51 protein-coding genes and 2 tRNA genes (2 of these 53 cut by a window edge) are annotated in these 56,397 nt (G+C 74.4%); 24 read left to right on the forward strand and 29 right to left on the reverse strand.

The genetic code is table 11. The features are described from left to right. The 3 genes from CCE02nite_RS02335 to CCE02nite_RS02345 all read left to right on the forward strand — a co-directional run. A protein-coding gene (locus tag CCE02nite_RS02335; RefSeq protein WP_141387811.1) for a DMT family transporter crosses the window boundary here: on the forward strand, positions 1-579 show its 3' portion. 528 nt of this gene lie to the left of the window's left edge; only the last 579 of its 1,107 coding nucleotides appear in the window; its start codon lies off the left edge, out of view; the stop codon is at positions 577-579. Next, the gene (locus tag CCE02nite_RS02340) at positions 576-1,625 is read left to right on the forward strand and encodes a phosphotriesterase family protein (RefSeq protein ID WP_141387813.1); all 1,050 of its coding nucleotides are present in this window, start codon (positions 576-578) and stop codon (positions 1,623-1,625) included. The genes CCE02nite_RS02335 and CCE02nite_RS02340 overlap by 4 nt, the downstream gene beginning before the upstream one ends. Positions 1,626-1,759: 134 nt before the next feature. Continuing rightward, positions 1,760-2,335: a CueP family metal-binding protein gene (locus CCE02nite_RS02345; protein WP_141387815.1), complete on the forward strand. Its 576-nt coding sequence runs from the start codon at positions 1,760-1,762 to the stop codon at positions 2,333-2,335. Between the two features lie 140 nt (positions 2,336-2,475). Here CCE02nite_RS02345 and CCE02nite_RS20350 read toward each other — a convergent pair whose 3' ends face one another. Next, positions 2,476-3,921, reverse strand: coding sequence for a ThuA domain-containing protein (locus CCE02nite_RS20350; RefSeq protein WP_170227189.1), 1,446 nt, complete (start codon positions 3,919-3,921; stop codon positions 2,476-2,478). A 281-nt stretch (positions 3,922-4,202) separates the two neighbouring features. On the opposite strand from CCE02nite_RS20350, the gene CCE02nite_RS02355 reads away from it, so the two are divergent. From CCE02nite_RS02355 to CCE02nite_RS02365, 3 genes are read left to right on the forward strand one after another with little or no spacing between them, the layout of a single operon-like run. Next, on the forward strand, positions 4,203-4,973 hold the full coding sequence (locus CCE02nite_RS02355) for a response regulator transcription factor (protein WP_141387817.1): 771 nt from the start codon (positions 4,203-4,205) through the stop codon (positions 4,971-4,973). Then, the gene (locus tag CCE02nite_RS02360) at positions 4,966-6,480 is read left to right on the forward strand and encodes a sensor histidine kinase (RefSeq protein WP_141387819.1); all 1,515 of its coding nucleotides are present in this window, start codon (positions 4,966-4,968) and stop codon (positions 6,478-6,480) included. Before CCE02nite_RS02355 ends, CCE02nite_RS02360 begins: the two co-directional genes overlap by 8 nt. A gap of 41 nt (positions 6,481-6,521) precedes the next feature. Next, positions 6,522-7,337: a hypothetical protein gene (locus tag CCE02nite_RS02365; RefSeq protein WP_141387821.1), complete on the forward strand. Its 816-nt coding sequence runs from the start codon at positions 6,522-6,524 to the stop codon at positions 7,335-7,337. Between the two features lie 17 nt (positions 7,338-7,354). On the opposite strand, the gene CCE02nite_RS02370 is transcribed toward CCE02nite_RS02365, so the two are convergent. The 3 genes from CCE02nite_RS02370 to CCE02nite_RS20870 all read right to left on the reverse strand — a co-directional run bounded on the left by CCE02nite_RS02370 (position 7,355) and on the right by CCE02nite_RS20870 (position 7,830). Beyond that, positions 7,355-7,430: transfer RNA gene (locus tag CCE02nite_RS02370), tRNA-Arg, on the reverse strand. A 44-nt stretch (positions 7,431-7,474) separates the two neighbouring features. After that, positions 7,475-7,546, reverse strand: a tRNA-Arg gene (locus CCE02nite_RS02375). Between the two features lie 152 nt (positions 7,547-7,698). Then, a complete protein-coding gene (locus CCE02nite_RS20870) occupies positions 7,699-7,830 on the reverse strand; it encodes a hypothetical protein (RefSeq protein WP_255318583.1) in 132 nt (43 codons plus the stop codon). 460 nt (positions 7,831-8,290) lie between these two features. Here CCE02nite_RS20870 and CCE02nite_RS02380 point away from each other — a divergent pair, with 460 nt between their 5' ends. Further along, positions 8,291-9,118 carry a metal-dependent hydrolase gene (locus CCE02nite_RS02380; protein ID WP_141387822.1) on the forward strand — a complete coding sequence of 276 codons (828 nt, stop codon included), beginning with the start codon at positions 8,291-8,293 and terminating at the stop codon, positions 9,116-9,118. Positions 9,119-9,215: 97 nt separating this feature from the next. Here the strand turns inward: CCE02nite_RS02380 and CCE02nite_RS02385 are convergent, their stop codons facing one another. Next, entirely contained in the window at positions 9,216-9,518 is a 303-nt protein-coding gene (locus CCE02nite_RS02385) for a TOBE domain-containing protein (protein ID WP_141387824.1), read from the reverse strand. Here CCE02nite_RS02385 and CCE02nite_RS02390 point away from each other — a divergent pair. The 5 genes from CCE02nite_RS02390 (at position 9,496) to CCE02nite_RS02410 (ending at position 13,417) form a co-directional block, all read left to right on the forward strand. After that, positions 9,496-9,804 (forward strand): DJ-1/PfpI family protein, encoded by a 309-nt coding sequence (locus CCE02nite_RS02390; RefSeq protein WP_255318584.1) that lies wholly within the window; start codon positions 9,496-9,498, stop codon positions 9,802-9,804. The genes CCE02nite_RS02385 and CCE02nite_RS02390 overlap by 23 nt on opposite strands. A 19-nt stretch (positions 9,805-9,823) precedes the next feature. Next, entirely contained in the window at positions 9,824-10,648 is an 825-nt protein-coding gene (locus CCE02nite_RS02395; protein ID WP_141387826.1) for an alpha/beta fold hydrolase, read from the forward strand. A 344-nt stretch (positions 10,649-10,992) separates the two neighbouring features. Continuing rightward, positions 10,993-11,934: a serine protein kinase RIO gene (locus CCE02nite_RS02400; protein WP_255318585.1), complete on the forward strand. Its 942-nt coding sequence runs from the start codon at positions 10,993-10,995 to the stop codon at positions 11,932-11,934. A gap of 54 nt (positions 11,935-11,988) precedes the next feature. Further along, entirely contained in the window at positions 11,989-12,951 is a 963-nt protein-coding gene (locus CCE02nite_RS02405; protein ID WP_141387828.1) for a Gfo/Idh/MocA family oxidoreductase, read from the forward strand. 64 nt (positions 12,952-13,015) lie between these two features. Further along, positions 13,016-13,417, forward strand: a complete 402-nt coding sequence (locus CCE02nite_RS02410) for a DUF6841 family protein (RefSeq protein ID WP_141387830.1) — start codon at positions 13,016-13,018, stop codon at positions 13,415-13,417. Between the two features lie 10 nt (positions 13,418-13,427). Here CCE02nite_RS02410 and CCE02nite_RS02415 read toward each other — a convergent pair whose 3' ends face one another. The 5 genes from CCE02nite_RS02415 to imuA' form a co-directional block, all read right to left on the reverse strand. Next, positions 13,428-14,408: a hypothetical protein gene (locus CCE02nite_RS02415; RefSeq protein ID WP_141387832.1), complete on the reverse strand. Its 981-nt coding sequence runs from the start codon at positions 14,406-14,408 to the stop codon at positions 13,428-13,430. Next, on the reverse strand, positions 14,405-15,082 hold the full coding sequence (locus CCE02nite_RS02420) for a hypothetical protein (RefSeq protein ID WP_141387834.1): 678 nt from the start codon (positions 15,080-15,082) through the stop codon (positions 14,405-14,407). Before CCE02nite_RS02420 ends, CCE02nite_RS02415 begins: the two co-directional genes overlap by 4 nt. Positions 15,083-15,229: 147 nt before the next feature. Then, a complete protein-coding gene (locus CCE02nite_RS02425) occupies positions 15,230-18,913 on the reverse strand; it encodes an error-prone DNA polymerase (protein WP_141387836.1) in 3,684 nt (1,227 codons plus the stop codon). Beyond that, the gene (locus tag CCE02nite_RS02430) at positions 18,906-20,621 is read right to left on the reverse strand and encodes a DNA polymerase Y family protein (protein ID WP_141387838.1); all 1,716 of its coding nucleotides are present in this window, start codon (positions 20,619-20,621) and stop codon (positions 18,906-18,908) included. Before CCE02nite_RS02430 ends, CCE02nite_RS02425 begins: the two co-directional genes overlap by 8 nt. After that, positions 20,618-21,613: a DnaE2-dependent mutagenesis accessory factor ImuA' gene (imuA', locus tag CCE02nite_RS02435; protein ID WP_174774876.1), complete on the reverse strand. Its 996-nt coding sequence runs from the start codon at positions 21,611-21,613 to the stop codon at positions 20,618-20,620. The genes CCE02nite_RS02430 and imuA' overlap by 4 nt, the downstream gene beginning before the upstream one ends. Before the next feature lie 370 nt (positions 21,614-21,983). Between imuA' and CCE02nite_RS02440 the strand changes: the two genes are divergently transcribed. Beyond that, on the forward strand, positions 21,984-22,565 hold the full coding sequence (locus CCE02nite_RS02440; protein WP_141387840.1) for a YbaK/EbsC family protein: 582 nt from the start codon (positions 21,984-21,986) through the stop codon (positions 22,563-22,565). A gap of 81 nt (positions 22,566-22,646) precedes the next feature. Here CCE02nite_RS02440 and helR read toward each other — a convergent pair whose 3' ends face one another. From helR to CCE02nite_RS02470, 6 genes are all read right to left on the reverse strand, one after another. Next, positions 22,647-24,965: an RNA polymerase recycling motor ATPase HelR gene (gene helR / locus CCE02nite_RS02445; protein ID WP_255318586.1), complete on the reverse strand. Its 2,319-nt coding sequence runs from the start codon at positions 24,963-24,965 to the stop codon at positions 22,647-22,649. Positions 24,966-25,169: 204 nt separating this feature from the next. Next, positions 25,170-26,162, reverse strand: coding sequence for a siderophore-interacting protein (locus CCE02nite_RS02450; protein ID WP_141387842.1), 993 nt, complete (start codon positions 26,160-26,162; stop codon positions 25,170-25,172). An 80-nt stretch (positions 26,163-26,242) separates the two neighbouring features. Then, positions 26,243-28,444, reverse strand: coding sequence for an iron ABC transporter permease (locus CCE02nite_RS02455; protein ID WP_255318587.1), 2,202 nt, complete (start codon positions 28,442-28,444; stop codon positions 26,243-26,245). An 82-nt stretch (positions 28,445-28,526) separates the two neighbouring features. Then, positions 28,527-29,528, reverse strand: coding sequence for an ABC transporter substrate-binding protein (locus CCE02nite_RS02460; RefSeq protein ID WP_141387844.1), 1,002 nt, complete (start codon positions 29,526-29,528; stop codon positions 28,527-28,529). Positions 29,529-29,654: 126 nt separating this feature from the next. Then, the gene (locus CCE02nite_RS02465) at positions 29,655-30,515 is read right to left on the reverse strand and encodes an ABC transporter ATP-binding protein (protein WP_141387846.1); all 861 of its coding nucleotides are present in this window, start codon (positions 30,513-30,515) and stop codon (positions 29,655-29,657) included. A gap of 80 nt (positions 30,516-30,595) precedes the next feature. Continuing rightward, entirely contained in the window at positions 30,596-31,480 is an 885-nt protein-coding gene (locus CCE02nite_RS02470; protein WP_141387848.1) for an endonuclease/exonuclease/phosphatase family protein, read from the reverse strand. Between the two features lie 129 nt (positions 31,481-31,609). Between CCE02nite_RS02470 and CCE02nite_RS02475 the strand changes: the two genes are divergently transcribed. The 3 genes from CCE02nite_RS02475 (at position 31,610) to CCE02nite_RS02485 (ending at position 33,669) form a co-directional block, all read left to right on the forward strand. Further along, positions 31,610-32,242: a nucleotidyltransferase family protein gene (locus tag CCE02nite_RS02475; RefSeq protein ID WP_141387849.1), complete on the forward strand. Its 633-nt coding sequence runs from the start codon at positions 31,610-31,612 to the stop codon at positions 32,240-32,242. A gap of 83 nt (positions 32,243-32,325) precedes the next feature. Beyond that, positions 32,326-32,775 (forward strand): SRPBCC family protein, encoded by a 450-nt coding sequence (locus CCE02nite_RS02480; protein WP_141387851.1) that lies wholly within the window; start codon positions 32,326-32,328, stop codon positions 32,773-32,775. Between the two features lie 189 nt (positions 32,776-32,964). Beyond that, complete coding sequence (locus CCE02nite_RS02485) at positions 32,965-33,669, forward strand: esterase/lipase family protein (RefSeq protein WP_141387853.1); 705 nt, start codon at positions 32,965-32,967, stop codon at positions 33,667-33,669. Positions 33,670-33,678: 9 nt separating this feature from the next. Here the strand turns inward: CCE02nite_RS02485 and CCE02nite_RS02490 are convergent, their stop codons facing one another. Together CCE02nite_RS02490 and CCE02nite_RS02495 are read right to left on the reverse strand one after the other, a co-directional pair. Then, the gene (locus CCE02nite_RS02490; protein WP_255318588.1) at positions 33,679-35,895 is read right to left on the reverse strand and encodes a HelD family protein; all 2,217 of its coding nucleotides are present in this window, start codon (positions 35,893-35,895) and stop codon (positions 33,679-33,681) included. 102 nt (positions 35,896-35,997) lie between these two features. Further along, on the reverse strand, positions 35,998-36,879 hold the full coding sequence (locus tag CCE02nite_RS02495) for a TrmH family RNA methyltransferase (RefSeq protein WP_141387855.1): 882 nt from the start codon (positions 36,877-36,879) through the stop codon (positions 35,998-36,000). Positions 36,880-36,969: 90 nt separating this feature from the next. On the opposite strand from CCE02nite_RS02495, the gene CCE02nite_RS02500 reads away from it, so the two are divergent. From CCE02nite_RS02500 to CCE02nite_RS02510, 3 genes are all read left to right on the forward strand, one after another. Continuing rightward, positions 36,970-37,221, forward strand: coding sequence for a type II toxin-antitoxin system Phd/YefM family antitoxin (locus CCE02nite_RS02500; RefSeq protein WP_141387857.1), 252 nt, complete (start codon positions 36,970-36,972; stop codon positions 37,219-37,221). Next, complete coding sequence (locus tag CCE02nite_RS02505) at positions 37,218-37,631, forward strand: type II toxin-antitoxin system VapC family toxin (RefSeq protein ID WP_141387859.1); 414 nt, start codon at positions 37,218-37,220, stop codon at positions 37,629-37,631. The genes CCE02nite_RS02500 and CCE02nite_RS02505 overlap by 4 nt, the downstream gene beginning before the upstream one ends. An 87-nt stretch (positions 37,632-37,718) precedes the next feature. Beyond that, on the forward strand, positions 37,719-40,643 hold the full coding sequence (locus CCE02nite_RS02510; protein WP_141387861.1) for a cation-translocating P-type ATPase: 2,925 nt from the start codon (positions 37,719-37,721) through the stop codon (positions 40,641-40,643). Here the strand turns inward: CCE02nite_RS02510 and CCE02nite_RS02515 are convergent. Continuing rightward, positions 40,543-41,715: a glycosyltransferase gene (locus CCE02nite_RS02515; protein WP_141387863.1), complete on the reverse strand. Its 1,173-nt coding sequence runs from the start codon at positions 41,713-41,715 to the stop codon at positions 40,543-40,545. The genes CCE02nite_RS02510 and CCE02nite_RS02515 overlap by 101 nt on opposite strands. Then, positions 41,715-42,770 carry a phosphodiester glycosidase family protein gene (locus CCE02nite_RS02520; protein ID WP_141387865.1) on the reverse strand — a complete coding sequence of 352 codons (1,056 nt, stop codon included), beginning with the start codon at positions 42,768-42,770 and terminating at the stop codon, positions 41,715-41,717. The genes CCE02nite_RS02515 and CCE02nite_RS02520 overlap by 1 nt, the downstream gene beginning before the upstream one ends. Before the next feature lie 152 nt (positions 42,771-42,922). Here CCE02nite_RS02520 and CCE02nite_RS02525 point away from each other — a divergent pair, with 152 nt between their 5' ends. The 4 genes from CCE02nite_RS02525 to CCE02nite_RS02535 all read left to right on the forward strand — a co-directional run bounded on the left by CCE02nite_RS02525 (position 42,923) and on the right by CCE02nite_RS02535 (position 45,626). Next, a complete protein-coding gene (locus tag CCE02nite_RS02525) occupies positions 42,923-44,689 on the forward strand; it encodes an FAD-dependent oxidoreductase (RefSeq protein ID WP_141387867.1) in 1,767 nt (588 codons plus the stop codon). Then, complete coding sequence (locus CCE02nite_RS02530) at positions 44,686-45,045, forward strand: rhodanese-like domain-containing protein (RefSeq protein WP_141387869.1); 360 nt, start codon at positions 44,686-44,688, stop codon at positions 45,043-45,045. Before CCE02nite_RS02525 ends, CCE02nite_RS02530 begins: the two co-directional genes overlap by 4 nt. A gap of 106 nt (positions 45,046-45,151) precedes the next feature. Next, positions 45,152-45,268: a DUF8730 family Cys-rich protein gene (locus tag CCE02nite_RS21320; protein ID WP_503826121.1), complete on the forward strand. Its 117-nt coding sequence runs from the start codon at positions 45,152-45,154 to the stop codon at positions 45,266-45,268. Positions 45,269-45,353: 85 nt separating this feature from the next. Further along, on the forward strand, positions 45,354-45,626 hold the full coding sequence (locus tag CCE02nite_RS02535; protein ID WP_141387871.1) for a metal-sensitive transcriptional regulator: 273 nt from the start codon (positions 45,354-45,356) through the stop codon (positions 45,624-45,626). A gap of 87 nt (positions 45,627-45,713) precedes the next feature. On the opposite strand, the gene CCE02nite_RS02540 is transcribed toward CCE02nite_RS02535, so the two are convergent. The 6 genes from CCE02nite_RS02540 to CCE02nite_RS02565 all read right to left on the reverse strand — a co-directional run bounded on the left by CCE02nite_RS02540 (position 45,714) and on the right by CCE02nite_RS02565 (position 53,399). After that, positions 45,714-47,843: an ABC transporter ATP-binding protein gene (locus CCE02nite_RS02540; RefSeq protein WP_141387873.1), complete on the reverse strand. Its 2,130-nt coding sequence runs from the start codon at positions 47,841-47,843 to the stop codon at positions 45,714-45,716. Further along, positions 47,840-49,573 (reverse strand): ABC transporter ATP-binding protein, encoded by a 1,734-nt coding sequence (locus tag CCE02nite_RS02545; protein WP_141387875.1) that lies wholly within the window; start codon positions 49,571-49,573, stop codon positions 47,840-47,842. Before CCE02nite_RS02545 ends, CCE02nite_RS02540 begins: the two co-directional genes overlap by 4 nt. 124 nt (positions 49,574-49,697) lie before the next feature. Continuing rightward, a complete protein-coding gene (locus CCE02nite_RS20700) occupies positions 49,698-50,498 on the reverse strand; it encodes a TetR/AcrR family transcriptional regulator (protein WP_218027008.1) in 801 nt (266 codons plus the stop codon). Positions 50,499-50,670: 172 nt separating this feature from the next. Next, entirely contained in the window at positions 50,671-51,996 is a 1,326-nt protein-coding gene (locus CCE02nite_RS02555; RefSeq protein ID WP_141387877.1) for an SPFH domain-containing protein, read from the reverse strand. A gap of 64 nt (positions 51,997-52,060) precedes the next feature. Next, positions 52,061-52,531 carry an NfeD family protein gene (locus CCE02nite_RS02560; RefSeq protein WP_308463674.1) on the reverse strand — a complete coding sequence of 157 codons (471 nt, stop codon included), beginning with the start codon at positions 52,529-52,531 and terminating at the stop codon, positions 52,061-52,063. A gap of 79 nt (positions 52,532-52,610) precedes the next feature. Then, positions 52,611-53,399 carry an ABC transporter ATP-binding protein gene (locus CCE02nite_RS02565; protein WP_141387879.1) on the reverse strand — a complete coding sequence of 263 codons (789 nt, stop codon included), beginning with the start codon at positions 53,397-53,399 and terminating at the stop codon, positions 52,611-52,613. 27 nt (positions 53,400-53,426) lie between these two features. Between CCE02nite_RS02565 and CCE02nite_RS02570 the strand changes: the two genes are divergently transcribed. Further along, positions 53,427-54,263, forward strand: coding sequence for an Rv1486c family protein (locus tag CCE02nite_RS02570; RefSeq protein ID WP_141387881.1), 837 nt, complete (start codon positions 53,427-53,429; stop codon positions 54,261-54,263). A 78-nt stretch (positions 54,264-54,341) separates the two neighbouring features. On the opposite strand, the gene CCE02nite_RS02575 is transcribed toward CCE02nite_RS02570, so the two are convergent. The 3 genes from CCE02nite_RS02575 to CCE02nite_RS02585 all read right to left on the reverse strand — a co-directional run. Next, positions 54,342-55,241, reverse strand: a complete 900-nt coding sequence (locus tag CCE02nite_RS02575) for a hypothetical protein (protein ID WP_141387883.1) — start codon at positions 55,239-55,241, stop codon at positions 54,342-54,344. Beyond that, positions 55,238-55,804 carry a DUF6318 family protein gene (locus tag CCE02nite_RS02580; RefSeq protein ID WP_141387885.1) on the reverse strand — a complete coding sequence of 189 codons (567 nt, stop codon included), beginning with the start codon at positions 55,802-55,804 and terminating at the stop codon, positions 55,238-55,240. The genes CCE02nite_RS02575 and CCE02nite_RS02580 overlap by 4 nt, the downstream gene beginning before the upstream one ends. A gap of 193 nt (positions 55,805-55,997) precedes the next feature. Further along, a protein-coding gene (locus tag CCE02nite_RS02585; RefSeq protein WP_141387887.1) for an SRPBCC domain-containing protein crosses the window boundary here: on the reverse strand, positions 55,998-56,397 show its 3' portion. Its footprint extends 83 nt past the window's final position; 400 of the gene's 483 nt are visible here — the last part of the coding sequence; the start codon falls outside the window, past its right edge; it ends in the stop codon at positions 55,998-56,000.

The following is a 56,397-nucleotide window of genomic DNA, read 5'->3' on the forward strand; positions in this document are numbered from 1 at the left end:
GCGGCGACCGTCGTCGTCATCTCGCCGAGCTTCTCCGTGCCGCACACGATCATCCTCGCGATCATGCCGTTCGTGGGCGGCCTGCTCGCGGGCTGGCAGCCCGCCGGGAACGCGGCCGTCGCCGACGTCACCGGGTCGATGCTCGTCTCGATCGGCTGGAACTTCCTCGTCGGCTTCACCGCCCTGCTGATCGCCTACCTCGTTCGTGCGGCCGTGGGTGGCGTCGACTTCCAGCTCCCGAGCGAGTGGTGGATGTACCTGGGCGGCCCGCTCGGCCTGCTGTCCATCGCGCTCATGGCGCTCCTCGTGCGCGGCCTCGGCCTGCTCCTGCTCGGCCTCGCCTCGGTCGCGGGCCAGCTCGTCGGCTCGCTCGTCCTCGACGCCGCGATCCCCGCGCTCGGCCACACCGTGCACGTCGCGACCGTGATCGGCACCGTCATCGCGCTCGTGGCCGCGGGGATCGGCATGATCCCGTCGGGCAAGGCGGCCCACGCCGACGAGCCGGGCGACGGCGAGCACGAGGACGCCGTGGCGGCGGCCGTCGCGGGCGGCGAGGCGGGCGAGGCGAGCGGGCGATGAGCGTCACGCCCGCCGGCCACGTCCAGACGGTCACCGGCCGCGCCGCGGCCGCCGACCTCGGCCTCACGCTCCCCCACGAGCACCTGTTCAACGACCTGTCGGGCGTGCTCGACCCGCCGAGCTACCGCTTCTCCGAGGCGGTCGTCGAGGCCCCGGTCGCCGCGTCGGTCGCGTGGGCGCTGCGCCAGGACCCGTACTGCTGCGCGGACAACATCGCCGACAAGCCGGTCGCCGCGGTCGCCGCGGAGCTCGAGAGCTTCGCCGCGCTGGGCGGGCGCACGATCGTCGACGCGACGTCGAGCGCGGCCATCGGGCGCAACCCCGTGCGGCTCGCGGAGGTGGCCCGCCGGACGGGCCTGCACGTGGTCGCGGGCTGCGGCGCGTACCTCGAGAAGTTCGAGGGCGACCGCATCGCCGCCGCGGCCGTCGACGCGCAGGCGTCCGCGATCGTCGCCGAGCTGGTCGACGGCATCGGCGGGACCGGGGTGCGGCCCGGGGTCATCGGCGAGATCGGCGTCTCGCCGTCGTTCACCGCGGGCGAGGCCGCCTCGCTGCGCGCGGCGGCCCTCGCGCAGCGCGAGCACCCGCACGTCGCGCTCCAGGTGCACCTGCCCGGGTGGCAGCGGCGCGCGCACGAGGTGCTCGACCTCGTGCTCGACGAGGTGGGCGTACGACCCGAGAAGGTCGTGCTGTGCCACATGGACCCGTCCGCGGACGACCCGGACTACCAGCGGTCCGTCGCCGAGCGAGGCGTCTGGCTGGAGTTCGACATGGTCGGCATGGACATCACCTTCCCGAAGGAGGGCGTGTCCCCCGACCCGCACACGACCGCGACGGCGGTGCAGCGCCTCGTCGAGGCCGGTCACGCGGGCCAGGTGCTGCTCAGCCATGACGTGTTCCTCAAGCAGATGTGGGTGCAGCACGGGGGCAACGGGTTCGCCTACGTCCCGACCGTGTTCACGGAGATGCTCGCCGCCCGCGGCGTGCCGCGCGACGTGCTCGCCCGCCTCACGCACGACAACCCGGTGGCGATGCTCACCGCGTGACGGCGGTTCCGCCGTCGGCTCGCACACCGCCGCCCTCCCAGGCCGGGCCCCGACCGGTCGCGTCGGGGCCCGGCCGCCGCGCGCCCGGGACCTCCGGCCCTGGTCACAGACCTGCGCTCTGAGAGGATCGGCGCATGAGACGACGCGCCCTCCCCACCGCCGTGACCGCCGCCGTCCTCGTCCTGGCCGGCTGCTCGGCCGGCACGCCGGAGCCGACCGCGCTCGACGCGCTGCTCGACCGCCACGACCTCGCCGGTCTCTCGGGGCAGGAGGTCGTGGACCGCCTGGAGGGGCTGGAGACGGCGGACCGGCCGACCGACCTCGTCGCCTCGGTCCGCGCGGCGGAGCTCGTGCTCGCGGACGAGTCGTACGAGTCGTACGAGACCACGGTCCCGCTGCCCGAGGACACGTTCTACCTCTCGGTCGCGCCCTTCGTGGACGAGACGCACGAGTGCTTCTACCACTCCCTGACGACGTGCCAGGGCGAGCTCGCGGACGAGCCCGTGTCCGTCACGGTCGTCGACGCGGCCACCGGTGAGGTCCTCGTCGAGGAGGACACGACGCTCGGGGCGAACGGGTTCGTCGGCCTCTGGCTCCCGCGCGACGTGGATGCCGAGCTGCGCGTGGAGCACGAGGGGCGGGTCGGCACGACGACCGTCTCGACGGGCGCCGACGACCCCACCTGCCTCACGACGCTCCAGCTCGCCTGACGCGAGCGCGCGTCGCAGCGCCGCCTGGTCGGTGGCGCCCCAGGGCGGTCGCGGGACGCCGCGACCGTGCCCGGGCGCGCGACGGCGCCCGCCGCACGCGGGGTGCGACGGGCGCCGTCGTGGTGCGAAGGGACGGCGCGTCAGGCCGTACCCGCGTACGAGAGCACGAGCTCCTCGGTGACGGTCTCGCCGTCGCGCTCGGTCGTCGCCGTGACGGTCACCTCCCCGGCAGGGGCCTCGACGAGACGGGTCGCGAACGCCTGGTAGGCGTTCTTCCCGGGCGCGACGTCGGCGTACTCCTTGCTCCCGTACGGCGTCGCCAGGGTGATGTCGACGGGGGTGTCGTCCTCGTTGAGCACGCGCACCGCGACGTACTGCTTGCCGCCCATGGTCCGCAGCTCGGCCTCGGCCGCGAGGTCGATCGCCGGGCCGTCGTCGACGAGCGCGCTCTGCCAGACGACGAGGTCGTCGAACTTCGACGCGAGCAGCTCGCGGTCGCCCGCGGCCGCGGACAGGTGGTCGACGAGCGACCGCGCGCCGCCGAGGACCTGGACCGCGGTCACCGGGTCGCCCGCCTCGGCCGCGGTGCGCGCGCTGCCGAGCAGCGACGAGATGGCGCCCGCGATCACGCCGTCGCCCACCGCGGAGGTGTTCAGGCCGGCCACGAGCTCGTCGACCTCGCCGAAGGTGACGCAGTTGCCGCCGCCCTCGACGACGCCCGCGGTCCACTCGACGCCCTTGAGCACGTGCTCGAGGAAGAGCGGGTCGGTCCACGACGCGTCGGTGTGCCCGGCGCCCTCGTACCAGGACCGGCCGCCCTCGAAGTTCTGGCACCAGGCGATCGGGTGGTCCTCGCCCATCGCGCCGTTGCCCGGGGAGTAGGTCGACTCGTCGAGGGTGATGAGGACGTGGACGTCCTCGCGCGGGTTCGTCGTGTAGTTGTACCACTCGTCGAACCGCTCCCAGACGGCCGGCAGGTGCGCGGTCGAGGGGTGGGCGGGGCTCTCGACGCGCATCGTCGCCGTCTGCTGCTGCGGGTGGCTGACGAACCGCGCGCCGCCGCCGGTGAGCTCGCTGTACCACGGGACGGTGTGCATCGTGTCGGTCGCCGCGTGCAGGCCGACGAACCCGCCACCGCCGCGGATGTAGCCCTGGAACGCCGCGAGCTCGGCGTCGTCGAGCAGGCGCGGCGTCGCCGGGTTGAGCGAGTTCGTGTTGTCGACCGGCGACGCGAAGACGATGGTCGCGTACTGCGACAGGTCCTCGGCGCTCGTGAACGGCGTCGAGTCCATCGTGAGGTCGGGCTGGCCCGGCGAGCCGCTCCCCCACCACCCCGCGGAGCTGTTCGGCGGGTCCCACACGTCGACCGTGAAGCCGTTGTCGGCCCCGAGCGCGACGAGCGCGCGCGTCGTGTCGTCGATGTGGGAGTGCCGGAAGCCGAGCGTCTCGCCGACGACGAGGATCTTGTAGTCCTCTTCCTCGGCGGCCGCCGGGCCGGCGGCCACGAGCGTCGCCCCGCCCGCGAGCGGCAGCGCGACCGCCGCCGCCACCGCCCGCTTGATCGTCTTTCCGCTGAACAAATCCATGCGTGCTTCTCCTCGTCGTCGAGAGCGCGAGCCGGGCGTTCGGTCCTCGGTCGAGCACCGGGCACCCTCGGCATCCGGCGGCGCGCGCACTCCTGCGTGCGTGGACGTCGGCTGCTGCCGATGCCGCGAGTTTTGACGGCAGCCCGGCAAAAGTCAAGGATTCAACGACATCCGCGCGCCGACTTCACCCGGACCCCACGGTCGCGACGCAGAGCCCCAGGCACAGCGCGTGCACAGGGTCACCACAGGCACGACCACACGCGCCGCGGGACGCTGGGTCCATGACCGCAGCCACCGCCCCCGTCGGCCGCCCCGACCAGCCGCGCCTCACGCGCCCGGACGGCTCCCCCGTCCGCGTCCTCGTGGTCGACGACGAGCCCAACCTGGCCGAGCTGCTCACCTCGGCGCTGCGCTACGAGGGCTGGGACGTGTCCACCGCGCTCGACGGGCACTCCGCGATCCGCACCGCGCGCGAGACCGGGCCGGACGTCGTCGTGCTCGACGTCATGCTCCCCGACATGGACGGCCTCACCGTCCTGCGCCGGCTGCGCGATCGCGACACGGACGTCCCGGTGCTCTTCCTCACCGCGCGCGACGCCGTCGAGGACCGCGTCGCCGGGCTCACCGCGGGGGGCGACGACTACGTGACCAAGCCCTTCAGCCTCGAGGAGGTCGTGGCGCGGCTGCGGGGCCTGCTGCGCCGCGGCGGCGCGACCGCGCAGCGCGAGGACTCCGTGCTCGTCGTCGGCGACCTCGAGCTCGACGAGGACGCGCACGAGGTCCGGCGCGCGGGCGAGGAGGTGCGCCTCACGGCCACCGAGTTCGAGCTCCTGCGATACCTCATGCGCAACCCGCGCCGCGTGCTGTCCAAGGCGCAGATCCTCGACCGCGTGTGGAACTACGACTTCGGCGGGCAGGCCAACATCGTCGAGCTCTACATCTCCTACCTGCGCCGCAAGATCGACAAGGGCCGCGAGCCCATGATCCACACCCTGCGGGGCGTCGGGTACGTGCTCAAGCCCGCCGCCGGGACGGACGGCGCCGGTGCCTGAAGCGTCCGCCCGACGCCCGACGGCGCTGCGCCGCCGCCTCGTCCTCGTGCTCGCCGGGGTCGTGCTCCTCGTCACCGTGGGCCTCGCCACCGCGTCCGCGCTCGCGCTGCGCAACCAGCTCGTCGAACAGCTCGACCACGAGCTCGAGCAGGCGAGCTCGCGCCTCGCGCAGGGCTTCGGGGAGGGTCCGGGCGACGGCCCAGGGCAGCCGCCGGACGACTCCGGCGCGACCCCCGACCCGAGCGACCTGCCCGACGACCCGTCCCGCTTCCCCGCCGGCACCGGGCCGGGCAGCGCCGTGCTGCGCTACGACGCCGGGGAGATCGTGCTCGCCGAGTACGTCAGCCCCACGCTGGAGCGCGTCGCGCTCGACGACGCGCAGGTCGCCGCGCTCGAGGACGTGCCCGCCGACGGCGCCCCGCACGACGCCGACCTGCCCGACCTCGGGTCGTTCCGCGCCGTGCACCGGACCACGGAAGACGGCCAGACCGTCGTCGTCGCGTCGAGCACCACCACCGTCGACGCGACGGTGGAGGAGTACGTGCTCATCGAGGTCGCGCTCGGCGCCGCAGGCCTGCTCGCCGCCGCGCTCCTCGGCACGTGGCTCGTGCGGCGCTCGCTCCGGCCGCTCGACGACGTGGCCGCCGCCGCGAGCCGCGTCTCCGAGCTCGAGCTGGCGCAGGGCGAGATCGACGCGATCCCGCGCGTCCCCGACGACCTCACCGACGAGCGCACCGAGGTCGGGCAGGTGGGCTCCGCGCTCAACCGCATGCTCGAGAACGTCGAGACCTCGCTCCAGGCGCGGCACGACTCCGAGACCCAGGTGCGACGGTTCGTCGCCGACGCGAGCCACGAGCTGCGCACCCCGCTCGCCTCGATCCGCGGCTACGCCGAGCTCGTGCGCCGCTCGCCCGACGACGTCCCGCCCGCCACCGCGCGCTCGCTCGACCGCATCGAGTCCGAGGCCGTGCGCATGACCGGCCTCGTCGAGGACCTGCTGCTCCTCGCCCGGCTCGACGCGGGCCGCCCGCTCGACCGCACGCCCGTCGACCTCGCGGCGCTCGCCGTCGACGCCGTCATGGACGCCCACGCCGCCGGCCCGGACCACGACTGGGCCCTCGACCTGCCCGGCGAGGACCTCGACCTCGAGATCACGGGCGACGAGGCGAGCCTGCGGCAGGTGCTCGCGAACCTCCTCGCGAACGCCCGCACGCACACCCCGCCCGGCACCCACGTGGAGGTGCGGCTCGCGCCCGACGGCGACGACGTCGTGCTCTCCGTCGCCGACGACGGCCCCGGCATCCCGGCGACCCTGCGCCCGACCCTCTTCCGCCGCTTCACGCGCGGCGACGACGCGCGCAACCGCACCAGCGGCTCCACCGGCCTCGGCCTCGCCATCGCCGACGCGATCGTCGCCGCCCACGGCGGGTCCGTCGCCGTGACGTCGACCACCGCCGACGAACCCGGGCTCACCGGCACGACGTTCATCGTGCGCCTCCCCCGCTGATCGCTCCGGAGCTGTGGGTGGCCGCTGGGACGCTATGACGCATGTTCTGGGATGCACGGCGGCCCGACACCGCCTACATCGTGGGTCTGCTTCAGACCGACGGCAACCATCACGGCGACCCTGACCACAGAGGACGGATCGCTTTGGAGCTCGCCGAGCGAGACCGCGACGTGCTCGACGCGATCTCGTCGTTGCTCCCGTGCTACTCCTCCGTCCGGCTCCGGCAACGCACGACGAATTTCAGCGCGGACTACGCCGCGGCAGTACTGGGGATCTTCGACCAGACGGCCCGACAACAACTCGCCTCGCTCGGCGTCACACCAGGACGAAAGAGCTCCACCATCAGTCCACCATCTGCGCCCTTCTCGGCGCCGGACTATGTCCGTGGCGTTCTCGACGGTGACGGGTCCCTGGGGTTCACGGCGACCGGGGTTCCCTTCGTCAGCCTGGTCACCGCGAGTCCATCGCTCGCCAGGTACTTCTGCTCGGTCATCGCGGACGTCTGCGGCGTACGAAGGAGCGCAAGGCCGAACGCACGTGACGGTGTCATGAACATCATGGTCGCGAACCTCGCTGCCGCTACCCTCGCTCGATGGGCTTGGCACTCACCAGATGCGCTCGGCATCGATCGTAAGCGACGACTCGCGGAGGCCGTCGCGGCGTGGCGACCGGAACCGGGCCGCGAGAGTCGGTACGGGATCGTGCGCAAACCCTGGACGCCAGCCGAGGATGCGATCGTCCTCAAGCTCGCGCCGGACGAGGCCGCCGAAGCGCTCGGGCGAACAGTCCAGAGCGTCTCGATGCGGCGATGGCGGCTTCACAAGGCACAGGCCGCCATCGCTCCGCGCGGCCCATGACGATGGATCGTCCGATCTGGTGCGCGCGGGAGGACTCGAACCCCCGACGCCCGGCTCCGGAAGCCGGCGCTCTGTCCGCTGAGCTACGCGCGCTGGTGCTCCTTAACGTCGAGCAGACGGGACGCGAGGCGTCCAGGTGCCCTCGGAGGGAGTCGAACCCCCGTCTCCGCTTCCGTAGAGCGGCGTCGTGTCCGTTGGACCACGAAGGCAGTGCATTTCACGCGGGCGCACGACAAAGGCGCACCGACGGCGATGGAGCAGAATGGCAGCGCGACAAATGCACCCTGCTCGGGGCGCATTCACGCACAAGAAAAAGGCCGCCCCGGCGATGTCCCGGGACGGCCTGTCGTGCGACGCTGAGTCAGACGACAGGACCGCCGGAATCACCGGCGAGGAACGAGGACACGCTGAGATACGCCACGGGCAGCACGACGCGCGGCTGCTCGCAGGGCAGCACGGGACGTCGCCGGTCCTGCTGGACGGGTTCGCGCACGGCACTGCTCCTCTCGGTCATGTCGGGTGGCCGACGCACCGGAATGTCGTCGACCGAGGAAGACCGTACGCGCCTTTCCCGATCGACACAAGCCCATTTCCCCAATTCGTCAGGAATTCTCTGACCGAGGTCCCGCACGGCGGCCGGTGGGCCCCCGTGCGGCGTCCATTCTTGGCCGGAGTCGAGCTCGTCCGCTCTCCGCGCCGGCGGGATCTCCGGCTCCCGCGCGCTGTCTTCGCACGGACGCAGGTCGCCGCCTCCCCCGTCAGGGCTGGGTTGGCGGTTCTCGGCCGGAGGCTGGCGGCGCTTGGCACACTTTTGTGCCAGCACGCCGCCCCTCGGCGTTCCGGACGGACGACCGGGGCTGTCGGCGGCACCCGGTAGGGTTCCGGACGTTCCGGACACACCTCCCGACGCCGACGAACCACGCGGCCGGGCCGACGACAGGAGACCCGCCGCCATGATGGGCGCCCACCACGCCGCGACCGGAGCCGCCGCCTGGGTGGCGGTGACGTCCACCGCCCCGTTCGCGCTCGGGTGGCACCCTGTGTCGTCCGTCGGGGTCATGACGGGCGCGGTCGTGTGCGCCGGGGCCGCGCTCCTCCCCGACGCCGACCACCACAACGGGACGTTCGCGCACTCGCTGCCACCCGTGAGCGAGTGGGTGTCCGACGCGGTCGAGACGATCTCCGGGGGCCACCGCCAGGGCACGCACTCGTTCCTCGGCATCGCGGTGTTCACCGCGCTCGCGTGGCTCGTCGGGCTGATCACGGTCGAGACGGAGAGCTTCGGCACGGTCTACGTGGGCGGCGGCATCCTCGCGGTCTTGCTCGTCGCCCTCGCGCTCAAGGCGCTCAAGCTCACCCGGCGCGGCAAGCTCATGCCGTGGGTCACGTCGCTCACCGTCGCGGCCCTCGTCGCGCTCTTCTCGCCCGAGGAGTGGAACTGGCTCCCGGTCGCCGTCGGGATCGGCGTGACCGTGCACATCCTGGGCGACGTGCTCACGACCAACGGCGCGCCGCTGCTGTGGCCGGTGAAGATCCGCTCCCCGCGCTGGGTGCGCCGCTCCCTCGTGGTCGACGACGTGTGGCGCCCCAGCGGCAGCTTCGCCCTCCCCCTGCTCGGTGACACCGGGTCGGTGCGCGAGTGGATCCTCGCGACGGCCGTCGGCCTCTACGCGACGGTCGGTTTCGTGTGGTCCGCGCTCGACCAGATGGGCTACGACACCTACGGGACGTACGAGCGCGTGGTATCAGCGATCCAGGCACTGGCGTCGGGCGTCGCCTGAGCCGGCCGGGCCGCCGTCCGCGGTGGTCCGGTCGTCCCGGCCGCGACCGATCGTCCCGCGCTCGGGCGAGACCGGGTGGCGGCCGGCCCTGGTGCTGTCACCTCCCCGCGGCCGAGAGCGCGCGGCCGGTGTGGGCGTCGAACAGGTGTGCCCGGTCCAGGTCGACCGACACGCCCACCGTCTCCCCCGGTGTACCGACGACGGTCGGTCGCGCCTTGACCTTGACCGTCTCCGTGCCGACCTTGACGTCGACGATCGTCCGGTCACCGAGCGGTTCGTACGCGTAGATCTCCCCCGGGAGAACGGCATCCCCGCGATGCTCGACCGACAGGTCCTCGGCGCGCACCCCGAGCACGAGCGGCCGGCCCTGCTCGGCGGTGGTCCACCGGGGGCACGGCATCGACCATCCCTGCTCCCCGGAGCACTTCTTCGCGCGCGACCTCCCGATCGCACTCGTGTGCCACGGTGCGCAGGTGCCCGCGGTCTACGGCCTGCTGAAGGGGCGTCGCACGGCCTGCTTCCCGCCCATCACCGGGGACATGGAGAACGCGGGCGCGACCGTCGTCGACGCCCCGTACGTCGTCGACGGGAACCTCGTCTCGTGCCGGGGCTGGCCGGACATGCCGCAGTTCGGCCGGGTGCTGATGCAGGTGTTCGACGGCTCTCTCGGCAAGGCCGCCGCGTGACGGTGGCCCTTCCCGGCCGATGACGACATCGCGGACCGTCGAGGTCGACGGGGACGTCGTCGGTGTCCTCGAGGGAGGCACGGGCCCCACCGTGCTGCTCCTCCACGGCTCCGGCCCTGGTACGACCGGGGCCGGGGCGTGGGCCACGACCGCACGGGCCCTCGCTCCTGACCACCACGTCGTGGCCCCCGACCAGGCGGGGTTCGGCAGGACGCCGCTGCCGCCCGGCTCCCGTGGGGGGCTCGCGGTCTGGGCCGAGCAGGCCGGCGCCCTCATGGACACGCTCGGGGTCGGCACGTTCGCCGTCGTCGGCCACTCCATGGGCGGAGCGGTCTCGCTGGCCCTGGCCGCCGCTCGGCCGCGACAGGTCACCCACGTCGTCGCGGTCGGCACGATGGGGGCGCCGGGTGCTCCCCTCTCCGACGACCTCGATGCGCTCTGGGCCGCCACGCCCGACTCCGGCGGGGCGCGCGACATGCTTGCTCGGCTCTTCCACGACCCGGCACTCGTCACGGACGCCGCCGTCGCTGCCCGCGCCCGAGCGATGCGCGCGGGGGCGACGACGTACGCGTCGATGTTCCCTCCGCCACGGTCCCGGTGGTCGAACGACCTCACGCTGTCGCCGAGCACGCTGTCCCAGGTGCGGGCACCGGTGCTGCTCCTCCACGGCGCGGAGGACCGCGTCACGCCGCTGAGCGGCGCCCTCCCTCTGCTCGATCACCTGCCCGACGTCAGCCTGCGGGTGACGCCGGGCTGCGGTCACGCCCTGCCCGCCGAGCGCCCCGAGGAGTTCCTGACGGCGCTCCGCTCGTTCCTACCGGGCGGCGCCCCGAGCCCGAGCTGACCCGTCGCCGGACACGACCCGGGACGGCGTGAAGGCGTCGAACACGTCACCCCGGTCGTGCTCGGAGCGAGCCGGCGGCCGGCGCAGCCTGAGCGGGCCGGAGAAATTCGCTTGCTCCACCCCGCACCCGGGTGGAACGGTCGGAGCACGTCGCCCGCGCCGTCGGGCACCGGAGGAAGGAGGAACGCCATGAGCTGGACGACCCCTGCTCGCGTGTCCACCACCCCCGGGAGCACCGACCGCCGCTAGGCCGGTCGGCGACCGTCCGAGACGGTCCGCGCCCGCCGCCGCCCGCGAGGCGGCAGCGGCAGAGCCGTGCGCTCCCCGCCTGAAGGAGCCCACCCGTGCCCGAGCACGACCTGCTGTACCCCGACCCGTACCTCCCGCCGACGTTCGCGGGAGACCCCCGCACTCCCCCGCCCCGCCGCCTGCGGCGCAGCAGCGACACTGCCGACCTCGACGACGCCGGTCCCGCCACGGGCGTCCTCGACGCCGCGCTCGGCGACGATCAGCGCTGGTCCACGTGGTCCGCCGTCGAGAAGGGGCAGCGCGGACCCGAGCCGCGCCCCGACTGGGTCGTGACCGCCGACGCGGCCGTCGACACCGAGCTGGGCGTGCTCAAGACCGGCAAGGAGGCGGACGTGTTCCTCGTCGAGCGCGCCGTCCCCGGCGACGCCACGCGGCGCACGCTGCTCGCCGCCAAGCGCTACCGGGACCTCGACCACCGCGCGTTCCGGCGGGACACGGTCTACACCGAGGACCGCCGCGTGCGCCGCACGCGCGACCGGCGCGCGCTCGACCGCAAGTCCCGCTACGGCCGCCAGGTCGCGGCCGGGCAGTGGGCCGCGGCGGAGTTCGCCGCGCTCGGCGAGCTGTGGTCCGCGGGCGCCCCCGTGCCCTACCCGGTCCAGATCGACGGCGACGAGATCCTCATGGAGTTCGTCGGCACGTCCGACGGCGTCGCGCACGAGGCCGCGCCGCGGCTCGCGCGCACCCGCCCCGACCCGGACCTGCTCGCGTCCTGGTGGGACCAGCTCCGCGACGGGATGGCCGTCCTGGCCCGCCTCGGCTTCGCGCACGGCGACCTGTCCCCGTACAACGTCCTCGCGGACGGCGACCGGCTCGTCATCATCGACCTGCCGCAGGTCGTCGACCTCGTGGCGAACCCGTTCGGCACCGAGCTCCTGCTGCGCGACTGCCGCACGATGTCCGCGTGGTTCGCCGCGCGCGGGCTCGAGACCGACGCCGACGAGCTCTTCGCGCTCCTGCTCGCCGAGGCGTGGTGACGGTCGAGGACGCTCGACGCGGGAGACGCAGGCGCCGCGTGGGACGATCGCCGCGTGCTGCGCCTCGCCCTCGTCGGGCTCGACTCGTCCCACGCCGACCACTACGTCCGGCTCGTCGAGGCCGAGCGGCGCTGGCCGGGCGTGCGCGTCGTCGCGCTCGTCGACGGCGAGCCGGCCCGACGCGCGGAGCTCGCCGCCGCGGGCGGGCTGTCCCTCAGCGCGGGTGAGGTCACCGTGCCCGACGTCGTCGGGCGGGTCGACGCGGCGATCGTCGCCCACCGCGCGGGCCGGCTCCACGGCGCCGCGGCCCGCACGCTCCTGCGCGCGGGCGTCCCGGTGCTCGTCGACAAGCCGTTCGCGGCGTCGGTCGCCGACGCGCGCGCCACGCTCGACGTGGCCCGCGTCCACGGCACCGCCGTGACGACAGCCTCCGCGCTGCGCTTCGCTCCGCAGGTCGCGGCGGCGCGCGACGTCCTCGCGGCCACGGCCGGGCGCGGCCTCGCCACGGCCGGGCCCGGCGACCCGGCCGCGCCGGAGGACGGGACGACGTCGTCCGGGCCGGCCGTGGAGGTGTCCGGCCCCGCCGACCCGCGCGACGAGCGCGACGGTCTCTTCTTCCTCGGCATCCACCTCGTGGAGGCGGCCCGCGCCGTCGTCGGCGGTGCTCCCGGCGCGGCGTGGGCGCCGCCCGTGGTGACGACCTCGGCCGACGGGATCGTCGCGACGACCCGGTTGGACGGCGTCGACGTCCGGCTGGCGCTCCTCGACCCGGGCTCCCACCCGACCGCGGGGTTCGCGGTCGCCGTGCGCCCTCCCGGTGGCGTCGAGCGTTCCGAGGTCGTGCTCGACGCCGACTACCTCGCACCAGTGGTCGAGCACGCTCTCGCGGTCCTCGCGCCGGCGCTCGGCGCGACCGCGAGCGCCGATGAGGACGCGGCACGGGGCGACGCCTCGCACGCGACGGTCCTCGCCGACCTCGCGCTCCTCGAGCAGATCACCGCAGCGGTCAGGGTCTGAGGTCAAACCCTCTGCGGCGCGTGCCGACCGCGCCGACACCGGGCGGACGGGGTAGAACGGGTCCATGGAGCCTTCCACCGAGTCCTTCGACGCCGACGACGTCCAGACGTTCCTCACGACCTACGGGGTCGCGCTCTCCACGGGCGACCTGGACACGATCGGCGAGAGCTACGCGTTCCCGGCGCTCGTGGTCGGGGCGACCGGGTCGGTGCTCCTCGCCGATCCGGAGGACGTGCGCGAGTCGACCACCGAGACCGCGCGCGGGTTCCGCGAGCGCGGCCTCGTCGGCGTCGTCGCGCACCTCGAGGACGTCGAGGAGGTCGGCGACGCGCTCGTGTGGGCGCGCGTGCGCTGGAGCTACCGCGACGAGTACGCGAACGAGCAGGAGGCGCAGGAGGTCCGGTACCTGCTCCGCCGCGCGCGCGACACGTTCGAGGTCTGTGTCGTCGCACCGCTGGCCACCTGACGGGGCCGTCTCAGCACGCGCTGCCCTCGGCCACGACCGGGCCGGTTCGCGGGGCGGTGCCGTCGGGACGCGGCGGGAGGTAGTCGAGCCGCACCCCGTCCCCGACCGGTACGGCCAGGACCGCGGAGTCCGCCGACTCGCGCGCCCAGTCCCGCGGGACGAGGAAGTACGTGCCACCCGCCTGCTGCAGGAGCACGAGGCCGTCGTACCGGTGGCCGAAGGCCGCGCCGTCGGACCCGCACCGGCCCGCGGTCACCCCCGGCGCGACGAGCTGGAGGTCGGCGGTGCTCCGGACCACGACCCCGGGATACTCCGCGAGCTCGGCCTCGAACTGGCGTCCGCGGCTCTCCCCCACCTCGGCCGAGTAGTTCGCCACCGCCCAGAAGAGCGACACCGCGACGAGCGTGAACACCGCCGCCCACTCGGCGAGGCGCGCCCCGACGGACGGCGTCCGCCACTCGGGTCGGGTCCGCCGCAGCTCCGACCGCCGGGTCTGCACGACGGCGACGAGCGCCAGGACCCCGAGCGCGAGGCACACCGGTGCGACCCAGCTCGGGACGCCGTCGGCGAGGCCGGTGCCGGGCCAGACGGCCTGGAACAGCCCGAACACGACGAGCACCGTCCCGACCGCACCGATCCCGAGGAGCACACGCGGACCGGGCCGCCGTGCGCCGGGAGCACGGGTCGACCCGCCCCGCGCCCACAGGGACACGAGCACGACGACCGCCATCGCGGCGAGCGGCAGCAGGAGCCCGTCCTGCGCCTGGACCATGTAGTCCGTCGACGTGAGCTGCAGGGACGTCACGTCCACACCGAAGTAGTAGTAGAAGAACATGGCGCGCTGCCGGCCGAAGAAGTAGAGCAGCCCGGCGATCAGACCTGCGGGCGCCACGATCTCGGTCGCGATCCGAGCGAGGCGCGGCACGTCCGACCTCGGGTCCTCCGTGCTCGGCTCGTCGCTCGTCGCGGGCCGGCGGTCGCTGTCGATCATGGCGCACCGTCCGTCCCGTCGGCTCCTCCGCCCTCGTGATCCGGGTCTTCACCGTCGTCACCGGGGACGTCCTCACCGCCGCTCTCGCTGCCTGTCTCCGCGCCAGTCCCGGTCTCCGCGCCGGTCCCGGTCCCGGTCCCGGTCTCGGTCCCGGTCCCGGTCTCGGTCCCGGTCTCCGTCTCGACCCCGGTCCCCGCCTCGGGCTCCTCGACTCCCCCTGGTTCGCCCGTGCCGGGGCTGCAGTCCGCGAGCAGCACGACGGTCGAGCCGCGTGGGATGGAGAAGCCTCCCTCCCTCCAGGGCGGGTCGGAGCCCAGGTACGTGCAGGCGCTGTCCGCGTCGTCCGCCTCGGGAGGTTCCGAGACGACCGTCACGCAGAGCGTCCCGCCGCAGTTGACCGTCATCTCGTCGAGGAAGTCCTGGCGCACACCCGTGAAGGGCAGCCCGTCCTTCTGCGCGGCGGTCGCCATGGCGACCGGTGATCCCCCGCTCCCGCCACCACCACGGGGACCCTCGGGCTTCTCCGAGCTCTCCGCGTCGGGGAACGTCGGCGGCGAGGTGGTGGCCTCGTCGGTCGCCTCCGGCTCCACGCTGCTCGACACCTGCTGGGCCGAGCCGTCGGCACCCCAGCTGCACGCTGCGATACCGCACACGACCGCGGTGCTGAGCAGCACCCCGACGGTCGCGCGTCCTACCCGGTGTCGTCGTCCACCTGGTCCTGCGTCCTGCGTCGCCAGCACCATCGCTCGGCCCTCCTCATGATCCTCATACGACGAGGGAGACGGCTCGCGAACGGGGTGATACGGCGGGTCCGTCCTGATTCAGTGGAAGTCGCGCGACGTCGTCGCGACCTGGAGCGAGAGCGGGGCGAGGTGCTCCGCGACGAGGTTCGTGGCGCCGTCGGCCCGCTCGAGCCGCCCGCGCACGACGAGCGCCGCGGACCCGCGCGCGACCTTCCGGAACCGCTGCCACAGCCCGGGCGAGCACACGACGTTGAGGATTCCCGTCTCGTCCTCGAGCGACAGGAACGTCACGCCTCCTGCGGTCCCGGGGCGTTGGCGGTGCGTCACGACCCCGCCCACGGCGACGCGCGACGACGGGTGCGGGCGCGTCCCCGGCTCCTCGCCCGCCGCGCGCTCCGCCTCGTCGACCTGCTCGATCTCGCGTGACACCTCGACCGCGCCGACGACGGTGAGCACGCCCGCCGCGGTCAGGCCGTCCCGCACGTACTGCGTCGGGTAGGAGTCGGCGGACACGCCCGTGGCCCAGACGTCCGCGACGGCCGTCTCGACGTCGGTCATGCCGGGCAGCGCCGGGGCCTCGACCCCGACGCTCACGCCCGGCAGCGTCCCCGGGCCCTCCTGTGCGAGCGCGCCCGCCGCCCACAGCGCCTCGCGCCGCGTCACGCCGAGGCAGTCCGTCGCCCCGGCGGTGGCGAGCCCTTCGAGCTGGGCCGTCGTGAGGTCGACGCGCCGCACGAGGTCGCGCAGATCGCTGAACGGCCGCCCCTCCCCCGGTGCCCCGCGGGCCGCGACGACCCGCTCGGCCGCGTCCTTCCCGAGCCCGCGCACGCTGGCGAGCCCGAGCCGCACCGCGAGCGTCAGGTCGGGCTCCGGCCCGAACGCGGTGTCGATCTTCACCCTCTCGCCGAGCATGCGGCTGTCGCCCGTCAGGGCGCCAGGGCGGCCGGTATCCGCATGGTCGGCAGACGCAGCCGCACGGTCGGGCGCAGCCGCACGGTCGGCCGGCAGCCGCTCGACCGTCGCCTCGACGTCGGACGCGTTGACGTCGGGACGCAGCACGGTGACGCCGTGCCGGCGCGCGTCGGCGACGAGCGACTGGGGCGAGTAGAACCCCATGGGCTGCGCCGCGAGCAGCCCCGCGTAGAACGCGGCGGGGTGGTGCACCTTGAGCCACGAGCTCGCGTAGACGAGGAACGCGAACGAGTACGCGTGCGACTCGGGGAAGCCGAAGTCGGCGAACGCCTTGAGCTTGTCGTAGATCTCCTCGCGCACGGCCGGGTCGGTGACGCCCTTCTTGCGCATCCCGTCCATGAGCCGCCCGCGCAGCTCTTCCATGCGCTCGACGGACCGCTTGGACCCCATCGCGCGCCGGAGCTGGTCGGACTCCTTCGGGGAGAAGCCCGCGACGTCGATCGCCATCTGCATGAGCTGCTCCTGGAACAGCGGCACGCCGAGCGTCTTGCCGAGCGACTTCTCCAGCAGCGGGTGCAGGAACGTCACCTCTTCCCGCTTGCGCGCGCGGTTGATGTACGGGTGCACGGACCCGCCCTGGATGGGACCCGGGCGGATGAGGGCGACCTCGATGACGATGTCGTAGAAGTTCCGCGGTTGCAGTCGCGGGAGCGTCGCCATCTGCGCGCGCGACTCGACCTGGAACACGCCCACGGTGTCGGCCGCGCACAGCAGGTCGTACACCGCCGGGTCGTCCTCGGGCAGCGTGTGCAGCGCGAGGCGCGGGCCGCCCTCGTGCCGCTCGACCAGGTCGAACCCGATGCGCAGCGCCGTGAGCATCCCGAGGCCCAGGAGGTCGAACTTCACGAGACCCGCGTCCGCGCAGTCCTCCTTGTCCCACTGGAGGACCGTGCGCCCCTCCATGCGCGCCCACTCGACGGGGCACACCTCGATGACGGGGCGGTCGCACATGACCATGCCGCCCGAGTGGATGCCCAGGTGCCGCGGGAGCCGCAGCATCCGGTCGGCCAGGTCGAGCACCGCGTCCGGGATCTCGCCCTCCTGCGCGGCCGACGGCGGCCGGTGCGCGGGCACGACGTCGTGCGTGTCGTCCGCGCGCAGGACCTCGCCCTCGTCCACGGCGAGCGGGTCGACGACGCGCGCGCCCCGGCCGCTCAGGTCGGGCGACCAGTCGCGGCTCCCCCACAGCCGTGCCGTCGCGGCGTCCTTCCGGGCGGTCCGCGTCGTGACCGGCGACGCGGCCGGGCCGGCGGCGGGCCCCGGGGTCTTCGCCGCGATCGCCCGCTCCTTCGCCGCGCGGTCGGCCGCGGGCGACGACGGGTCGGGGCCGCGCAGCGACCCCCAGCGCTCGATGGACTTGCTCCACGCGTCGGCCTGTCCGACGTCGTACCCGAGCGCCCGGGCCGCGTCGCGGACGGCGGACTTGGGCCGGTAGGAGATGACGTTCGCGACCTGCGCGGCGTGCGTGCGCCCGAACGTCCCGTAGACGTGCTGGATGACCTCCTCGCGCCGCCCCGACTCGATGTCGACGTCGATGTCCGGCGGGCCGTCGCGCTCGGGCGCGAGGAAGCGCTCGAACAGCAGACCGTGCTTCACCGCGTCGACGGCCGTGATGCCGAGCGCGTAGCAGACCGCGGAGTTCGCGGCCGACCCGCGGCCCTGCGCGAGGATCCCGTTCACCCGACAGAACTCGACGAGGTCGTAGACGACGAGGAAGTACCCCGGGAAGTGCAGGTCCTCGATGACGCGCAGCTCGTGGTCGATCTGCGCCCACGCGCCCGCGACCGTCTCCTGGCCGCGCGGCCCGTACCGGTTCTCGCCGCCGCGGCGCACGAGCTCGCGCAGCCACGTGGCCTCCGTGTGCTCCTCTGGCACGGGGTACGGCGGGAGGTCGGGCGCGACGAGGTGCAGGTCGAACGCGCACTCGTCCCCGAGCGCTGCGGCCGTCGCGACGGCCTGCGGATGCCGGTGGTGGCGTGCGAGCATCTCCGTCGCCGTGCGCAGGTGCGTCGTCGGGGCGCCGGGGAGCCACCCGTCGAGGTCGTCGAGCGACGAGCGGGCGCGCACCGCGGCGAGCGCCCCGGCGAGATCGGCGTCGCGCGGGTTGGCGTAGTGCGCGGCGGTCGTCGCGACGAGCGGCAGGCGGGCGTCCGCGGCGAGGTCCGCGAGCGCCGCGTGCAGGTCGGCGTCGCGCGGGTCGTCGGTCGCGGTGATCTCGACGGCTACGTTGTCCCTGCCGAACACGGCGACGAGCCGGCCGAGCTCGCGGCGGGCCGCGGCGCGCCCGGAGGTGACGAGCGCCCGCCGGACGGAGCCCTTGCGGCAGCCGGTGAGCACGAGCCACTCGCCCGCGCCCTGCGCGCCGAGCGCGTCGAGGTCGTAGCGGGCGGCACCCTTGGTCCCGGTCGCGAGGTGCGCGGTGGCGATCGCGCTCGACAGGTTGCGGTAGCCCTGCGCCCCCCGCGCGAGGACGAGCAGGTGGGTCGAGCGCGGGTCGGGCAGCCCGGTGGGAGGGTCGAGCACGGGCGGTCCCGCGGGCGTACGCCCGTGCTCGACGACGGGCAGGTGCAGCTCGGCGCCGAAGATCGTGGGCAGCCCGACCTTGCGCGCGGCCTCCGCGAACCGCACGACCCCGTACAGGCCGTCGTGGTCGGTGACCGCGAGCGCCGACAGCCCGAGCCGCGCGCCCTCGGCGGCGAGCTCCTCGGGGTGCGACGCGCCGTCGAGGAAGCTGAACGCGGAGTGGGCGTGCAGCTCGGCGTACCGGGGGGCGGCCGTCCGGTCAGTCATAGAGGCCCTCCACGGTCCAGCGCCCGCGGGCGCTCGCGAGGAGGAGCCCGCGGCCGTCGTCGAGCAGGACCTGCACGTGCACCCGGCGACGCGGCGCGGGGGTCCACCAGCGCTCGGCGAGCGGCCACGGCCCGGCCCAGTCCACGACGGCGCGCGCGGCCCCCGGGCCAGGCAGCGCCGCCTCGTCCCGGGGCGTCGCCGGGCGGCGCGGACGCTCCTCCGGGACGGCGGCGGGCCACCGCACGGTCGCGGGCTCGCCGCTCATCGCGAGGCGCGCGTCGACGACGACGGGCCGCCCCGCGGCGTCGAGCACGACGACGTCCTGCGGCTCGACGGGCACGACCGCCGGCGCGGGGCTCGGCAGCGCGCCAGGCCACGGCAGGGCCGGGTCGCGCGGGCGCGCGACGTCCTCCCCGAACGGCACGAGGTGCACGCGGTCGGTCGCGTCGCGACCGCCCTGGACCTCGACGCGCAGGACGGCGTCGCCGCCGAGGATCCCCTGCACGCGCCCGAGCGCGCGGTGGGCGCGCGCGTCCTCGCCGCTCGACGCGCCCCACAGACGCGGCTGCTCCGCCCCCGCCGGGACGACCTCCTCGGCCGTGAGGGACAGGCGGGCCAGCGGCGCGACGTCGGGCACGACGTCGGCCCCGCCGGGCGAGCCGTGCTCGCCCCCACGACGCGCGGCCCGGGCCGCGCGCCCGGCGCGGACGGACGTGGTGGTGAGCCAGCCCTCGAGCTGCCACCGGACCTTGTCCGTGAGGCGCGCCGGGCTCATCGCGCCCGGCCCGTCGAGCCGCCAGGTGCGCTCGAGGTCGTCGCCCTCGACGGTCCGCGCGGTGATGCGCAGCCGCCCGGCGACGAGCGAGCGCGCGACGAGCTGGTCGTGCAGGTCCTCGGAGAGCCGGCGCGCGGCGAAGGTCGCGACGTCGACCCGCTCGGCGGGCGGGTCGAGCTCGGCGCTCACCGCGACGTCGGGCTCGACGCGGCGCCGCGCGGGCGGGCGCAGGTCCTCGCCGCGCGCGAGCCGGTGCGCCCACGCACCGAGGTCGCCGAAGCGTCCCTCGACGGTCGCGGGCGGCAGGGCCGCGAGCGCCCCGAGGGTCCGCACGCCGAGCCGGCCCAGGAGGTCCACGAGCTCGTCGACCGCGACGGCGGCGTCCGGCCGGGCGGTGACGTGCACGAGGTCGCGCGCCGGCCGGGGCGCGAGGAACGCGGCGGAGCGGCCGGGCGGGACGACGGCGGCGTCCCGTGCGGCGAGCACGGCGGCGAGGATGCCGTCGGCGACGCCCACCTGGCTCTCGTGCCCGGTGCGCTCGGCGACGCGCGCGACGAGCGCCTCCGCGAGCGCGGCGTCGGACCCGTGGTACCGGCTCGCCCCGGCGGCGGGCAGGAGCAGCAGGCCGGGGCGGGTGATCTCCAGCCCCGCGACGACGGTCTCGGCCGCGAGCGCGACGGGCTCGAACTCGCGGGCGTCGCGCGCGTCGTCGACGTCGAGCAGCTCGAGCTCGGGGCAGCACTCGCGGGCCCGGCGGCGGCGCATGCCGCGGCGCACGCCCTGGGCGCGCGCGGTCGCGGAGACGGCGACGACGCGGCGGCCGTCGTGCGTCGCGGCGGGGACGTGCGCGGGGACGTCGCGCACCGCCATCGCCGCGAGCACCGGCCAGTCCGGCACCCACAGGGCCGCCGTGCGGGTCGGGCTCGTGCTCATCCGACGAGCCGGAGCCGGGAGGGCCGGTCGGGGTCATCGACGTGGGCGGGGACGGGGCCGGCCTCGGCGGCACCGGTCTCGGCGGCGGGCCGGGTGCCCCGGGCGTCCTCGGCGAGGAACGCGGGCCAGTCCTCGTGGGCGAGCGGGAGCTCGACCTCGACCCGCGTGGGGCGTGCGGCGCCCCCGCGGCCCGCGCGCTCGACGACGAGCGTGCGGCGGCGCAGCCAGCCCGCCCCGCGGTCCGCGCCGGACCAGCCGCCGCCCGTCACCGTGAGCGCGACGTGCGCGCCCGGCCACGTCGTGGCCGCGACGAGCAGCGCCCCGCGCTCGCGTGCGCGGCCGGTGAGGCGACGCCGGTCGGTGTCGGTGAGGGCGGCGTCGGGCCCGACGACCACGACGTCCAGGCCGTCGACGAGCGCCGCGATCGCGAGCGCCGCGTCCGGCCCGGGCCGCGGGACGAGGACGACGCGGTCGAGGTCCGCGCCGACGTCGGCGGCCGCGAGCAGCCCGACCGCGGGGAACCCGACGGCGGCGGTCCACGCCCCGGCCCGCGACGGTCGCGCGACGAGCGCGAGCAGGAGGCTCGTCGACCCGCGCACCGCGACCACCGTGCCGCGCTGGAGCCCGCCCAGCGGCAGGAGCGGGACGAGCGCGTCGTGCACCGGCCACACCTGCTCGTCCGGGATCGCGTCCCGGCTCGGGTCCCGCATCGCGACGTGGCGGCCGCGGGAGCGCGCCGGGCGCTCGGCCGGCGCGACAGGGGTCGGCCGGACGCCCGCCGGCGAGGAGACGTCGGCAGGCGGGACCGTGTCGGCGAGCGGGACGGCGTCGGCGAGCGGGACGGCGGGCGCGACGACCGGGCGGTGTCGGCGGACGCCCGTACGCTCCTCCGCACGGCGCAGGACGGCGCGGGCGCGCTCGGCCTTGTCGACGGCCACGGCCGTCGGGCCTGGTGTCCCCGCCCGTTCGGCGGGGTCGGCGAGAAGGGTCATCTCGCCTCCCGGGATGCTGCTCGGACGGGACGCGCACCGCGCGTCGACTGCTGGGGGCGTCGTTCTGCACCCGCCATCGTTCGAACAGACGTTCGAACACTTCCAGTGAACGACCGCCGCCGCGGGGTGTCAACTCCGCAGGTGAGGGCCGTCGGCTTCGTCCGAGATGCCCGCCGCAACTCTCGACCGTCGCTCGAGGGTTGACCCCAACCCTCGACCTCTACCTGAACCTCCTCTCCCGCCGAACGTGGGGTCGCCGCCCGTCCGACGTGCGGCACGCGCCATGACCGCATGCCTCGGCGGGCGCAGGGGGATGCTCGGCACCCGGTCCTCGCCCGCACGAGCAGTCCCGGGATGGCAGGCTGACGCCATGGACGCCCGCACGACCCTGCCCACGCTCGGCTCGCTCACCTGGGAGCCGGCGCTCGACCACCTCGACCTCGTCGCCCCTGTGACCGCCGACGCGCTGCGCCGCTGGGCCGAGGCCGACCCGGACGTCGCGGCGCTCGTCGCCGTGACGGAGATCGACCCCGACCTCGCGGACACCGCGACCCTCAACGCCGCGTTCGACCTGCCCGTCGAGGCGTCGGCGAACTGCGTCGTCGTGGGCGGCGCACGCGCGGGCGACGAGCGGGTCGCCGCCGCCGTGGTGCGCGCGCACACGCGTGCCGACGTCAACACGCGCCTCCGCAAGCTGCTCGACGTGCGCAAGGCGTCGTTCCTGCCGACCGACCGCGCGACGGCCGAGTCCGGGATGGAGTACGGCGGCATCACGCCCGTCGGGCTGCCGGGCGGGTGGCGCGTGCTCGTGGACTCGCGCGTCGTGACCGACGGCGCGCTCGCGCTGATCGGCAGCGGCGTGCGGCGCTCGAAGCTGCTCCTCCCCGGTGACCTTCTCGGGCGTCTGCCCGGCGTCGAGGTCGTCGAGGACCTGGCGACCCCGGCCGCCTGACCGCCCCACATCCGCCGAGCACGACATGAAGGTCGCCACAGGCTTCTTGGCGACCTCCATGTCGTCTTCGGCGGGAGATCGTCAGCGTTCGAGGACGACGAGCCGCTGCGTCGCGCGCGTCATCGCGACGTAGCGGTCCACGGCGCCCTCGACGCCGTCGCCGAACGCCTGCGGGTCCACGAGCAGGACGAGGTCGAACTCGAGGCCCTTCGCCGTCCCGGGCGTGAGCACCCGCACGCGCGACGCCCGGTCCTCGCCGAGCCTCGCCGAGAGAGACTCCGTCGACGCCGCGACGGACCCCGCACCGCCGATCACGCAGGCCGTGCCCTCGGTGTGCTCGGCGAGCCAGCCGTCGAGCACCCCGTCGAGGTCCGCGACCGAGCCGTAGGCGACGGGCACACCCGTGCTGCGCACCGAGGTCGGGACGTTGGCGTCCGGGAGCGCCGCCCGGATGACGGGCTCCGCCGCCGCCATGACCTCCTGCGGCGTGCGGTAGTTGACGCTCAGCGACGCCTCCGCGACCCGGTCGAACCCGACGCGCCCGAGCCGCTCGCGCCACCCCTCCGCGAACCCGTGACGCGCTTGCGCGCGGTCCCCGACGACCGTGACGCTGCGCGACGGGCAGCGGCTGAGGACCATCTGCCACTCGGCGTCGGTGAGCTCCTGCGCCTCGTCGACGACGACGTGCGCGAACGGCCCCGCGAGGCGGTCGGGCGTCGCCACGACGAGCGCGCCGTCGTCCACGAGCGCGTCGCGCAGGTCCTGCCCGCGCAGCATCTGCATGATCCCGAGCTCGCTGTCGTCCGTCGCGACGAGGTGGTCGACGACGTCGTCCATGCGCGCACGCTCCGACGCCGCCGCGGCCTCGTTGTGGCGACGGCGGCGCGACGCCTCCGGGTCGCCCAGGCGCCGCCGTGCGGCGTCGAGCAGCGGCAGGTCGGCCGTCGTCCACGCGTGCGCGTCCGCGCGCTGGAGCGCGCGCACCTCCTCGGGCGTGAGCGACGGCGCGCACAGACGCAGGTAGGCGGGCACCGACCACAGGTCGGCCACGAGGTCCGTGGCCTCGACGAGCGGCCACGCGCGGTCGAACGCGGCGCCGAGCGCGCGGTGGCCGCGCAGGGCGCGCCGCACGTCGTCGGCGTCGAGGTCCACGGCGTCCTCCGCGGCGCCCCCGCAGGCCTTGTCCACGAGGATCTCGACCAGCGCTGCCCAGACGTCGTCGCGCGCCTCGTTGTGCGGCGTGCCGGGGTCCACGGACTCGAACGCCTCCGCCCAGTCGGCGGTGGAGAGCCAGACGTCGACCCACGGCGTCTCGACCTCCATACCCTCTGTGGGCGGGCGCTCGGAGAACCGCACGGCCGGCTCGATCGCCGCGACGAGGTCGGCGGACGCCTTGAGCCGGGCGGCCTCGGGGTCGGTCTCCTCGCGCGCCGCGGCTCCCTCCGGGACGAGGTCGCGCAGCGTGCAGGTCTGCACGCCCTCCTCGCCGAGCCCGGGCAGCACGTCGGCGACGTAGGAGAGGTACGGGCGGCTCGGCCCGACGACGAGCACGCCCCCGTGCCCCTCGCCCACGTGGGGGTCGGCGTAGAGCAGGTAGGCGGCGCGGTGCAGCGCCACGACGGTCTTGCCCGTGCCGGGGCCGCCGTCGACGACGAGCGCGCCGCGCGAGCCCGCGCGCACGATCGCGTCCTGGTCGGCCTGGATCGTGCCGAGCACGTCGCGCATGCGCGGCGACCGGCTCGCGCCGAGGCTCGCGACGAACGCCGACTGGTCGTCGAGCGCCGCGCCCGACCCGGCGCCGTCGGGCACGAGCTCCTCGTCCCAGTAGTCCGTGACGCGGCCGCGTGTCCACCGGTAGCGGCGCCGCGCCGCGAGGCCGAGCGGGTGCGCGGGCGTCGCGGCGAAGTACGGCTCGGCGGCGGGCGAGCGCCAGTCGACGAGCAGCCGCTCCCCCGCCGGGTCCGTGAGGCCCACGCGACCGACGTACACGGGCTCCGACCCGTCGGCGAAGGTCATGCGGCCCAGGCACAGGTCGACGCCGTAGCGCTGGAGCAGCCGCAGGCGTCCGCTGAGCCGGTGGATCTCCTGGTCGCGCTCGAGCGCCTCCGTCCCGCTCCCGCCCGGCGCCAGGCGCGCCGCGTCGAGGCGTCGCGTGAGATCCGTGACGGAGTGCTCGAGGCTCGCGGCGATCGCGGCGAAGTGCCGCTCGTCGGCGTCGACGAGCGCGGGGTCGGCCTTCGCGGCCAGGCGGTCGGGGAGGTCGAAGACCCGGGCGGCGCCCGGGGTCGGACGGGCGGTCGGGTCGGTCGTGCGGTCGGCGGTCACGGGGGCGTCGGGCAACGTCATCAGCTCCGGTCCGAGGTCGGGCGGGACGACGCGGACCGACGGCGGCCCGCGCACGATCGGAGATTCTGCGCCCCCAGGGGGGCCTTGCCGCAAGACCCCCCGTGCGCTATACCTTGGAAAGGGAGGCCGGTCGGCCTCCCTTTCTCGTCCAGTCCTCGACCAGACCGGTGTCGGACCGGCGACCTCGCGCTGAGACGCGAGAAGTGGCCCCGCACCGAGGTCGGTGCAGGGCCACTTCTCTGATCTCGTGAGGGCGCGTCAGCTCTCGGAGCGGCCCTCGCGCCAGTACCCCATGAACGCGACGGCGCGGCGGTCGACGCCGAGGTCGGTGACGAGGTGGCGGCGCAGCGCCTTGATCGCGCTCGCCTCGCCCGCGAGCCACGCGTAGAGGACGGTGTCCTCCTCGAGCAGCCCGGGGACTTCCCAGAGGATCGACGCGTCGACGTCGACGTCCTCGAGGTCCTCGGCGGTGCGGCACTGGGCCGGCGGGTCGGTCCCGAGGACGCCCGCACCGAGGATGCGCGCGGCCGCCTGCTTGACGGCGGGCACGAGGCGCGCGCCGTGGGCGTCGTGCACGCCGCCCGGGACGTCGTCGCGAGCCAGGAAGGTCACTCGCACGCCGGGCGGCGTGACGAGGTCGCGCGCGTCGTCCACGTGCGGGACCTCGACGTAGACCTCGCCCCACGCGTCGGCGGGGAGGTCCTCGCAGATCGCGGCGATCGCGGGCAGGGCAGTCTCGTCGCCCGCGAGCAGGAGCGCATGGGGACGCGTCGGCGGGCGGAACTCGATGCCACCGGCCGGCCCGTCGAACGTCACGTCGGGGCCGAGCAGGACGAGCGGCGTGCCGACCTCGGCGGCGAGCGCCCAGCGCGAGGCGGGACCGGCGTCGCCGTGCAGCACGACGTCCACGTCGACCTCGCGCGCCTCGGGGCGCACCGCGACGGTCGTGTACGTGCGCAGCGGGTTGCGGCGCTCCTCCGGCTGGTCGCGCCACGCGGCGTACCAGGACTCGGCGTCGCGCACGAGGTGCTCGTAGCCGCCGTCAAGGGCGGGGAGCACGAACTTGATCCGCACGTCGAGGCCCGGGTCGCCGAAGAGGTCGAGCTCGGGGCCGGTGAACGTGAACCGGCGGAAGCTGGGCGAGAGCTGCTCGACCCGCGCCACCTCGACGTCGAAGAAGCGCCACGGCGCGGTCGCCCGGGCGACGGGACGACGGGCTCGGGTGCGGGGTGCGACGACGGTCTGGCTCACACAGGTGAGGCTAACCTACGCACCCTCGGCGAGGTCAACCCGTCCCGGACACGGACCGGCCCCGGGCACCGTGAGACGCGTCACGCTCCGCGGCCGCGGCTGCGCCACAGCAGGTAGACGAAGTACGGCGCGCCCAGGAGGGCCGTGCCGAGACCCGCTGGGATCTGCTCCGGAGCGATGACGACGCGGCCGAGCGTGTCCGCGACGGACACCAGGAGCGCGCCGAGCAGCATCGCGACGGGGACGACCCGGCCGTGCCGCGCGCCGACCAGCGCCCGCGCGGCGTGCGGTGCGACGAGGCCCACGAACGCGAGCGCCCCGATCGCGCACACGGCGGCGGCCGTGAGGAGCGCGGCGGCGGCGAGCAGCAGCAGGCGCGTGCGGTCGAGCGCGACGCCGAGGACGCGCGGGGTGTCGTCGTCGAGCGCCAGCACGTCGAGGTCGCGACGGTAGACCGCGGCCAGCGGCGTGAGCACGAGCAGCGCGAGCGCGACGGGGATGAGCTGCTCGAGCGTGCGCCCGTACGTGGAGCCCGACAGCCACGTGAGCGCGAGGTTCACGTCCCACGGCGCGGCGACGACCACGAGCAGCGTGATGAGGGCCATGACCCCGGCCTGGGCGCCGATGCCGATGAGCACGAGCCGGTCCGAGCTGAGCCCGCCGCGGTAGGACAGCCCGTAGACGAGCCCGAACACGGCGAACGCCCCGATCGCGGCCGCCGCGGACATCGGCCAGATCCCGACGCCGGGGACGAGGAGGATCATCGTCACGGCCCCGAGCCCGGCGCCCGACGTCACGCCGAGCAGGCTCGGCTCGGCGAGCGGGTTGCGGCACACGGCCTGCACGATCGTCCCGGCGAGCGCGAGCGCGGCGCCGGCGAGGAGCGCGGCGAGGACGCGCGGGAAGCGCTGGTCGAGGACGAACGTCACGTGCCGCCCGGCGAGCCCGTTCCACCAGTTGGCCACGTCGCCCAGCAGCACGACCCGGTCGCCGAGCAGCAGACCCGCGACCGTGGCCGCGGCGACGGCGAGCGACAGGACGACGACGACCACGAGCACGGCCCGGCGCGAGCGCGGCCGGGACAGGGACCCGTGCGCGCCGCGCGACGACGCCGGCCCCGAGTCGCGCAGGCGCCGCGCGAGCCACATGAGCAGGATCGCGCCGAGGACGGTCGTCACGATGCCGGTCGGCACGGCGATGGACAGCATGCCCGGCAGCAGCAGGCGGAGCAGGACGTCGGCGCCGAGGACGACGACCACCCCGACGATCGCCGCGAACGGCAGGAGCAGCACGTGCCGCCCGAGCCCGGGCACCCGGCGCGCGACGAGCCGCGCCACGACCGGTGCGGCGAGGCCGACGAACCCGACCGGTCCCGCGACCGTCACCGCGATCGAGGCGAGGAGCACCGCGACGAGGACCGACAGGACGCGCGTGCGGCGCACGTCGACGCCGAGGACGGTCGCGGCGTCGTCCCCGAGACCGAGGAGGTCGAGGCGGCGCGAGAGGAGGAGCGCGGCGAGGACGCCGACCACGACGACGGGCGTCGCCATCGAGACCGTGCGCGTGCCCGACTGGACGATGGACCCGCTCCCCCACGCGAACAGGCCCATCGTCTCCTGCTCGAACAGCACGAGGAGCACCATCGTCAGCGAGTGCAGCGCGAGCATGATCGCCGACCCGGCGAGCACGAGCCGGGTCGGGCCGTCGGCGCCGCCGCGCGCGAGGACGAGCACGAGCCCGGCCGCGGCCAGCCCGCCGAGGAAGGCCAGCCCGCCCTGGAGGTAGAACGGGATCGAGATGCCGAACGCCGCGACGACGACGACCGTGAGGTAAGCGCCCGCGTTGACCGCGAGCGTGTCCGGCGACGCGAGCGGGTTGCGCGCGACCGACTGGAGCACCGCACCGGCGACGCCGAGCGCGACGCCCAGCAGCAGGCCCGCGAGGAGCCGCGGCACGCGCGAGGCGACGAGGACGGCGACCGTCTGGTCGACGCCGTCGCCCCCGGTCGCCAGGCGCAGCAGGTCGAGCGGGCCGACGTCGGCCGTGCCCTGCGTGAGGTGCACGGCGGCGAGCACCGCCGCGACGACGACCGCCACGACGAACGCCCCGGCGATCCCGAGGCGCGACGTCCTCGGGCGGAGCACGGTCGTCGCCGGGCCGGTGCTGTCGCTCGCGCGACCGCCGTCGGCGGTCCCGTTCGTGCCCGGGACGACGGCCGGAGCCGGGTCCTCCAGGAGGAGGGTGTCCGGCTCCGCCGTCGTGCGCTGCTCGCGCCGCGTCACGGTGTCCTCGTCAGCACTGTGGTTCTCGTCAGCCTTCTCGTCGTCCGGGCGCGGCCGCGCCCGGTGGTGGTGCGGAGGGGTTTCAGGCGGCCGTCAGCGCGTCCACGACCGCGTCGGCGTAGGCCGCCGCGGACAGCGGGCCGCCGAACATCCAGATGCCGTCGGGCAGACGGTGCACGTTCCCGGCCGTGACGAACGGGAGCTGCTCCCACACGGCGTTGCCGGCGAGGCCCTCCTCGAACGGGTTCGCCTCGGACTCGCTCGCGACGTAGAGGAACTGCACGTCGCCGAGCTGGGTCAGGCCCTCGACGTCGGTCTGCGCGAGGCCGTAGTCCGGGTCGCCGCCCTCGGTCCAGGCGTTGACGAGCCCGAGCTCCTCGCCGATCGCGCCGAAGAACGAGCCGGGCGTGTACATGCGGATCGAGACAGCGCCGTTCGTGATCCAGCCGTCGGCCATGACGAAGTCCACCCCGCCGACCCCGGCCTCGTCGAGCGCCGCGGTGGCCTCGGCGATCTTCGCGTCGTAGGTCTCGAGCGCCGCGGCGGCCTCGTCCTCACGGCCCGTCACCGTGCCGAGCGTCTCGACCGTGGAGCGCATGTAGCCGATCGGGTCCTCGCCGTCGGAGCCGCGCAGCGTGAGCACCGGCGCGACCTCCTCGATCTGGGCGATGACGTTCTCGGGCAGGTCCGTCGTCGTGACGACGAGGTCCGGCTCGAGCGCGGAGATCGCGTCGAGGCTGGGCTCGCCGCGCGTGCCGACGTCGGGCGTGCTCGCGTCGATCGGTGCGACCGTGTCCCACGTGTTGTAGCCCTCGACGTCGGCCTGGCCGACGGGCTCGACGCCGAGCGCGACGAGGTTCTCCGTGAGACCCCACTCGAGCGAGACGATGTCGGTCGCCGGGGCGTCGAGCGTGACCTCGCCGCGCTCGTCGGTGACGGTGACGGGGCCCGAGGCGGCGTCGGTCGTCGCGTCGGCGGCGTCGTCGGCTGCCGCGGGGTCCTCGGTCGTGCCGCACGCGGTGAGCGCGAGCGCCGTGGCGAGCGCGAGGGCGCCCGCGGCGAGGGAACGGGTGGTCGAGCGCATGGGTGTCCTTCGGGTTCGGTCGGTGCCCGGGCCGTGCCGCGTCGGGCGGGCCGGTGGGCCGCGCGTCGGGGCCGGGCGGTGGGTCGGTCGGTGGGTCGGTACGAGGTACGTCGTGGGGTGCGGAGGTCAGACGAGGACGGCCGCGTCGACCCGCGCGGCGTGCCGCCCGAGCGGCTCGCAGCACGTGCGCCCCGTGAGGGGGTGCGTGTAGACGTCGACGTGGATGCCGTAGACCTCGGTGAGGAGCTCGGACGTCAGGACCTCGTCGGCGGGCCCGGTGGCGCGCACGACGCCCGAGTGGAGCAGGACGACGCGGTCGGCGACGGAGGCCGCCTGGTTGAGGTCGTGCAGCACGACGCCGACGGCCACGCCGTGCGCCGTCGCGAGGTCGCGCACGAGGTCGAGCAGCTCGACCTGGTAGCGCAGGTCGAGGTACGTCGTCGGCTCGTCGAGCAGGAGCACCTGCGTGTCCTGCGCGAGGCACGTCGCGAGCCACACGCGCTGGAGCTCGCCGCCCGAGAGCTCGTCGACGCCGCGGTCGGCCATGGTCGTGATGCCCGTGACGTCCATGGCGTGCGCGATCGCGCGCGGGCCGTCGGGGTCGTTGGAGCGGAACCGGCCGCGGTAGGGGTGGCGGCCGTACGCGACGACGTCGCGCACGCTCACGCCCGACGGCGTGGGCCGGCTCTGCGACAGGAGCGTCACCCGTCGGGCGAAGTCCTTGGGGTGCAGCGCGAGCGCGTCGGGTGCGTCGTCGAGCGCGACCGTCCCGGCGTCGGGACGGTGCAGGCGCGCCAGCGAGCGCAGGAGCGTCGACTTGCCCGAGCCGTTGGGCCCGATCAGGGCGGTGACGGCTCCGGGCGCGAGCTCGAGCGCGGCGCCGTGGACGACCGTGCGCGCGTCGTAGGACAGCCGCAGGTCGTGCCCGGCGAGGGCTGGGGCGCCGGGCGCTCCGGCCGGGCTCGGGACAACTGAGGTTCCACTCACATAGGTGAGGCTAATCTATGCCGCCGGGTCCGAACCAGACCCTGCCACCCGTGTGACGCGCTTCACGAGAGACCGCCGCGTCAGCCCTCGGCCGTCGGTGCGGCGCGACGGCGCCGGTCCCCCGCGCCGGCCGTCGGGGGTGCGTGGTCCTCGTCGGCCGCGTGGGCACGCGTCGGGGAGGCGTGGTGCTCCCCGCCCAGTGCCACGGGGACCACGAGCGCGCGGTGGTCGGACAGGCCGGTGTCGATCGCGATCCCGGGCTCCGTCGCACGTACGGCGCCGTGGGCGAGCACGTGGTCGAGCTGGCGTGCGGGCTCGCCGACCGGGAACGTCGCGGCCGAGGCCAACGGTCGCCACCCGCTCGTGCGAGCTGCCTGCGGGGCCTCGATGTTGAGGTCGCCCAGGAGCACGACCGGCTCGCCGTCCGGGGTCTGCGCGGCGAGCGACCGGGTGAGCCGCACGAGCTGGGTGAGGTTGCGCCCGGGCACGAACGTCAGGTGCGTGCACGCGACGGTCAGCGGACCGCCCGGGGTCTCGACGCGCGCCACGAGCGCCGCGCGCGGCTCGTCGCGCACGAGCGTCGGCAGGCGGCTGCCGGGGAACCGGACCGGGACGCGCGTGCGGGGCGGGGGCAGCAGGACCGTGCGCCACGCCATGACGGGGAACCGGCTCACGACGGCGATCCCGTAGGCCGCCCGGCCCGGCTGGTGCTCCCCCGTCGGCGCGGTCCACACGCCCGGCTCGCCGACGAGCGTCGCGACGAACCGGTGCTCGACGGCTCCCGCCGCCTCCGCCGCGACCGCCGTGAGGTCGGCGCGGTGCGAGCGCGGCTGGTCCCGGTCCACCTCCTGGAGCGCGAGCACGTCCGCGTCGAGGTCGCGGACGGCGCCGGCGAAGCGGTCGACGTCGACCCGGTCGTCGACGAGCGACCGCCCGTGCAGGATGTTGAACGTCGCGAGGCGCACCCTCCCGATTCTGGGCACGTCGGCGCGGGGTCGCACGCGCTCGAGCGCGTGCGGCATCGTGCCGCGGGCGGCGCGTCATGAGGGCCCGTGCGACGTGCCGGCGCACCGGGGGTGGTGTAGACCCTGGGCATGGTGGACGACAGGGACGCGCTGCACGACGGCCTCCGCATGACCGCCGCGGCGCTCGCCGAGGCCGAGATCCCGCACGCCCTCGTCGGCGGGTACGCCGCGTGGGCGCGCGGCGCGCCGGAGCCGAGCCACGACGCCGACTTCGCGATCCGCGAGGTGGACGTCGACCGCGCGCGCGAGGTGCTGCGCGACGCCGGGCTCGAGATCACGGAGCCGACGGAGAACTGGCTCTTCAAGGCGTACCACGGCGGCGAGCTCATCGACATCCTCTACCGGATGGTCGGCGAGCCGATCGACGACGACCTCCTCGCCCGCACCGACGAGCTCGAGGTGCTCGCGGTCCGCATGCCCGTGCTGTCGGCGACCGAGATCATGACGTCGAAGCTGCGCGTCGTCGGCGAGCACTACTGCGACTTCTCGCGACTGCTGCCGGTCGCGCGCGCGATGCGCGAGCAGATCGACTGGCCCGAGGTCCGTGAGCGGGTCGACGACAACCCGTACGCGCGCGCGTTCCTCTTCCTGCTCGACGAGCTGGGCGTCGTGGACGCCGAGCAGATGGGGGACGACTCGCTCGGCGGACGGCGCACGTCGGCGGAGCCGGCGTCCGGGGACCCGTCGAACGCCCTCGAGTGAGCGCGCGTCGTCTCGACGCGCGAGCGAACGCGACCCCGGACAGGGTGAAGAGGTACCGCCCGCTACCCCTGGAGGTCACACCGATGAGCACGGTCACCCAGTCGATCGACGTCGACGTCCCCGTCCGCACGGCCTACGACCAGTGGACGCAGTTCGAGGAGTTCCCCCGCTTCATGGAGGGCGTGGAGGAGATCCGTCAGCTCGACGCGACGCACACGCACTGGAGGACGAAGATCGGCGGTGTCGAGCGCGAGTTCGACGCGGAGATCACGGAGCAGCACCCCGACGAGCGCGTCGCGTGGAACAGCACGTCCGGCCCGGACCACGCGGGCGTCGTCACGTTCCACCGGCTGAACGACACGCAGACCCGCGTGACCGTCCAGCTCGACTGGTCGCCCGAGGGCGTCGTGGAGAAGGTCGGCGACGTCCTCCAGCTGGACGAGCGCCGCGTCAAGGGCGACCTCGCCCGGTTCAAGGAGTTCATCGAGTCCCGCGGGGCCGAGACGGGCGCCTGGCGCGGAGACGTGAGCTGACGTCCCGACGCGCAGCCCGCCGGTCACCGGCGACATGACGGAGCGGGTCCGGGTCCCCGGGCCCGCTCCGTCGCGTCCGGCGTCGCCCGCCGCGCGCGGGTGGGACTCCCCACGTCATCCTGGTGCGATGACGGCGCACGCCCCGACCCGCCTGCCTCCCGCGGTCGTGCTCGTCGCGGGAGGGCTCGCGTGAGGGCGCCGCGGTGGGCGGGGACGCTGCGGTTGCGCGACCGCGCGGCGGACTACGCGTACGTGGTGGCGCGCCAGGTCGCGGGCGTCGTCCGGCCGCGACGTCCCGTCCCGCGCGGCCCGGGCGGCCACGGCCCCGTCGTGCTGCTGCCCGGCGTGTACGAGACGTGGCAGCTGCTCGCGCCCGTGGCGACGGCGCTCGCGCGCGCGGGGCACCCCGTCCACGCGGTGCCCGACCTCGGGTACAACCGGCGCCCGTTCGCCGAGGCCGCGGATCGCACGGCCGCCTTCCTCGTGGGGACGGGTCTGCACGACGTCGTCCTCGTCGCGCACAGCAAGGGCGGTCTCGTGGGCAAGCGCGTCATGCTGTCCCCGGCCGGGTCGCGCGTGGCCGGCATGGTGGCCGTCGCGACGCCGTTCAACGGGTCGAGCTACGCGCGCTACCTCCTGGGCCGCACGTTGCGCGCGTTCTCCCCGCGGGACGCGGCGCTGCTCGCCCTCGCCGCGGAGCACGAGGTCGACGCCCGGATCACCGCCGTCTACCCGCGCTTCGACCCGCACATCCCGGAGACGGGCCGGCTCGAGGGCGGGCGGAACGTCGAGTTGCCCCTCGCGGGCCACTTCCTCCCGCTCGGCGACCCGTCGCTCGTGGAGGTCGTGGTGCGGGAGGTCGACCGGCTCGCCCGGTCGACCTCCCGCGACTGAGCGGGGACCTCAGACCCGGCCGGACGGCGCGCCGACGGTGACGCGCGCGAGCTCCTGCGTGCAGCGGGTCATCGCGACGTACAGCCCGTTCCAGCCGCGCGGCTCGGCGGCGATGCCGTCCGGGTCGACGACGACCACCGCGTCCCACTCGAGCCCTTTCGCCTCCGAGGTGCTGAGCACGGGGACCCCGCGCACGGCGGCGCCCAGGTGGCTCAGCCGGTCGCGCGGCGCCACGACGCCGACCGAACCGCCGTCGTACCGTTCCGCGAGGCGCGCCACCTCGGCGGCGACCGCCGTGCCCAGCGCTGCGTCCGAGGTGCCGGCGGGCACGACGACGTCGCGCGGCGGGACCCCCGCGTCGCGCACCGCGCGGGGCGGCGCGTTGCGGCTGCCTGCCGCGCGCAGCACCGGCCCGACGAGCTCCATGACCTCGCGCGGTGTGCGGTAGCAGATCGTCAGGTCCGCGCGGTGCCAGCGCTCGCCGAAGACCGGTGCGACGACGTCCGCCCAGTCCGTGTGGCGGTGCGGCGCCTCGGTCTGGTCGACGTCCCCGACGGCGGTCACCGAGCGCGTCGGGCAGCGGCGCAGCACCATGTGCCACTGCATGGGCGAGAGCTCCTGCGCCTCGTCGACCACGACGTGCCCGTAGACCCAGCCGCGGTGCGTCGCGGCCCGCTGCGCGAGGAACTCGCCCTGTTCGCCGGGTGCGTCCGGGGTGCCCAGCGCGTCGGCGAGCGCGTCGAGGAGCGGGACGTCGCTCGGCGCGAGGCCGGAGGGCTCGCCCGTCACCCGACGGACCTCCGCGGGCGTGAGCTCGGGCGCGTGCCGCGCGAGCAGGGCGGCGTCGCCGAGCAGGTCGGCGAGCGCCGTGCGCGCGTCCGTGACGGGCCACCACGCGTCGTGGACCGCCGTGAACCCGGCGTCGCGCGCGAGCTCGCCGCGGAGCCGGTCGAGGTCGTCGTCGGTGAGCTCGCCGTCGACGTCGCCGCCGCGCGCGCCGGTCGTCGGGGCGCGGTCGTCGCGCGCGGCGAGCCCGGCGTCGAGCTTCCCGAGCACGTCCTCGAACCCCTCCTCGACGCGTTCGAGCAGCTCCGCGTGCCGCGCCGCGGCCTCGTCGACGAGCGCGTCGAGCAGCAGGTCCACGGCCCGGCGCCGCGCGGCGAGCACGCTCCGGCCGCCCGCGCGGGCCGCGCGCAGGACCTGCCCGACCCGGGCGGCGTCGAGCGTCAGCGGCTCGCCGTCGAGGCGCACCGTGAGCGCCCGCGCGTCCGGGACGAGGGAGTCGGCGTACCGGGCGACGACGTCCTGCCAGAGCGCACGGCCCTTGAGCTCGGCCACGTCGCGCGACTCGTCGCGCTCCGGGGCGGCCCCGGGCACGAGCGTGTCGCACGTGGCCGACACGACCGCCGTCTCGCCGAGCGCAGGCAGCACCTGGGCGACGTACTCGAGGAAGCGCGTCGACGGTCCGAGCAGGAGCACGCCGCGCTCCGCGAGGTGCGGTTGCGTGAACAGCAGGTACGCGACGCGGTGCAGCGCGACGACCGTCTTTCCCGTCCCCGGGCCGCCCTGCACGACGAGCGTCCGCTCGGCCGGGGCGCGCACGATCGCGTCCTGCTCGACCTGGAGCGTCGCGACCGCGGTGCCCATGCGGCCGGTCCGGCGCTCGGAGAGCGCGGCGAGCAGCGCGCCCTCGCCGACGAGACCGTCCTCGTCGTCCGTCCCGGTCGCCGAGCCGTCGAGCGGCTCGTCGTCCACGCCGGTGACCCGGTCCCCCGCCGTCCGCACGTGCCGGCGCCGCGCGAGGCCCTGCGGCTCGCGCGCGGTCGCGGTGTAGAAGGCGCGGGCACCGTCGGCGCGCCAGTCGAGCACGAGCGGGTCCGCGTCGTCGTCGGACGCGGCGATGCCGACGCGCCCGACGTGGCGCGTGACGCCGTCCACGGTGTCGACGCGGCCGAAGACGAGGCCGCTCTCCGCGCGCTCGAGCTCGGTGCGCCGACGGCGCAGGCCAGCCCGCCGCGAGCGCTCGACGACGTCCTCGGCGCCGGGGAGGTCCGGGTCGGCGCGGACGGCGAGCTGCGCGTCGAGCTCCGCGAGGAGCTGAGACCGGCGCGCGAGCGCTGCGTCGAGGTGCCGCTGCTCCTCGGCGACGGCGTGCGTCGCAGCGTCGGGAGGAGCGGCGTGGGACAGTGCGGTGTCAGGCAGGGACGGGGAGGGCTGGACCGGCACGGAACCTCTTCTCGTACGACGTACGGACACGGGCCCAACGTGTCGCCACGCCCGATTGTTCCCGGTTGCCGGACGCCGATCTCCGAGACGGGCCAGCCAGCGTCAGGGCACGCGCGTCGCCCAGAACGCGACCGCCGACGCCGCGGCGACGTTGAGCGAGTCCACTCCCCCGGCCATGGGGATCGTCACGACCCGGTCGGCCGCCTCGATCGCGCCGCGCGACAGCCCGTCGCCCTCCGTGCCGAGCACGAGCGCGAGTCGCTCGGGCGGGTCGGCCACGACCTCGTCGAGGCTCACCGCGTCGTCGGCGAGCGCGAGCGCGGCGACGACGAAGCCCTCCTCGCGCAGCACGTCGAGCCCGCCCGGCCACGTCTCGAACCGCGTCCACGGCACCTGGAACACCGTGCCCATGCTCACGCGCACCGAGCGCCGGTACAGCGGGTCGGAGCAGCGCGGCGAGACGAGCACCGCGTCCACGCCCAGCGCGGCGGCCGACCGGAAGATCGCGCCCACGTTGGTGTGGTCCACGATGTCCTCCAGCACCGCGACCCGCCGTGCGCCGGAGCCGCCGCGGGCCGCCGAGAGCAGGTCGTGGACGGACTCCAGCGGCGGACGGTGCATCGCCGCGAGCGCCCCGCGATGCAGGTGGAACCCGGTGATCGCCTCGAGCACGTCCGGCGCACCGACGTAGACCGGGACCTGCTCGCCGGTCCCGCCTGGCGCGTCGTCGAGGGGCAGTGCGGCGATGTCGTCGGCGAGGTCGTCGAGCCAGCGTTCGGCCATGAGGAACGACCGCGGCCGGTGCCCCGCGGCGAGCGCGCGCCGGATGACGGTCGAGCTCTCCGCGATGTAGAGCCCCTTCTCCGGCTCGTGCTTGGACCGCAGCGCGACGTCGGTCAGGCGGTTGTAGTCCGCGAGGCGGTCGTCGGCGGGGTCGGTGACGTGTACGACCCGCAGGTCGGCCCGGGTGCTGGTGTCGCTCACGCGTCGATTCTCCCAGCACCGCCAACAAGCCTTGGCTCTGCCAGATGTTCTGTCTAGACTGTCCAGACAGGACGAGGTCCGGAGGGTTATATGAACTGGCAGGTGCAAGACGCGAAGCAACGCCTCAGCGAAGTCTTGCGAGAGGCCGAGAACGGTCCGCAGGTCATCACACGGCACGGAAAGGAGATCGCCGTCGTCGTCGGGATTGACCTCTACCACGAGCTCGCCGGGGTCCGCGTAGAGCTCGCCGACTACCTCCTCCAGGCCCCTACGACGGACGACCTCGAGATCGTTCGTGACCGGACTCCGTTGCGTGAGCTCGATCTCGGGATCGATGCGTGAGGTACCTGCTCGACACGAACGTCGTCTCCGAGCTCGTACGACCCCGCGCGGACGGGCGGGTCGTCGCCTGGCTCCGCGGGCTCCGGACCCATCAGATCTACCTCTCGGTGCTGACCCTCGGTGAGATCCGCACAGGAGTCCAGCGCCTCGTGCCCCGCGATGCCTCACGGGCAGCCGCACTCGAGACGTGGGCGCTCGGTCTTGAAGAGACGTACGGGGACCGGATCCTCCCCGTGACGCTCGAGATCGCGCAGCGCTGGCCCGCCGTGCACGCGACGCGTCCGCTGCCCGTCGTCGACTCGTTGCTCGCCGCGACCGCGCTCGCCCACGGGCTCACCGTGGCGACCCGGAACACCGAGGACTTCGTCGACAGCGGCGTTCCCGTCGTGAACCCGTTCTCCTCGCGCTGACCCGTGACGTGGCCTGACCGGTGACGTGGCGCGGCTCACGGTCTTTCGCCTCTCGCGCGATCCGGGCATCGGGGGTCGAATAGGGGCATGGGATCCGCGCCGGACGCAGCACCGACCCCCGCCACGACGGACTCGTCGACCTCCGCAGGCACCGTCGAGCGACCGCTCGACGCGCCGTGGTCGCGCCCGCCCGACGAGGTCCTGGCCGAGCTGGGCACGGACGCGGGCGGGCTCTCGAACGCCGACGCCGCGGCGCGCCTCGCTGAGGTAGGGCCCAACCGCCTGCCCCCGCCGCAGCGCGACCCGCTGTGGAAGCGGATCCTCGTCCACTTCGACGACGTCCTCATCTACATCCTGCTCGTCTCGGCGGTGCTCAAGGCGATCCTCGGCGACTGGGTCGACTTCACGGTCATCCTCGCGGTCGCGGTGATCAACGCGGCGATCGGGTTCATCCAGGAGGGTCGCGCGGAGAGCGCGCTGGAGGGCATCCGCAACATGCTGTCGGTCAACGCGGAGGTCCGGCGCGACGGCGCGTGGGCGCGCGTGGACGCCGACGACGTCGTGCCGGGAGACGTCGTGCGCGTGCGCTCGGGCGACCGCGTGCCCGCGGACGTGCGGCTGATCCAGGCGACGAACCTGCGCGTCGAGGAGTCGGCGCTCACGGGCGAGTCGGTCGCGGCGGCCAAGAAGGTCGACGCCGTCGGGGCCGACGCGGGCGTGGGCGACCGGTCGAGCATGCTCTTCTCGAGCACGCTCGTGGCGGCGGGCCAGGGCGTGGGCGTCGTCACCGCGACCGGGACCGCGACCGAGATCGGCCGGATCCAGACGATGATCTCCGAGGTCCGCGGCCTCGCGACGCCGCTCACGCGCCAGCTCGACCGGTTCGGCAAGCTGCTCGCGGTGCTCATCCTCGCGATGGCCGTCGTCATGGTGATCATCGGTCGCGTCTTCCACGACTTCACCGTCCCGGAGCTGATCTCGGCGTCGATCGGCTTCGCGGTCGCCGCGGTGCCGGAGGGACTGCCCGCGCTCGTGACGATCACGCTCGCGCTCGGCGTGCAGCAGATGGCCCGCCGCCGCGCGATCACGCGCAAGCTGCCCGCGGTCGAGACGCTCGGGTCGGTGACGACGATCTGCTCGGACAAGACGGGCACGCTCACCAAGAACGAGATGACGGCGCGCACGGTCCGCACGAGCGGGCGCACGTTCGCGGTCGCGGGCGCGGGGTACGCGCCCGTCGGAGACGTGAGGGTGCCCGACGACGCGTCTCGCCCCGGGGCGCCCGGCGCACCGGGCGAGGTGGACGGCTCGGGCGACGCACCGGCGTCGGGCACGCGGCACGCCGACCTCGCGGACGATCGGGACCTCGCGGCGCTGGCGACCGTCATGATGCTCTGCAACGACGCGCGGATCGTCCCCGACGAGTCGGACGCCGACGGCTGGCGGCTCGTCGGCGAGCCGACCGAGGGCGCGCTGCGCACGCTCGGCATGAAGGCCGGCGTCGACCCCACGGGGTGGCGGCGCGTCGCCGTCGTGCCGTTCGAGTCCGAGAACAAGTTCATGGCGACGCTCGACGCCGACCCCGACGGCGGTCTGCACGTGCACGTCAAGGGCGCGCCGGACCGCGTGCTCGACCGCTGCGCGGCCCAGGTGGCCGAGGACGGCGGCACGGAGCCGCTCGACCGGGCGTTCTGGGAGGCGCAGATCGACGCGCTCGGCGGCCGCGGCCTGCGCGTGCTCGCGGCCGCCCGGCGGACCGCGGCCGCGGGGACGGACGACCTCGACGTGGCCGACGTCGCGGACGGGCTCGAGCTGTGCGGGCTCGTCGGCATCGTCGACCCGCCGCGGCCGGAGGCGATCGAGGCCATCGCCGAGTGCCGCGACGCGGGCATCCGCGTGAAGATGATCACGGGCGACCACGCGGGTACGGCCCTCGCGATCGGTCGCGAGATGGGCATCGTGGACCCCCACGACGGGACCGGCGAGAACGCCGCGCCCGCCGTGCTCACCGGCCCCGAGCTCGAGGAGATGAGCACGGAGAGGTTGCGCCAGGTCGTGCGCGACGTCGACGTGTACGCGCGCACGAGCCCCGAGCACAAGATCCGGATCGTCTCCGCGCTCCAGTCGCACGGGGAGGTCGTCGCCATGACGGGCGACGGCGTGAACGACGCCCCCGCGCTCACCCAGGCGGACGTCGGCGTCGCGATGGGCATCAAGGGCACGGAGGCGACCAAGGAGGCCGCGGAGGTCGTGCTCGCCGACGACAACTTCGCGACGATCGAGCGCGCGGTGAAGGAGGGGCGGCGGATCTACGACAACATCCGCAAGTCCGTGCTCTTCCTCCTGCCGACCAACGGCGCGCAGTCGCTCGTCATCCTCGTCGCGGTCCTGTTCGGCCTCACGCTGCCGCTCCAGCCGGTCCAAGTCCTGTGGATCAACATGATCACCGCCGTCACGCTGTCCCTCGCGCTCGCGTACGAGAAGGCGGAGCCCGACGTCATGCGCCGCGCCCCGCGCGACCCCCAGGCGTCGATCCTCGACGGCGCCTACGTGCGCCGCATCCTGCTCGTCTCGCTCCTCATCGGCGGCGCGACGATCCTGCTGTTCTACGTCGAGCGGGCTCAGGGCGTCCCGCTCGCCGAGGCCCAGACGACCGCCGTGACGATGCTCGCGCTCGGCCAGCTCGCGTACCTGTTCAACTGCCGGTTCCTCGACCGGTCGAGCCTCACGCTCGACGTGCTGCGCGGCAACCGCGTCGTCTGGATCTCGGCCGTGACGCTCCTCGCGCTCCAGGCCGTGTTCGTCTACGCGCCGTTCATGCACTCCTGGTTCGACTCGGCCCCCATCGACGTCGTCGAGTGGGGCAAGACGCTCGGGCTCGCGATCGTCGTGTTCCTGCTCGTCGAGGTCATCAAGTGGGTCGGCCGGCGCTGGACCGCGCGCGACCACGTGCCCGCTCTCGTCGAGCGGCACGACGGTCGGCACGGCGAGCGGCGCCTCGACCAGGGCTGAGACGCGGGAACACGACCCGCCGCTGCACCTCGTAGCTCGTCGCGACGAGCGCCGCATCGGTGCCGACCTTCGCCGCGACGAGCGGCACGCCGAGCCCGGTCAGCAGCGCGAGCAGCCCGTAGCTCGCCGCGAGCAGCACGACCGCGAGCGCCGCGTACCGCACGACGGCGGCGCGCAGCGGGACGTCGCGCCCGCCCGCGAACACGAGGCGGCGGTTGACGGCGAAGTTCACGCCCGCGCTGAGCAGTCGCGCGCCCACCACGGCCGCGAGGAGCGACCCGGTGAGCGCGTGCAGCACGAGCAGCGCGACGACGTCGACCGCGGCCGACCCGAGCGACGACGCGGCGAACCGCAGCAGCGGTGCCCACACGCGCAGCGAGTCGGCGACGGGCCGGAAGTGGGAGGACGCGTTGTCGTCGAGGTAGACCGTCGCGACGTCCACCTCGACGATCCGGCGGCCCGTGCGGGTCGCGTGGAGGAGCGCCCGCAGCTCGTACTCGTACCGGTCGCCGCGCACGGCGAGCAGGTCGTCGAGCAGGCTCGGCCCGTAGGCGCGCAGACCGGTCTGGGTGTCGCGCACGCGGGTCCTCGTCGCGGCCGTGAACGCCCAGCGCGTCGCGGCGTTGCCCAGACGGCTGCGCAGCGGGACCTCGCCCCCGAGGCGGCGCGCGCCGAGCACGACGGCGTCGGGCTCGCTCTGCGACCGCGCCGCCACGCGGAGCACGTCGAGGACCGTGTGCTGCCCGTCCGCGTCGGCGCACACGACGCCGTGGCCGGGCAACCGGTCGCGCACCCACCGGACGCCGGTGCGCAGCGCGTGACCCTTCCCGCGGTTCACCGGGACCGTGAGCACGACGGCGCCCAGCGCCCGTACCGCGCGGAACACTCCCCCGCACCGCCGGTCGCTGCCGTCGTCGACCACCACGACCGGCAGCCCGGGGACCGCGGCCCGCAGCGCGTCGACGAGGGCGACGAGGCGCGCGTCGGGCTGGTACGCCGGGACGACGACGGCGGTCCGGGCGGCGTGCGCAGCGGGCACCGCGGCAGCAGAGTGCGTGGTCGCGGCCGCCATCAGGCACCGTCCGCGACGTAGAGCACGTCGGACGTGCCGCGCTCACGACCCTGCGACGGGCTGTTGACGACCTCGCCGTCGAAGTACAGGGTCGAGGACCCGCCGCCGTCGATGTTGTACGCGGTCGTCGCGCCGAGGTCCTGCACGATCCCGGCGAGCTCCGTCATGGTCACGCCGCGGGAGTAGCCCTCCTGGCGGCCGTCCACGACGACGAGGACGAGGTGGTTCTCGTCGACCACCCCGACGGCCGTTCGCGGCTGCTCCCCCTGGATCGAGTGGTTCCCGACGTTCGTGTCGACCTCGACGTCGTCGACCCCGGACACGACCTCGCCGTCCTCGACGAGCGCGGGCCCGAACGACAGCGTGTTCCAGACCCCGGCGTCGACGAGGCTCTGCGCGTCGGTCGCCGTCTCGTCGTAGACCTCGACGTGGCCGTCGCGGTAGAGCGCGAGGCCCTCGCGCGCGCCCTCGTCCCGGTACACGACGCCGTTGCGGATCACGATGCCGGTGTCGCGGAAGCCGTAGTAGTCGCCGTTGATCGCGAGGACGGCGTCGTGGTCGGCGGCGATGTCGGACGTCGTCTCCGTGATGTTCGTGCCGAACGCGTCCTGGGCGAACGCGGAGCGCAGGTCCGTCATGTCGGAGAGCACGACGTCGGCCACGTAGTACGTCACGGTGTCGTCGCCCGAACCGGTGATCACCCGGGAGAGCGTGATGCTCGTGCCGTCGGACGTGTACGTGTCGCCGTCGACGGTCGTGGTGCTGGTCGAGGCGTCGTCCGAGCCGTCGGTCGAGGCGCTCCGGCCGTCACCCGCCGTGGCCCCCTCCGACGCCCTGCTCGACGCGTCGGCGCCCAGCGCCGCCTCGTACGCCGACACGTCGGCGATCTCGACGTGCTCGACGACGAACCGGTCCAGCGCCCACGCCGTGGCGCCTCCCAGCGGGAGCAGCACGGCGAGGACGACGACGAGCGCGGCACGCCACCGTCGTCGGCGTCCGGTCGCGGGCGGCTCAGACGGTGCGGGCGGGGCGGGGTGCGGGGTGGGGATGCTCATGAGCCGTGTCTACGGAGCGGGCGTGTGCTGCCGGGATGGCACGCCTGTTCGTCGGCTGTGAGCGGTCGCGCGGTCGCCCGGGTCGCACCGTGACGGACCTCTCAGCCCGCCAGCTTGCGTCGGTGGATACCCCCGGGGGTATTGTGTGAGCCATGATCCCCTCGACCCCCGGCTCGACGACCCACCCGTCCGACCCCGACGGCGCGCGCCGCGTCGTCGTCGTCGGCGGCGTCGCGGGCGGCATGAGCGCCGCCGCGCGCGCCCGCCGCCTCGACGAGCACGCGTCGATCGTCGTTCTCGAGCAGTCCGACCACGTCTCGTTCGCGGGCTGCGGCCTGCCGTACCAGGTGTCCGGCGAGATCGCGGACCGCGACACCCTCCTGCTGCACTCCCCCGCGTCGCTGCGCGCGAGCCTCGACCTCGACGTCCGGACCCGGCACCGCGTCACGGCGATCGACCGGACCGCGCGGACCGTCACCGTCGCGGCCGAGAGCGGGACCTACGAGCTCCCGTACGACGCGCTCCTGCTCGCGCCGGGCGCGACCACCGTCCTCCCGCCGGTCGAGGGCCTCGACCATCCGGCGGTGCACACGCTGCGGACGATCGCGGACCTCGACGGGCTCGCCGAGCGGCTCGCGGGCCTCGAGGCCGAGGTCGCGGCGGGGCGCACCGCCCCGGTGCGGGCCGTCGTCGTCGGCGCGGGGTTCATCGGGCTCGAGGCCGTGGAGGCGCTCGTCACCCGCGGGCTGTCCGTCGACGTCGTCGAGCGCGCCGAGCAGGTGCTCCCGCCGCTCGAGCCGGACCTCGCGCCGCTGCTCGCGGACGAGCTGCGCGACCACGGCGTCGGGCTGCACCTCGGGACCTCCGCGAGCGCCGTCGTGCCACGGCCCGCCGGCGCGGACCACGCGGTCGCGCTCGAGCTCGCCGACGGCACGGTGCTCGACGCCGACGTCGTGCTCGTGAGCGTCGGGGTGCGGCCCGCGAGCGACCTCGCCGCGGCCGCCGGGCTCGCCCTCGGGGAGCGCGGCGCGATCCGCGTCGACGCCGACCAGCGCACGTCCGACCCGCACGTGTGGGCCGTCGGCGACGCGGTCGAGGTCGCGCACGCCGTGACCGGGGCGACGGGCCCGGTCCCGCTCGCCGGTCCTGCCAACCGCCAGGGTCGGCGCGCCGCGGACTCGATGCTGGGCCACCGGACGACACCGCAGGCGCCCGTGCTCGGCACCGCGATCGTCCGCGTGTTCGGGCTCACCGCCGCGGTCACGGGGCCGAGCCACGCGAGCCTCACGTCCGCCGGCGTCGCGCACGAGCAGGTGCGGGTCCACGCGGCCCACCACGCGGGCTGGTTCCCCGGCGCCGAGCCCGTGCACGTGACGGCAAGCTTCGCGCCCGACGGCCGCCTGCTCGGCGCCCAGGCCGTGGGCCGCGCCGGGGTGGACAAGCGCATCGACGTCCTCGCCACCGCGCTGCGCGCCGGCTTCGCCGCCGACGACCTCGCCGAGCTCGAGCTCGCGTACGCACCGCCCTACGGCGCCGCCAAGGACGTCGTCAACATGCTGGGGTTCGTCGCGCAGAACGTGCTCGACGGCACGATGCCGCAGTGGCACGCGGCCGACCTCGACGAGGTCGTCGCGACGTCGCTCGTGCTCGACGTCCGGTCGCGCGCCGAGCACGCGGGCGGCCACCTCGACGGCGCGCTCAACGTGCCGCACACCGAGCTCCGCGAGCGCCTCGACGAGGTGCACGCCGCCGCGGCGGGGCGCCCGGTCGCGGTGCACTGCGCGAGCGGCGTGCGCTCCTACCTCGCGACCCGTGTCCTGCTCGCCGCCGGGCTCGACGCGCGCAATCTCTCCGGCGGCTGGCTCACCCTGACCACCACGCCGCGCGCCGCGCGCACCCTCGAAGGAGTCCCCGCATGATCGACCGTCTCCGCCGGCTGTTCTCCCGCTCGTCCGACGACGGCGGCGTGCGCCCGACCGTCGACGCCACCACCGCGGTGCAGCTCGTCCGCGACGGCGCGACGCTGCTCGACGTGCGCGAGCGTGACGAGTGGCGCACCGGGCACGCGCCCCAGGCCGTGCACGTGCCGCTCGCCGACGTCCCGTCGGCCGCGCCGCGACGTCTGAAGGACGGCGCGACCGTCGTCGTCGTGTGCGCGTCCGGGATGCGCTCGCGCACCGCGGCCCGCCAGCTCCGGTCGCTCGGCTACGCCGCCACGAGCCTGTCCGGCGGGCTCGGCGCGTGGCAGGCCGCGGGCGGAGCCGTGCGACGCTGATCCCGCACCACCCGACCGCGAGCCCTCCCCGGAGGGCAGCACCGACCGAACCCCGAACCCGAACCCCGAACCCCGAACCCCGAACCCCGAACCGAGGAGACATACCGTGTGCAGTCCCGCACTGTGCCGCACGTGCGGCAAGACCACCTGGACCGGCTGCGGCATGCACGCCGACGAGGTCATGGCCGAGGTGCCGCCCGAGCAGCGCTGCACCTGCGGCTGACCGACCCCGTCGGCCCGACCCGGACGCAGGCCGTCCAGCAGCACGCTCGCTGCCACCCTTCCGAGACGAATGCAGGAGAACACCCGTGGAGCTCGACCGCACCGACATGGACAAGGTCGTCAACCGGCTCAAGCGCGCCCAGGGCCAGCTCGCGGCCGTCGTGCGCATGCTCGATGAAGGGCGGGACTGCGAGGACATCGTCACGCAGCTCTCTGCCGTGTCGCGCGCGCTCGACCGCGCGGGCTTCGCGATCATCGCGTCCGGCATGCGCCAGTGCCTCACCGAGCCGGCCGAGGACGGCGAGGACCCGACGCTCGACGTGGCGAAGCTCGAGAAGCTGTTCCTCTCGCTCGCCTGAGCGCCGGTCCCCCCTCGTCCCACGCAGAGGCCCCCGTCGGTCCACCCTCAGGTGGACCGACGGGGGCCGAGCCGTGCCGGCGGCCCGTCAGCCGCCCGCGGGCCGCCCTGCCGGCGCCGCAGCGGCGTCCACCGGGTCCTCCGCCTCTGCGCCGACCGGCGCCGCGAACTGGCTCTCGTACAGCCGCGCGTACGCGCCGCCCGCCGCGAGCAGCTCGTCGTGCGAGCCCTGCTCGACGATCGACCCCTGCTCCATAACGAGGATCGTGTCCGCGTCGCGGATCGTCGACAGGCGGTGCGCGATGACGAACGACGTGCGCCCCTCGCGCAGCGCGTTCATCGCCTGCTGGACCAGGACCTCGGTGCGCGTGTCGACCGAGCTCGTCGCCTCGTCGAGCACGAGGATCGCCGGGTCGGCGAGGAACGCGCGCGCGATCGTGAGGAGCTGCTTCTCCCCCGCGCTCACGCTCGAGCCCTCGTCGTCGATCACCGTCGCGTACCCGTCGGGCAGCGTGCGCACGAACGGGTCGACGTGCGTCGCGCGCGTCGCGGCGAGGAACTCCTCCTCACCCACGTCGCGCCCGTCGCGCACGCCGTAGCGCAGGTTCTCCTCGATCGTGCCCTTGAAGAGCCACGTGTCCTGGAGGACCATCCCGATGTCGGAGCGCAGGTCGTCGCGCGTCATGTCGCGCGTGTCCACGCCGTCGAGCGTGATCCGGCCGGAGTCGACGTCGTAGAACCGCATGAGCAGGTTGACGAGCGTGGTCTTGCCCGCGCCCGTCGGCCCGACGATCGCGATCGTCTGGCCCGGCTCGACCACGAGGTCGAGGTGCTCGATGAGCGGCGTGTCGGGGCTGTAGGAGAACGACACGTCGTCGAACGCGACGCGGCCGCGCACCGGGTCGACCCTCGTCGCGGGCGACGGGTCAGCGGTCTGCTCCTCGGCGTCGAGCAGGTCGTAGACCCGCTCGGCCGACGCGACGCCCGACTGGAGCAGGTTCATCATCGACGCGATCTGCGTGATGGGCTGCGTGAACTGGCGCGAGTACTGGATGAACGCCTGCACGTCGCCGAGCGTCATGGTGCCCGACGCGACGCGCAGCCCGCCGACCACCGCGACGATCACGTAGTTGAGGTTCGCGATGAACCCCATCGCCGGCTGGATGGTGCCGGAGATGAACTGTGCCTTGAAGCTCGCGTCGTACAGGTCGCCGTTCTCGCGCTCGAAGTCGTCGATCGCGGCCTGCTGGTGGCCGTAGACCTTGACCAGCGTGTGCCCCGTGTACATCTCCTCGATGTGGGCGTTGAGGCGCCCCGTGGCCGCCCACTGCTGGATGAACTGCGGCTGCGAGCGCTTGGCGATCTGGGCCGTGATGATCACGGACAGCGGCACCGTCACGAGCGCGACCACCGCGAGCAGCGGCGAGATCCAGAACATCACGCCGAGCACGCCGACCACCGTGAGCACCGACGTCACGAGCTGCGAGAGCGTCTGCGTGAGCGTCTGGGAGATGTTGTCGATGTCGTTCGTCACGCGCGAGAGGATCTCGCCGCGCGGGTTGCGGTCGAAGTACGACAGCGGGAGGCGCCCGAGCTTGGCCTGCACCTCGCCGCGCAGCCGGTAGACCGTGCGCTGCACGACGATCGCGGTGATGCGCCCCTGGAGCCACCCGAACAGGAACGAGCCGACGTAGACCGCGAGCACCCACGCCAGCACGGTCGCGAGCGCCGTGAAGTCGATGCCCTCGCCGGGGACGAGGCCGGGGACGCCCGAGACGAGGTCCGCGATCTGGTCCTGCCCTTGGGCGCGCAGCGCGTCGACGGCCTGGGCCTGCGTCACGCCTGCCGGGAGCTGGGAGCCGACGACGCCCGCGAAGATGACGTTCGTCGCGTTGCCGAGGAGCTTGGGGCCCGCGACGGCGAGCGCCACGGACACCACTCCGAGGATCACGACGGCGACGATCGGCAAGCGCTCGGGCCGCAGCGACGCGGCGAACCGGCGCAGCGAGCCCTTGAAGTCGAGCGCCTTCTCGCCCGGCACGCCCATGCCGCCCATGGGGCCGTGCCCGCCGCCACCGCGGGGACGTCCGGCGAGCCGGGTCCCGGCGACGTCGCCGCCCTTCGCGGTGGGCTTGTCGGAGCCCGGCGCGGCATCGGGTGCGGGGGTGTCCCTGCCCGACGGCGCGGGTGTGCGCGAGGCGTCCTGCTCGCCGCTCATGCTGCCTCCTCGATCGAGAGCTGGGAGTAGACGATCTCCTGGTACGTCTCGTTGGACTCGAGGAGCTCGGTGTGCGTGCCGCGGCCGACGATGCGGCCGTGGTCGAGCACGAGAATCTGGTCGGCGCCCCGGATCGTCGCGACGCGCTGCGCCACGACGATGACGGTCGAGCGCCGCGTGCGAGGCGCGAGCGCCGCGCGCAGGCGGGCGTCCGTCGCGTAGTCGAGCGCGGAGAACGAGTCGTCGAACAGGTAGACCGCGGGGTCGCGCACGATCGCCCGGGCGATCGCGAGCCGCTGGCGCTGGCCGCCGGAGAAGTTCGTCCCGCCCTGCGCGACGGGCGCGTCGAGCCCGCCGTCGAGCGCCTCGACGAAGTCGCGCGCCTGGGCGACGTCGAGCGCCTCCCACATCTGCTCCTCCGTCGCGTCGGGCCGCCCGTAGCGGAGGTTGTCCGCGACGGTCCCCGAGAACAGGTACGCCTTCTGCGGCACGAGGCCCAGGAGCGAACCGAGGTCCGCGCCCGTGAGGTCGCGCACGTCGGTCCCGTCGATCCGCACGGAGCCGCCCGTGACGTCGAACAGCCGCGGCACGAGGTTGAGCAGCGTCGTCTTGCCGGAGCCGGTCGAGCCGATGATCGCCGTCGTCTGCCCGGGCTCGGCCACGAACGACACGTCGTGGAGCACCGGGTCCTCGGCGCCCGGGTAGCGGAACTCCACGCCGTCGAGCTCGACGCGCCCGGTGCGCGAGGCGAGGGCCACGGGGCGCTCGGGCTCGACGACCGTGGCGGTCGTGCGCAGGACGTCCGTGATGCGCTCGGCGGAGACCGCCGCGCGCGGCACCATCATGAACATCATCGTCGACATCATCACGGCCATGAGGATGTACATGAGGTAGGACAGGAACGCGGTGAGCGCGCCGACCTCCATGTCGCCGGCATCGATCTGACGACCGCCGAACCACAGCACCGCGATGCTCGACGCGTTCATGACGAGCATGACCGTCGGGAACATGAGCGCCATGAGCTTGCCCGCCTTGAGCGAGACGTCGAACAGCGCGTCGTTCGCGACGTCGAACCGCTCGGCCTCGCGACGCTCGCGCACGAACGCCCGGATCACGCGGATGCCCGTGATCTGCTCGCGCAGGACGGCGTTGATGCCGTCGATCTTCTTCTGCATCTGCCGGAAGTACGGCACCATCCGCCAGATGATGAGCCCGACGCTCACGCCGAGCACGGGCACGATGACGAGCAGGAGGGCGGAGAGCTCGACGTTCTCCTGGAGCGCCATCACCACGCCGCCGACCAGCATGATCGGCGCCATGACCATGATGGTCAGCGACAGCAGCACGAGCATCTGCACCTGCTGCACGTCGTTCGTGGTGCGCGTGATGAGGGACGGCGCACCGAACTGGCCCATCTCCTGGGCGGAGAAGCGCTGCACGTTGGTGAACAGCCCGGCGCGGACGTCGCGGCCGAACGACATCGCGACCCGCGCGCCGAAGTAGACGGCCGCGACCGCGCACACGACCTGCCCGAGGCTCACGAGGAGCATGAGCCCGCCCGTGCGCATGATGTAGGCGGTGTCGCCCTGCGTGACGCCCTGGTCGATGATGTCGGCGTTGAGGCTCGGCAGGTACAGCGACGCGAGCGTCGCGAGGAGCTGGAGCACGAGGAGGATGAGGATCGGTGTCAGGTAGGGACGCAACCGCGTCCGCAAGAGGCTGACGAGCATGGGGTTCCTGTCCGGGTGGGGGCTACGGGACGGGCGGTCGGGCCGGGGACGCGCGAGGTACGTCGGGGCTCGATCCGGGGACGGAGCCGGGCGAGGGCTGCCGCGGGGCGTGGTGGCGGGCCCGTCAGGGCGAGGGGTCGGTGGCGACGTCCGCTCCGATGCCGCCCAGGATCAGGTCGGCGAGCTGCACGGCGTCGAGCCTGTCACCGCCCGAGAGGTGCGGCAAGGCGTTTCCGAAGACGAGGGAGAAGACGGCGCGCGCCGCGAGCCCGGCCTCCACGCGGAGCTCCGCGTGGTGGGCCGCGAGCTTGCGCTCGATCGCGCCGACGATCTCGCGCGCGGAGCGCTCGCGCGCGTCGAATCCCGTCCGGCGAGCGTCGGCGCTCTCCCCGGCCCGCATCCGGCGCACGGCCTCGACGCGGTCGGCGGTCCTGCGGTCGGGCACCGCGTCTCCGCGCGAGCCGGCGGCGCGCCCTGCGGAGTGTCGGTGCGGGTCGAGCACCTGGTGCGCGGCGGCGAAGATCCGCATGCCGACGCGCTGCGCCTCGAGCAGGAACTCGACGATGCTCACCACGAGCGGGCGCAGGCCGTCGTCGTCCGGGAGCAGGTCGATCGCCGCGACCGCGGGCGCCGGGTCGAGCGAGCGCACGACGGCGGCGTGCAGGATCTCGTCCTTGTCCGCGAACGCGCGGAACAACGTGCCTTCCGCGACGCCCGCGGCGTCGGCGATCTGGCGCGTCGTCACGGCGGCACCGTGCTCGACGAGCAGGGGGATCGTCGCGGCGGCGATCGCGTCGCGCCGTTCCTCACGGGACAGCGGACGGGCGCGCGTGCGCTCGGGGGCAGGCTCGCCGGGCGCTGCCTCGGAGGGGACGTGGGGCGTCGCCTCGGGTGGCGCGTCGGACGGGAGGGAGACCGGTGTCACGATCTCGACGCTAACTGAGTGAGCACTCACTCTCAACCTCGTCCGCTCATGGCGAACCGGGCGCGGCGGGGCGCGGCAGCGGCCGGGCCGACGAGTCCTGGGCCCTGGCGCACGACGGAGCCCCCGCACCCGGAGGGGTGCGGGGGCTCCGCGCGGACGTCGGGGCGCGTCGTCAGTGGCGCGGCGGGAACGACGGCGGTCCGCCCACGGGCGGCTCGTCGGCGGGCGGCTCGTCCGTCGCCGGAGCGTCCTCCACGATCGGCTGCGGCGGCGGCGCGTACTGCGACGGTCCGCCCAGCGGGCGCGGCGACGCGGCGCCCGGCTCCGGCGGTCCGGCGCGGTGCTCGCCGGAACCGCCCGGGTGCTGGCCACGCTCGGTCTGCGGGTCGAACGGCAGACCGGAGCGCGTCCCCGCGCTCGTGGCGTCCGCCGTGGCCGCCTCGGCCTGACGGCGCGCCTCGGCCAGCGCCTCCGACGGGTCGGTGAGCGACGGCACGCCGAACTTCACGCGGTCGCGCTCGCGCTCGCGGCGCGCCTCGGCGCTCGCCTCGGCCGCCTCCGCGTCCTGGGCGGGCGTCGCGCCCGGCACTCCCCCGCCGTCGATCCCCGGCACACCGCCGAAGCCCTTGGCGATGGACCCGAGCGCGGCGGTGAACTCCGTCGGCACGACCCACAGCTTGCTGGCGCTCCCGTTCGCGATCTGCGGGAGCATCTGGAGGTACTGGTACGCGAGCAGCTTCGGGTCGGCGTCGCCCTCGTGGATGGCGTCGAACACCTGGAGGATCGCGCGCGCCTCGCCCTCCGCCGTGAGGATCTTCGACTGCGCGTCACCCTCGGCCCGGAGGATCGCCGCCTGCTTCTCACCCTCCGCCGTGAGGATCTGCGACTGCTTGACGCCCTCGGCGGTGAGGATGGCCGCGCGACGGTCACGCTCGGCGCGCATCTGCTGCTCCATCGAGCCCTGCACGCTGGGCGGCGGGTCGATCGACTTGAGCTCGACGCGGTTGACACGGATGCCCCAGCGACCGGTCGCCTCGTCGAGGACGCCGCGGAGCTGGCCGTTGATCTGGTCACGGCTCGTGAGCGTCTGCTCGAGGTCCATCGAGCCGATGACGTTGCGCAGCGTCGTGACGGTGAGCTGCTCGATCGCGGTGATGTAGTTCGCGATCTCGTAGACCGCCGACTTGGGCTCCGTGACCTGGAAGTAGATCACCGTGTCGATGCTGACCACGAGGTTGTCCGACGTGATCACGGGCTGCGGCGGGAACGACACGACCTGCTCGCGCAGGTCGACCGAGGCGCGCACGCGGTCGATGAACGGCACCAGCAGGTGCAGGCCCGGCTCGAGCGTGCGCGAGTAGCGGCCCAGGCGCTCGACGATGATCGCGACCGCCTGCGGCACGATGCGCACCGCCTTGACGAGCGCGACGATCACGAAGATCAGGATCAGCGCGAGGACGATGTACGCGAGGATCGTTCCGGGACTGGGGTCGTTCATCGACTACCTCCTGGTCGTCGGCGCGACCGGTCGCCCGGCGGCGCGTGCGGGTCGTGCCGGTCGGTCACGACCCGGTCGGGTGCTGCGCGGGCAGCGGCGCGACGACGGCCGTCGCGCCGTCGATCCGCACGACGCGTACCTCCGTCCCCACGGGGATCTGGGGGGCGTCGGGCTCGGTCCGCGCAGTCCAGACCTCGCCGACGAGCTTCACGCGACCGCCGAACTCGCTCACGCGGTCGACGGCGAGCGCCGTCCGGCCGACGTGGGCGGCGACGTTCGTCTCCGTGAGCGGGACCCGCGAGCGCAGGTGCCGGAGCAGCCACGGCCGCAGCGTGAGCAGCAGGATGACGCTCACGACCGCGAACGTGACGATCTGGAGCCAGAGCGGCCCGCCGGCCGCGTTCACGCCCGCCGCGGCGAGCGAGCCGCCGGCCAGCATGATGAGCACGAGGTCGAGCGAGATGATCTCCACGAGACCGAGGAGCAACGCCGCTCCGACCCACCACAGCCAGTCCATCTCGACCCCCGTTCCCACGTGCGCGCTTTACGTGTACTTTACCGAATTTCCGCCCGCAGTGCACGCATCCCCGCGCACCTCGTCGAGGACGGGTGCTTCACACCCGCGCGGCGCGCGCCATCCAGCGCCCGCCACCGTGCGCGACGAGGAGCGGCATGCCGAACGCGTCGCTGAGGTTCTCGGCCGTGAGGACCTCCTCGACCGGGCCGGCGCTGTGCACCGCCCCGTCCTTGAGGAGGAGCAGGTGCGTGAACCCCGGCGGGATCTCCTCGACGTGGTGCGTGACGAGCACGAGCACGGGCGACGCCGGGTCGCCCGCGAGCTCGGACAGCGCGCCGACCAGCTCCTCGCGCCCGCCGAGGTCCAGCCCCGCGGCCGGCTCGTCGAGGAGCAGGAGCTCCGGGTCCGTCATGAGGGACCGCGCGATCTGGGTGCGCTTGCGCTCGCCCTCGGAGAGCGTGCCGAACAGGCGGTCCGCCAGGTGGTCGACGCCGAACGCGGCGAGCAGGTCGCTCGCACGCTCCGCGTCGAACTCCTCGTACTCCTCGCGCCAGCGGCCCGTGACGCCGTACGCGGCCGTCAGGACGACGTCCCGCACCGTCTCGTCGCCCGGGATCTGCTCCGCGAGCGCCGCGGACGCGAGCCCGATGCGCGGCCGGAGCTCGAAGACGTCCACACGGCCCAGGCGCTCGCCCAGGATGTCGGCGGTGCCCGCCGTGGGGTGCATCCGCGCGGACGCGACCTGCAGGAGCGTCGTCTTGCCGGCGCCGTTGCGGCCCAGCACGACCCACCGCTCGCCCTCGTTCACCTGCCAGTCGACCGCGTCGAGGATGGTCTTGGGGTGACGTCGGACGGTGACGCCCTTCAGGTCGAGAACCGCGCTCATGGTCACCGACCCTATAGGTTGGCCGTCGTGGTCTCACACTCGTCCGAGGGTCCGCAGGACGCCTCCGGTCCCGGTTCTGGACCCGGCTCTGCCTCCAGCGCGGGCGCCCTCCCCCGCAGCGCCCTCCTCGCCCTCTGGCTACGTGCGGCGCGCCTCGGCGACGACGACGGTCTAGCCCGTCTGCTCCGCGCGGTGCAGCGCGACGACGAGCCGCACGTCGTGTCCGGGGCGCTGGGCGACCTCCGCCTGGAGGACCTGGCCGGCGCCTGGGCCGGCGACGCACGCGAGGTCGTCGCGCTGGCCCCGGTCCCCGGCGACGTCACCGGCGTCCCGCCGGAGGCCGCGGCGCGCGCGACCGATGCCGGCGAGTGCGTCGTCGTCACCACGTCCTCCGGGTCGTGGGCGCTCGTGCCCGAGGTCACGGAGTTCGGCAGCGACCTCGAGCCGGGTCACCTCGTCACCTGGCACGTGACCTCCGTCGGTCCGTGGAGCACGCGCGTCCTCGGGACCCTCGGCACGCTCGCCGAGGCCGAGCGCGACCTGCGCACCGCCCTGCTCCTCGCGACCCGCGCCCTCGACGAGCTCGACGTCGCGCGCTGGCGCGACGACGCCGCCGGCGCCATCGCCGACCTGCGCGCGGGCGGCGCCCCGACCTGGCAGCTCCCCGCGACCGTGCCACCGCGCGCAGTCCAGGTGCTGACCCAGGCAGTACGCCTGCGCGCCATCGTCGACCTCGCCACCGCCGACGACGGCGGGTCCGTCAACCTCTGGCAAGCCGACCAGCGGTCCACCGCCCTGCGCGAGGTCGACCGCGCCTCCCGCCACGCCGTCGGCGCCGCCACCCTCTGGATCGCCGCCTCCTGACCGCCCGTACCGACGTCACCCTGGGTCGTCGACCGGTACCGCGTCGATGCTGGTGCTGGCTGCGACCGAACGGGCGTGTCAGTCGGGGAGGTCGTCGGTGACGAGGCGCGAGCGGGCCTCGTAGACGCGCAGCGGGCTGGCGGTGCTGGTGGTCGTCGCGGTGCCGGTGACGTCGGTCCAGTTGGGGGTGCCGGTGATGCGGAACTGCCCGGACCATGTCGTCGTGAGGGTGATGTTCACCTGGTCGGCGGGCTGGTCGTAGGTGTGCGCGACGGTGTGGTGGGGATAGGCCGCGCCGGGGTCGGTCGTGATGAGCGGGGTGGTGCCGTCGCCATAGTCCCAGGTGAACGAGCGCGGGGTGGCGCGGATCTGGACCGCGATGCCCAGCAGGGTGGTGTCCAACACCTGCTCGCCAGGTTCGGTGTACGTGATGGTCGGGACGTTGACCAGGGTCCACCCGTCGGGCGGCTGCACGACGATCGGCGCCGGCGCGATCGTCAAGGTGCGAAACGCGGCCTCAGCCTGCGCGGCGAGGTCCGCAGCCCCGATACAGGCACCATCGTCGACGAACTCCCAGCCCGAGACCGCGGTGCGTGACCCGTTGGGGCCGTTGGTCCACGTCTGACGGAACAACGGGTCCATCGCGAACTCGTCCTCCGCGCAGGCCTGGGTGTGGTCGACCGGTGTCTGCCCGCCCGGGCACACCTGCACCAGCCCGGGAAACGTCGTGGCGGTGTCCCCGTCGAAGCACCGGAACGCCGGCCCCCGCCGAAACGCCTCCGACGCCGGACCACCACCCTCAGCAGCCGCAGGAACGTACTCCGCACCACCTTGAGGCGCATTCTTTCCGTGAATGAATGCGGCGTCGTTCTGGAAGTGTGAATTGAGCTCGGTGTCTTCGCTGCCTGCGTGCGCCACAAGTGACGCGCTCGTCAGCAGTCCGGTGAGCGCGACACCGACGAGGAGTCGGAGTTTCATTCGGCGCTCGTCACGGCCAGGACGAGCCAATCTCCGGTCGCTACCGACACGTCGATCTGCAATCGACCCGCGCCACCGTTGTCTTCAGAAACAACCGAACCGTCGGACGCGATCCGTCGATGCGGACTCTGCTGAAAGTCGAAGAGTATGGCATAGCCGTTGGCAAAATCGTCGAAATCCACGTCTGGATTGGCGACGGTGATCTCTGCACCCTCATATTTGTCGCCAGCTGCCGCGATGGACTCGGCATCCGCCCGAACGTTCGCGCAGAACTCGCACGTCTCCGACCACGTCATCGCATCCCACTCCGCGATGTCGCCCGTCGCGAGTACGTAGCCATACAACGAGAGGAAGTACTCCGCCGCCGCGGCTGCACCCTCCGCGTCGTCACGCTCCATCGCCGCGGGACGTTCCGGCTTCACCGGGCCGGTCTCGGTCGGCGAGGGCTCGGGCGTCTCCGACGGCGACGGCACGACCGGCTCCTCGACCGACGGCGACGGACCGGGGTCGCCACCACCGGTGCACCCGGCGGCCAGCCACCCCACCGCGACGACGGCACCCACGGCGAGCGACCGCCGTCGGGTACGGGACAGCACACGAGAACGACGCACGAGACCCCCTGCAGATCGATGCGAACCACCGCACACCACGTCCATGAGGCGTGGCGGGCTGCCCAGCAACCTAGCGAAAACCACGCGACGGGCGAAACCCTCACGTCCCGCTTTGTGGACAACCTGTCGTCCGCCCCGCGGCGACTCAGGAGCGCGAGGTCACGTACGTGTCGAGGTGCGCGAGCGACGACGCCAGGCCGGCGGCGTGGTCTTCCGGCGAGATGCCCGACGGCACGCCCGTGGCGCGAACGGTGACACGCGCCCCGTCCGCGGCGGGCTCGACGGTCCACGTCATCGTCATGGTGCCGGCGAAGGCCGGGTCGTCGGACGGGAAGTCGACCTCCTGCACGACGCTCCGGCAAGGTACGAGGTCGACGATCGCGACGTCCACGACGTCGGTCCCCTCGCCCGTCTTGCCCGGCTCGGCGTGCGGGTCGTCGTAGGTGAGCACCATGCGGTAGCTCCCGCCGGGCCGCAGGTCGAACCGCTCGAAGCGGCCGGTCATGCCCTCGGGAGGGAGCCACGCGACGAGCGCGTCCTGGTCG

The sequence above is a fragment of the Cellulosimicrobium cellulans genome (genome assembly GCF_006539945.1).
Taxonomy (GTDB): Bacteria; Actinomycetota; Actinomycetes; order Actinomycetales; family Cellulomonadaceae; genus Cellulosimicrobium; species Cellulosimicrobium cellulans.

Excerpts from the sequence above, each read along its gene's own strand:
- CCE02nite_RS02460 (WP_141387844.1), bottom strand. The coding sequence starts at position 29,528 with ATGCGCTCGACCACCCGTTCCCTCGCCGCGGGCGCCCTCGCGCTCGCC.
- CCE02nite_RS02340 (WP_141387813.1), top strand. The coding sequence starts at position 576 with ATGAGCGTCACGCCCGCCGGCCACGTCCAGACGGTCACCGGCCGCGCC.
- CCE02nite_RS02525 (WP_141387867.1), top strand. The coding sequence starts at position 42,923 with ATGATCCCCTCGACCCCCGGCTCGACGACCCACCCGTCCGACCCCGAC.
- CCE02nite_RS02475 (WP_141387849.1), top strand. The coding sequence starts at position 31,610 with ATGGTGGACGACAGGGACGCGCTGCACGACGGCCTCCGCATGACCGCC.
- CCE02nite_RS02430 (WP_141387838.1), bottom strand. The coding sequence starts at position 20,621 with ATGAGCACGAGCCCGACCCGCACGGCGGCCCTGTGGGTGCCGGACTGG.
- CCE02nite_RS02410 (WP_141387830.1), top strand. The coding sequence starts at position 13,016 with ATGGAGCCTTCCACCGAGTCCTTCGACGCCGACGACGTCCAGACGTTC.
- CCE02nite_RS20350 (WP_170227189.1), bottom strand. The coding sequence starts at position 3,921 with ATGGATTTGTTCAGCGGAAAGACGATCAAGCGGGCGGTGGCGGCGGCG.
- CCE02nite_RS02415 (WP_141387832.1), bottom strand. The coding sequence starts at position 14,408 with ATGATCGACAGCGACCGCCGGCCCGCGACGAGCGACGAGCCGAGCACG.
- CCE02nite_RS02385 (WP_141387824.1), bottom strand. The coding sequence starts at position 9,518 with ATGCCGTGCCCCCGGTGGACCACCGCCGAGCAGGGCCGGCCGCTCGTG.
- imuA' (WP_174774876.1), bottom strand. The coding sequence starts at position 21,613 with ATGACCCTTCTCGCCGACCCCGCCGAACGGGCGGGGACACCAGGCCCG.
- CCE02nite_RS02515 (WP_141387863.1), bottom strand. The coding sequence starts at position 41,715 with ATGGCGGCCGCGACCACGCACTCTGCTGCCGCGGTGCCCGCTGCGCAC.
- CCE02nite_RS02425 (WP_141387836.1), bottom strand. The coding sequence starts at position 18,913 with ATGACTGACCGGACGGCCGCCCCCCGGTACGCCGAGCTGCACGCCCAC.
- CCE02nite_RS02565 (WP_141387879.1), bottom strand. The coding sequence starts at position 53,399 with ATGAGCGCGGTTCTCGACCTGAAGGGCGTCACCGTCCGACGTCACCCC.
- CCE02nite_RS02520 (WP_141387865.1), bottom strand. The coding sequence starts at position 42,770 with ATGAGCATCCCCACCCCGCACCCCGCCCCGCCCGCACCGTCTGAGCCG.
- CCE02nite_RS02500 (WP_141387857.1), top strand. The coding sequence starts at position 36,970 with ATGAACTGGCAGGTGCAAGACGCGAAGCAACGCCTCAGCGAAGTCTTG.
- CCE02nite_RS02345 (WP_141387815.1), top strand. The coding sequence starts at position 1,760 with ATGAGACGACGCGCCCTCCCCACCGCCGTGACCGCCGCCGTCCTCGTC.
- CCE02nite_RS02540 (WP_141387873.1), bottom strand. The coding sequence starts at position 47,843 with ATGAGCGGCGAGCAGGACGCCTCGCGCACACCCGCGCCGTCGGGCAGG.
- CCE02nite_RS02380 (WP_141387822.1), top strand. The coding sequence starts at position 8,291 with ATGATGGGCGCCCACCACGCCGCGACCGGAGCCGCCGCCTGGGTGGCG.
- CCE02nite_RS02545 (WP_141387875.1), bottom strand. The coding sequence starts at position 49,573 with ATGCTCGTCAGCCTCTTGCGGACGCGGTTGCGTCCCTACCTGACACCG.
- CCE02nite_RS02510 (WP_141387861.1), top strand. The coding sequence starts at position 37,719 with ATGGGATCCGCGCCGGACGCAGCACCGACCCCCGCCACGACGGACTCG.
- CCE02nite_RS02365 (WP_141387821.1), top strand. The coding sequence starts at position 6,522 with ATGTTCTGGGATGCACGGCGGCCCGACACCGCCTACATCGTGGGTCTG.
- CCE02nite_RS02480 (WP_141387851.1), top strand. The coding sequence starts at position 32,326 with ATGAGCACGGTCACCCAGTCGATCGACGTCGACGTCCCCGTCCGCACG.
- CCE02nite_RS02355 (WP_141387817.1), top strand. The coding sequence starts at position 4,203 with ATGACCGCAGCCACCGCCCCCGTCGGCCGCCCCGACCAGCCGCGCCTC.
- CCE02nite_RS02395 (WP_141387826.1), top strand. The coding sequence starts at position 9,824 with ATGACGACATCGCGGACCGTCGAGGTCGACGGGGACGTCGTCGGTGTC.
- CCE02nite_RS02575 (WP_141387883.1), bottom strand. The coding sequence starts at position 55,241 with ATGAAACTCCGACTCCTCGTCGGTGTCGCGCTCACCGGACTGCTGACG.
- CCE02nite_RS02555 (WP_141387877.1), bottom strand. The coding sequence starts at position 51,996 with ATGAACGACCCCAGTCCCGGAACGATCCTCGCGTACATCGTCCTCGCG.
- CCE02nite_RS02530 (WP_141387869.1), top strand. The coding sequence starts at position 44,686 with ATGATCGACCGTCTCCGCCGGCTGTTCTCCCGCTCGTCCGACGACGGC.
- CCE02nite_RS02440 (WP_141387840.1), top strand. The coding sequence starts at position 21,984 with ATGGACGCCCGCACGACCCTGCCCACGCTCGGCTCGCTCACCTGGGAG.